General features: G+C 68.7%; 52 protein-coding genes and 3 tRNA genes (1 of these 55 only partly in view). 30 read left to right on the top strand and 25 right to left on the bottom strand.

Annotated features, from left to right (window positions below; all coding sequences use genetic code 11):
* The 10 genes from VLG41_RS18425 to VLG41_RS18380 form a co-directional block, all read right to left on the bottom strand.
* On the bottom strand, positions 1 to 299 hold the 5' portion of the coding sequence (locus tag VLG41_RS18425) for a DUF1269 domain-containing protein (RefSeq protein WP_325350844.1). Its footprint begins 220 nt before the window's first position; 299 of the gene's 519 nt are visible here — the first part of the coding sequence; its start codon is at positions 297 to 299; its stop codon lies off the left edge, out of view.
* Positions 300 to 320: 21 nt separating this feature from the next.
* Positions 321 to 719 carry a cytochrome C oxidase subunit IV family protein gene (locus VLG41_RS18420; RefSeq protein WP_325350843.1) on the bottom strand — a complete coding sequence of 133 codons (399 nt, stop codon included), beginning with the start codon at positions 717 to 719 and terminating at the stop codon, positions 321 to 323.
* A 16-nt stretch (positions 720 to 735) separates the two neighbouring features.
* Entirely contained in the window at positions 736 to 1,440 is a 705-nt protein-coding gene (locus tag VLG41_RS18415) for a heme-copper oxidase subunit III family protein (protein WP_325350842.1), read from the bottom strand.
* A gap of 13 nt (positions 1,441 to 1,453) precedes the next feature.
* Positions 1,454 to 2,149: a cytochrome c oxidase subunit 3 gene (locus VLG41_RS18410; protein ID WP_325350841.1), complete on the bottom strand. Its 696-nt coding sequence runs from the start codon at positions 2,147 to 2,149 to the stop codon at positions 1,454 to 1,456.
* A gap of 4 nt (positions 2,150 to 2,153) precedes the next feature.
* A complete protein-coding gene (locus tag VLG41_RS18405) occupies positions 2,154 to 3,953 on the bottom strand; it encodes a cytochrome c oxidase subunit I (protein WP_325350840.1) in 1,800 nt (599 codons plus the stop codon).
* A gap of 19 nt (positions 3,954 to 3,972) precedes the next feature.
* Positions 3,973 to 5,325, bottom strand: a complete 1,353-nt coding sequence (locus VLG41_RS18400; RefSeq protein ID WP_325350839.1) for a c-type cytochrome — start codon at positions 5,323 to 5,325, stop codon at positions 3,973 to 3,975.
* A 2-nt stretch (positions 5,326 to 5,327) separates the two neighbouring features.
* Positions 5,328 to 5,843 (bottom strand): hypothetical protein, encoded by a 516-nt coding sequence (locus VLG41_RS18395; RefSeq protein WP_325350838.1) that lies wholly within the window; start codon positions 5,841 to 5,843, stop codon positions 5,328 to 5,330.
* A gap of 173 nt (positions 5,844 to 6,016) precedes the next feature.
* Positions 6,017 to 6,904 carry an alpha/beta fold hydrolase gene (locus VLG41_RS18390; RefSeq protein ID WP_325350837.1) on the bottom strand — a complete coding sequence of 296 codons (888 nt, stop codon included), beginning with the start codon at positions 6,902 to 6,904 and terminating at the stop codon, positions 6,017 to 6,019.
* Entirely contained in the window at positions 6,897 to 11,198 is a 4,302-nt protein-coding gene (locus VLG41_RS18385; RefSeq protein WP_325350836.1) for an amino acid adenylation domain-containing protein, read from the bottom strand. Before VLG41_RS18385 ends, VLG41_RS18390 begins: the two co-directional genes overlap by 8 nt.
* Positions 11,195 to 11,989: a hypothetical protein gene (locus VLG41_RS18380; RefSeq protein ID WP_325350835.1), complete on the bottom strand. Its 795-nt coding sequence runs from the start codon at positions 11,987 to 11,989 to the stop codon at positions 11,195 to 11,197. The genes VLG41_RS18385 and VLG41_RS18380 overlap by 4 nt, the downstream gene beginning before the upstream one ends.
* 275 nt (positions 11,990 to 12,264) lie before the next feature.
* On the opposite strand from VLG41_RS18380, the gene VLG41_RS18375 reads away from it, so the two are divergent.
* The gene (locus VLG41_RS18375) at positions 12,265 to 12,537 is read left to right on the top strand and encodes an addiction module antitoxin (protein WP_325350834.1); all 273 of its coding nucleotides are present in this window, start codon (positions 12,265 to 12,267) and stop codon (positions 12,535 to 12,537) included.
* Positions 12,538 to 12,540: 3 nt separating this feature from the next.
* A complete protein-coding gene (locus VLG41_RS18370) occupies positions 12,541 to 12,858 on the top strand; it encodes a type II toxin-antitoxin system RelE/ParE family toxin (RefSeq protein WP_325350833.1) in 318 nt (105 codons plus the stop codon).
* 26 nt (positions 12,859 to 12,884) lie between these two features.
* On the opposite strand, the gene VLG41_RS18365 is transcribed toward VLG41_RS18370, so the two are convergent.
* The gene (locus tag VLG41_RS18365; protein WP_325350832.1) at positions 12,885 to 13,805 is read right to left on the bottom strand and encodes a LysR family transcriptional regulator; all 921 of its coding nucleotides are present in this window, start codon (positions 13,803 to 13,805) and stop codon (positions 12,885 to 12,887) included.
* Between the two features lie 200 nt (positions 13,806 to 14,005).
* Here VLG41_RS18365 and VLG41_RS18360 point away from each other — a divergent pair, with 200 nt between their 5' ends.
* The 5 genes from VLG41_RS18360 to VLG41_RS18340 are packed head-to-tail and all read left to right on the top strand — an operon-like array spanning position 14,006 to position 19,432.
* A complete protein-coding gene (locus tag VLG41_RS18360) occupies positions 14,006 to 15,193 on the top strand; it encodes an ABC transporter substrate-binding protein (protein WP_325350831.1) in 1,188 nt (395 codons plus the stop codon).
* Positions 15,194 to 15,197: 4 nt separating this feature from the next.
* Positions 15,198 to 16,205 carry an ABC transporter ATP-binding protein gene (locus VLG41_RS18355; RefSeq protein WP_325350830.1) on the top strand — a complete coding sequence of 336 codons (1,008 nt, stop codon included), beginning with the start codon at positions 15,198 to 15,200 and terminating at the stop codon, positions 16,203 to 16,205.
* Entirely contained in the window at positions 16,202 to 17,158 is a 957-nt protein-coding gene (locus VLG41_RS18350) for an ABC transporter permease (RefSeq protein WP_325350829.1), read from the top strand. Before VLG41_RS18355 ends, VLG41_RS18350 begins: the two co-directional genes overlap by 4 nt.
* The gene (locus VLG41_RS18345) at positions 17,148 to 17,948 is read left to right on the top strand and encodes an ABC transporter permease (RefSeq protein WP_325350828.1); all 801 of its coding nucleotides are present in this window, start codon (positions 17,148 to 17,150) and stop codon (positions 17,946 to 17,948) included. The genes VLG41_RS18350 and VLG41_RS18345 overlap by 11 nt, the downstream gene beginning before the upstream one ends.
* A gap of 29 nt (positions 17,949 to 17,977) precedes the next feature.
* A complete protein-coding gene (locus tag VLG41_RS18340) occupies positions 17,978 to 19,432 on the top strand; it encodes a gamma-aminobutyraldehyde dehydrogenase (protein WP_414652513.1) in 1,455 nt (484 codons plus the stop codon).
* 51 nt (positions 19,433 to 19,483) lie between these two features.
* Here VLG41_RS18340 and VLG41_RS18335 read toward each other — a convergent pair whose 3' ends face one another.
* Positions 19,484 to 20,167, bottom strand: a complete 684-nt coding sequence (locus tag VLG41_RS18335) for an OmpA family protein (protein WP_325350827.1) — start codon at positions 20,165 to 20,167, stop codon at positions 19,484 to 19,486.
* A gap of 131 nt (positions 20,168 to 20,298) precedes the next feature.
* Here VLG41_RS18335 and VLG41_RS18330 point away from each other — a divergent pair, with 131 nt between their 5' ends.
* From VLG41_RS18330 to VLG41_RS18315, 4 genes are all read left to right on the top strand, one after another.
* Positions 20,299 to 21,351 (top strand): aldo/keto reductase, encoded by a 1,053-nt coding sequence (locus VLG41_RS18330; protein WP_325350826.1) that lies wholly within the window; start codon positions 20,299 to 20,301, stop codon positions 21,349 to 21,351.
* A gap of 99 nt (positions 21,352 to 21,450) precedes the next feature.
* Positions 21,451 to 21,942: an aminoacyl-tRNA deacylase gene (locus VLG41_RS18325; protein ID WP_325350825.1), complete on the top strand. Its 492-nt coding sequence runs from the start codon at positions 21,451 to 21,453 to the stop codon at positions 21,940 to 21,942.
* A gap of 47 nt (positions 21,943 to 21,989) precedes the next feature.
* Positions 21,990 to 22,619, top strand: coding sequence for a glycerol-3-phosphate 1-O-acyltransferase PlsY (gene plsY / locus VLG41_RS18320; RefSeq protein WP_325350824.1), 630 nt, complete (start codon positions 21,990 to 21,992; stop codon positions 22,617 to 22,619).
* Entirely contained in the window at positions 22,616 to 22,972 is a 357-nt protein-coding gene (locus VLG41_RS18315; protein ID WP_325350823.1) for a RidA family protein, read from the top strand. Before plsY ends, VLG41_RS18315 begins: the two co-directional genes overlap by 4 nt.
* 4 nt (positions 22,973 to 22,976) lie before the next feature.
* On the opposite strand, the gene VLG41_RS18310 is transcribed toward VLG41_RS18315, so the two are convergent.
* Both VLG41_RS18310 and VLG41_RS18305 read right to left on the bottom strand, forming a co-directional pair.
* The gene (locus VLG41_RS18310; RefSeq protein ID WP_325350822.1) at positions 22,977 to 23,624 is read right to left on the bottom strand and encodes a retropepsin-like aspartic protease; all 648 of its coding nucleotides are present in this window, start codon (positions 23,622 to 23,624) and stop codon (positions 22,977 to 22,979) included.
* Between the two features lie 2 nt (positions 23,625 to 23,626).
* Entirely contained in the window at positions 23,627 to 24,112 is a 486-nt protein-coding gene (locus VLG41_RS18305) for a YajQ family cyclic di-GMP-binding protein (protein WP_070398916.1), read from the bottom strand.
* A 33-nt stretch (positions 24,113 to 24,145) separates the two neighbouring features.
* On the opposite strand from VLG41_RS18305, the gene murB reads away from it, so the two are divergent.
* The 3 genes from murB to VLG41_RS18290 are packed head-to-tail and all read left to right on the top strand — an operon-like array spanning position 24,146 to position 26,133.
* On the top strand, positions 24,146 to 25,198 hold the full coding sequence (gene murB / locus VLG41_RS18300; protein WP_414652512.1) for a UDP-N-acetylmuramate dehydrogenase: 1,053 nt from the start codon (positions 24,146 to 24,148) through the stop codon (positions 25,196 to 25,198).
* A 24-nt stretch (positions 25,199 to 25,222) separates the two neighbouring features.
* Positions 25,223 to 25,573 carry a DUF2200 domain-containing protein gene (locus VLG41_RS18295; protein ID WP_325350821.1) on the top strand — a complete coding sequence of 117 codons (351 nt, stop codon included), beginning with the start codon at positions 25,223 to 25,225 and terminating at the stop codon, positions 25,571 to 25,573.
* Between the two features lie 14 nt (positions 25,574 to 25,587).
* Entirely contained in the window at positions 25,588 to 26,133 is a 546-nt protein-coding gene (locus tag VLG41_RS18290) for a DUF4256 domain-containing protein (protein WP_325350820.1), read from the top strand.
* A 78-nt stretch (positions 26,134 to 26,211) separates the two neighbouring features.
* Here VLG41_RS18290 and argG read toward each other — a convergent pair whose 3' ends face one another.
* From argG to VLG41_RS18275, 3 genes are all read right to left on the bottom strand, one after another.
* Positions 26,212 to 27,543, bottom strand: coding sequence for an argininosuccinate synthase (gene argG / locus VLG41_RS18285; protein ID WP_325350819.1), 1,332 nt, complete (start codon positions 27,541 to 27,543; stop codon positions 26,212 to 26,214).
* Between the two features lie 25 nt (positions 27,544 to 27,568).
* Positions 27,569 to 27,886 carry a pyrimidine/purine nucleoside phosphorylase gene (locus tag VLG41_RS18280; protein ID WP_325350818.1) on the bottom strand — a complete coding sequence of 106 codons (318 nt, stop codon included), beginning with the start codon at positions 27,884 to 27,886 and terminating at the stop codon, positions 27,569 to 27,571.
* Between the two features lie 74 nt (positions 27,887 to 27,960).
* Positions 27,961 to 28,308 carry an ArsC family reductase gene (locus tag VLG41_RS18275; RefSeq protein WP_325350817.1) on the bottom strand — a complete coding sequence of 116 codons (348 nt, stop codon included), beginning with the start codon at positions 28,306 to 28,308 and terminating at the stop codon, positions 27,961 to 27,963.
* 55 nt (positions 28,309 to 28,363) lie between these two features.
* On the opposite strand from VLG41_RS18275, the gene folC reads away from it, so the two are divergent.
* The 9 genes from folC to VLG41_RS18230 all read left to right on the top strand — a co-directional run bounded on the left by folC (position 28,364) and on the right by VLG41_RS18230 (position 35,552).
* Positions 28,364 to 29,710, top strand: coding sequence for a bifunctional tetrahydrofolate synthase/dihydrofolate synthase (folC, locus tag VLG41_RS18270; RefSeq protein WP_325350816.1), 1,347 nt, complete (start codon positions 28,364 to 28,366; stop codon positions 29,708 to 29,710).
* A 29-nt stretch (positions 29,711 to 29,739) separates the two neighbouring features.
* Positions 29,740 to 30,471: an SPOR domain-containing protein gene (locus tag VLG41_RS18265; RefSeq protein WP_325350815.1), complete on the top strand. Its 732-nt coding sequence runs from the start codon at positions 29,740 to 29,742 to the stop codon at positions 30,469 to 30,471.
* Between the two features lie 14 nt (positions 30,472 to 30,485).
* On the top strand, positions 30,486 to 30,971 hold the full coding sequence (locus VLG41_RS18260) for a CvpA family protein (RefSeq protein ID WP_325350814.1): 486 nt from the start codon (positions 30,486 to 30,488) through the stop codon (positions 30,969 to 30,971).
* A 30-nt stretch (positions 30,972 to 31,001) separates the two neighbouring features.
* Positions 31,002 to 32,504 (top strand): amidophosphoribosyltransferase, encoded by a 1,503-nt coding sequence (purF, locus tag VLG41_RS18255; RefSeq protein ID WP_325350813.1) that lies wholly within the window; start codon positions 31,002 to 31,004, stop codon positions 32,502 to 32,504.
* A 1-nt stretch (position 32,505) separates the two neighbouring features.
* Positions 32,506 to 33,717 (top strand): O-succinylhomoserine sulfhydrylase, encoded by a 1,212-nt coding sequence (locus tag VLG41_RS18250; RefSeq protein ID WP_325350812.1) that lies wholly within the window; start codon positions 32,506 to 32,508, stop codon positions 33,715 to 33,717.
* Entirely contained in the window at positions 33,714 to 35,099 is a 1,386-nt protein-coding gene (gene gltX, locus VLG41_RS18245; protein ID WP_325350811.1) for a glutamate--tRNA ligase, read from the top strand. The genes VLG41_RS18250 and gltX overlap by 4 nt, the downstream gene beginning before the upstream one ends.
* Positions 35,100 to 35,173: 74 nt before the next feature.
* A tRNA-Ala gene (locus VLG41_RS18240) sits at positions 35,174 to 35,249 on the top strand.
* Between the two features lie 83 nt (positions 35,250 to 35,332).
* Positions 35,333 to 35,408: transfer RNA gene (locus tag VLG41_RS18235), tRNA-Glu, on the top strand.
* A gap of 67 nt (positions 35,409 to 35,475) precedes the next feature.
* Positions 35,476 to 35,552: transfer RNA gene (locus tag VLG41_RS18230), tRNA-Asp, on the top strand.
* A gap of 78 nt (positions 35,553 to 35,630) precedes the next feature.
* Here VLG41_RS18230 and VLG41_RS18225 read toward each other — a convergent pair.
* A complete protein-coding gene (locus tag VLG41_RS18225; protein ID WP_325350810.1) occupies positions 35,631 to 36,122 on the bottom strand; it encodes a DUF1854 domain-containing protein in 492 nt (163 codons plus the stop codon).
* Complete coding sequence (locus tag VLG41_RS18220) at positions 36,122 to 38,467, bottom strand: ABC transporter ATP-binding protein (protein WP_325350809.1); 2,346 nt, start codon at positions 38,465 to 38,467, stop codon at positions 36,122 to 36,124. Before VLG41_RS18220 ends, VLG41_RS18225 begins: the two co-directional genes overlap by 1 nt.
* 119 nt (positions 38,468 to 38,586) lie before the next feature.
* Between VLG41_RS18220 and cphA (VLG41_RS18215) the strand changes: the two genes are divergently transcribed.
* From cphA (VLG41_RS18215) to VLG41_RS18200, 4 genes are all read left to right on the top strand, one after another.
* Complete coding sequence (cphA, locus tag VLG41_RS18215; RefSeq protein ID WP_325350808.1) at positions 38,587 to 40,821, top strand: cyanophycin synthetase; 2,235 nt, start codon at positions 38,587 to 38,589, stop codon at positions 40,819 to 40,821.
* The gene (gene cphA / locus VLG41_RS18210; protein WP_325350807.1) at positions 40,821 to 43,397 is read left to right on the top strand and encodes a cyanophycin synthetase; all 2,577 of its coding nucleotides are present in this window, start codon (positions 40,821 to 40,823) and stop codon (positions 43,395 to 43,397) included. Before cphA (VLG41_RS18215) ends, cphA (VLG41_RS18210) begins: the two co-directional genes overlap by 1 nt.
* A gap of 260 nt (positions 43,398 to 43,657) precedes the next feature.
* Positions 43,658 to 44,134 (top strand): hypothetical protein, encoded by a 477-nt coding sequence (locus VLG41_RS18205; RefSeq protein ID WP_325350806.1) that lies wholly within the window; start codon positions 43,658 to 43,660, stop codon positions 44,132 to 44,134.
* Between the two features lie 15 nt (positions 44,135 to 44,149).
* Positions 44,150 to 44,665 carry a CDC27 family protein gene (locus VLG41_RS18200; protein WP_325350805.1) on the top strand — a complete coding sequence of 172 codons (516 nt, stop codon included), beginning with the start codon at positions 44,150 to 44,152 and terminating at the stop codon, positions 44,663 to 44,665.
* A 47-nt stretch (positions 44,666 to 44,712) separates the two neighbouring features.
* Here VLG41_RS18200 and VLG41_RS18195 read toward each other — a convergent pair whose 3' ends face one another.
* From VLG41_RS18195 to VLG41_RS18185, 3 genes are read right to left on the bottom strand one after another with little or no spacing between them, the layout of a single operon-like run.
* Positions 44,713 to 45,627, bottom strand: coding sequence for a DMT family transporter (locus VLG41_RS18195; protein ID WP_325350804.1), 915 nt, complete (start codon positions 45,625 to 45,627; stop codon positions 44,713 to 44,715).
* On the bottom strand, positions 45,624 to 46,160 hold the full coding sequence (locus tag VLG41_RS18190) for a methylated-DNA--[protein]-cysteine S-methyltransferase (protein WP_325350803.1): 537 nt from the start codon (positions 46,158 to 46,160) through the stop codon (positions 45,624 to 45,626). Before VLG41_RS18190 ends, VLG41_RS18195 begins: the two co-directional genes overlap by 4 nt.
* A complete protein-coding gene (locus VLG41_RS18185) occupies positions 46,157 to 47,683 on the bottom strand; it encodes a DNA-3-methyladenine glycosylase 2 family protein (RefSeq protein ID WP_325350802.1) in 1,527 nt (508 codons plus the stop codon). Before VLG41_RS18185 ends, VLG41_RS18190 begins: the two co-directional genes overlap by 4 nt.
* A gap of 124 nt (positions 47,684 to 47,807) precedes the next feature.
* Between VLG41_RS18185 and VLG41_RS18180 the strand changes: the two genes are divergently transcribed.
* Both VLG41_RS18180 and VLG41_RS18175 read left to right on the top strand, forming a co-directional pair.
* A complete protein-coding gene (locus VLG41_RS18180; protein ID WP_325350801.1) occupies positions 47,808 to 49,190 on the top strand; it encodes a phosphomannomutase/phosphoglucomutase in 1,383 nt (460 codons plus the stop codon).
* A complete protein-coding gene (locus tag VLG41_RS18175) occupies positions 49,187 to 50,059 on the top strand; it encodes a glycosyltransferase family 2 protein (protein ID WP_325350800.1) in 873 nt (290 codons plus the stop codon). The genes VLG41_RS18180 and VLG41_RS18175 overlap by 4 nt, the downstream gene beginning before the upstream one ends.
* A 118-nt stretch (positions 50,060 to 50,177) precedes the next feature.
* On the opposite strand, the gene VLG41_RS18170 is transcribed toward VLG41_RS18175, so the two are convergent.
* Entirely contained in the window at positions 50,178 to 51,953 is a 1,776-nt protein-coding gene (locus tag VLG41_RS18170) for a ShET2/EspL2 family type III secretion system effector toxin (protein WP_325350799.1), read from the bottom strand.
* Positions 51,954 to 52,209: 256 nt separating this feature from the next.
* Between VLG41_RS18170 and VLG41_RS18165 the strand changes: the two genes are divergently transcribed.
* On the top strand, positions 52,210 to 53,007 hold the full coding sequence (locus VLG41_RS18165) for a glycosyltransferase family 2 protein (RefSeq protein ID WP_325350798.1): 798 nt from the start codon (positions 52,210 to 52,212) through the stop codon (positions 53,005 to 53,007).
* Here the strand turns inward: VLG41_RS18165 and VLG41_RS18160 are convergent.
* Both VLG41_RS18160 and VLG41_RS18155 read right to left on the bottom strand, forming a co-directional pair.
* The gene (locus VLG41_RS18160) at positions 53,004 to 54,059 is read right to left on the bottom strand and encodes a hypothetical protein (protein WP_325350797.1); all 1,056 of its coding nucleotides are present in this window, start codon (positions 54,057 to 54,059) and stop codon (positions 53,004 to 53,006) included. The genes VLG41_RS18165 and VLG41_RS18160 overlap by 4 nt on opposite strands.
* Positions 54,060 to 54,093: 34 nt before the next feature.
* A partial coding sequence (locus VLG41_RS18155; protein ID WP_325350796.1) for an O-antigen ligase family protein occupies positions 54,094 to 55,272 on the bottom strand: 1,179 nt, incomplete at its 5' end.

Here is a 55,272-nt window from a genome sequence, read left to right as displayed (position 1 = left end):
ACAGCCAGCCCGGGGGCGACGATGCCCCACTGCAGCGCGTCACTGCCGATGGGATAGAGCACCGCCACCAGCGCCCCCAGCAGCCCGCCAAGGCCTGCACCGACGATCAGGCCGATCTCGGCCGAGCGCACCACGTCGGAGGTCTGCAGCACGTTGGCGGCATGCAGGCCGCGCATGTCGGCGTCTTCCCGCGCGACGAAATGGATATGGCGCACCTCGATGCGCGCCAGCAGCAGGTCTTTCATCGTGTTGCGGGCGCTGTCCAGATCGGGCAGAAGCCAGTAGATGCGTTTGCGCATGATCAACTCCTTGGGACGGTTTCAATGGTTGGCGCTTGTCTTGGGTTCCTCCACCGGCGCGAAGAACTCGCTGCGCGACAGGAAGGTGTAGTCGGCCTCCAGCGCACCGATGCCGATCAGCGTGATCAGCAGCAGGGGTGGCACCAGGATGGCGCAGATGAGAGCCAGGCGCTCCCACACCATGTGCATGAAGACGGCGACGATCAGTCCCGCCTTCAGCAGCATGAAGACGATGATGAGCGACCACCGCAACAGACCCTGCAGCTCGTAGTAGTCCACCATGTATGAGGCGGCGCTCAGCACGAACAGAAGGCCCCAGATCTTGAAATAGACGCCCAGGGGATGCTGCTGGCCCTGCCCATGCGAGCCGCCGCCGTGGTCTGCGTGCTGCCCGTGATCTGCGTGTCCTGCGTGTTCCATGCGCGGCTCCTTCGGCCTACCAGAGGTAGAAGAACGCGAAGATGAAGACCCACACCAGATCCACGAAGTGCCAGTACAGGCCCAGGACCTCCACGATCTCGTAGTTGCCCTTGCGGTGGGTGAGGAAGCCGGGTCGCTCGTGGTCGAGGTCGCCGCGCGCCACCTTGGCGGCGACGATGAGAAGGAAGATCACGCCGATGGTCACGTGCGTCCCGTGAAACCCCGTGATCATGAAGAAGCAGGAGCCGAACTGCGCCGCGCCCCAGGGGTTGCCCCAGGGCCGAACGCCTTCGGAGATCAGCTTGTACCACTCGAAGGCCTGCATGCCGACGAAGGTGGCCCCCAGCAGGGCGGTGGCCATCAGCAGCCAGAAGGTCGTCCTGCGGTCGCGCCGGTAGCCGTAGTTGACCGCGAGCGCCATCGTGCCGCTGCTGGAGATCAGCACGAAGGTCATGATGGCGATGAGCAGCAGGGGCACGTTCTCGCCGAACACCGTGAGCGAGAACACCTCGCTCGGGTTGGGCCAGGGCGCCACGGTCGACAGGCGCACCGTCATGTACGCGATCAGGAAGCTGCCGAAGATGAAGACGTCCGAGACAAGGAAGATCCACATCATCGGCTTGCCCCAGGGCACGCCCTTGAAGGCGCGCTGGTCCGAGGCGACGTCCCGCACGGCGCCGCGCCAGCCCTTGTCTGCCACCCACGCCGTTTCGTTCGTCATGACGTGTCTCCGCTCAGAGGGGGGTGGAGGAGCAGATCGCCAGCCCCAGGTCGTCCGACACCAGCAGCGCGTACAACAGCACCCACACCGCCAGCAGGAAATGCCAATAGGTGGCGCACAGTTCGCTGGCCAGGCGCAGGTGCGCGGCGTCGGCCCCGCGCCAGGCCCGCAGCGAGACGCGCGCCCAGGCCACGAGCCCGCCCAGTACGTGCAGGCCGTGCACCGCCGTGAACAGGTAGAAGAAGGCCGTGGCCGCGCTGCTGGCGAGCAGGAAGCCGGCGCCGTGGTACTGCTTCCACACGACGAGCTGGCCGGCCAGAAAGGCGAAGCTCAGCAGGCCGCTGGCGGCCAGGCCGCGGCGCACGTTGCCGATGTCGGCGCGGCGCGCGGCGTACACGGTCCATTCCATGGCCAGGCTGGCGCCCATCAGAAAAGCGGTGTTGAGCAGCAGCAGGCGCGGCCGTGGAATGGGGCTCCAGTCGGCCAGGTCCAGCCGCATGGCGTAGGCGCTGGCGAACAGCACGAACAGGGAGCTCGCCACGCCGAGGAAGACCCACAGCGCCACCTTGGCCGCGGGCTTGGCCGCCAGGCCCACGCGCACCTGGGGCACCACCACCTCGGCGCGCCAGGGTTCCACCAGGGTCTGCCGCATCAGCCACCAGACGATGGCGGCCATCAACAGCGTGAGGAACACCAGGCCGATGGTCATGGCGTCAGGCTCCGGTCGACCCGTCGTTGCGGGCCCAGGCCTCGGCCGCCACTTCCGAGGGCGGCACGTTCTGCGGGATGTAGTCCGTCTTGAGGCCCGGGACGCCGTAGTCGTAGGCCCAGCGGTGCACCGTCGGCAGGTCCCGGCCGAAGTTGCCGTGGCTGGGCGGTGTCTCGGGCGTCATCCATTCCAGGCTGGTGGCCTGCCAGGGGTTGCCGCCCGCGGGCCTGCCCTTGAAGTAGCTGTGTGCCAGGTTGTAGAGAAAGGCCAGTTGCGCCGCGCCGACCACGAAGGCCGCCAACGAGATCCAGGCGTTGAGCAGATGCGCCGAGTCCGGAATGAAGTTGGTGCCGCCGAAGCCGTAGTAGCGCCGCGGGATTCCCATGAAACCCAGGTAGTGCATGGGATAGAAGATGGCGTAGGTGCCGACGAAGGTCACCCAGAAGTGCAGCTTGCCCAGGGTGTCGTCGAGCATGCGCCCGGTGATCTTGGGGTACCAGTGGTAGATGGCGCCGAACACGACCAGCACCGGCGCGATGCCCATCACCATGTGGAAGTGCGCCACGACGAACATGGTGTCCGACAGCGGCAGGTCGACCACCACGTTGCCGAGGAACAGCCCCGTGAGGCCGCCGTTGACGAAAGTGAAGATGAAGGCGATGGCGAACAGCATCGGCACGTTCAGGCGGATGTTGCCCCTCCACAGCGTGAGCACCCAGTTGTAGACCTTGATCGCCGTGGGCACCGCGATGATCAGCGTGGTGGTGGCGAAGAAGAACCCGAAGTACGGGTTCATGCCGCTCACGTACATGTGGTGCGCCCACACGATGAAGCTCAGGCCGCCGATGATCAGGATCGCCCACACCATCATGCGGTAGCCGAAGATGTTCTTGCGCGAGTGGACGCTGATGAGGTCCGACACGATGCCGAAGGCCGGCAGCGCCACGATGTAGACCTCGGGGTGGCCGAAGAACCAGAACAGGTGCTGGAACAGCAGCGGGCTGCCGCCGGTGTGCTCGAGTGGCTGGCCCTTGGAGACCAGCGCCGGCATGAAGAAGCTGGTGCCCAGGGTCTGGTCGAGGAACATCATGATGGCGCTCACGAACAGCGCCGGGAAGGCCAGCAGCGCCAGGATCGTGGCCACGAAGATGCCCCACACCGTCAGCGGCAGCCGCATCATCGTCATGCCGCGGGTGCGCGCCTGCAGGATGGTCACCACGTAGTTGAGGCCACCCATGGTGAACCCGATGACGAACACGCCCAGCGAGATCAGCATCAGCAGGATGCCCCAGTTGGCGCCCGGCGTGCCGTCCAGGATGGCCTGCGGCGGATAGAGCGTCCAGCCAGCGCCGGTGGGCCCGCCCGGCACGAAGAAGCTGGCCACCAGGATCAGCACGGCCGCCAGGTAGATCCAGTAGCTGAGCATGTTGAGGTAGGGGAACACCATGTCGCGCGCGCCCACCATCAGCGGGATCAGGTAGTTGCCGAATCCGCCCAGGAACAGCGCCGTCAGCAGGTAGATCACCATGATCATTCCATGCATGCTCACCAGCTGCAGGTAGACGGCCGGGTCGATGAAGGAGACCTGGCCTGGAAAGCCGAGCTGCAGGCGCATGAGCCAGGAGAACACCAGTGCCACCAGGCCGATGGCCATCGCCGTCAGCCCGTACTGGACCGCGATGACCTTGGCGTCCTGGCTCCAGATGTATTTGCCGATGAAGGTCTTGGGGTGGTAGAGGTGGACCTCCGCCACTTCCGCGGGTGGGGCGATTTCTGTTTCGTCGTGCGCGACATGAGTCCCCATTGAGCCTCCCCGTGCGGTTTCAACGCGTGTTGATGTAGGCCACGATGTCGCCGACCGCGGCTTCGTCCATGAGCATCCCCGAGACCAGCGCCATCTGGCCGCCGTGGATGTCCTTCGGATGCGCACCGCGCACGCCGTCGCGGAAGTTCGTCAGCTGCCTGGCCAGGTACCAGTCGTTCATGCCTTGAAGCCGCGGCGCATTGGTCGCCGCGATGCCCTGCCCCTCGGCGCCGTGGCAGGCGGCGCAGGTGGCCCAACGTGCACGCCCCCTGTCGGCGTTGCCCAGGATGGTGGCTGGCGGTCGGGTGTCGGGCAGCGAGGCGATGTAGGCCACCACGTCGGCAACGGCGTTGGCGTCCACCAGCGTGGCCGCCATGGGCGCCATCGTCTGGCCGAAGCGGTCCCTCTCGTGCGTCCCCCGGGCGCCGCTCTTGAACAGGTGCAGCTGCCGTTCGAGGTACCACGCGCTCTGTCCCGAGAGCTTGGGCGCGTTGAACTCCAGCTTGCCTTCGCCGTTGTCGCCATGGCAGGCCGCGCAGGTGGCATAGAGGGTTTTGCCGATGGTGGTATTGGCGGCGGGCTGGTCGCGCAACTGCGCATAGGTGGGCTGGCTCTGCAGCCAGGCGGCGTAAGCGGCGGGTTCTTCCACCACCAGGCGGCCGCGCATGGCGAAGTGGCCAACCCCGCACAGTTCCTCGCACAGCACGTCGAAAGAGCCGGTGCGGGTGGGCGTGAACCAGGCATAGGTGACCAGGCCGGGCACCAGGTCCATCTTGACCCGCATTTCGGCGATGGCGAAGTTGTGCAGGACGTCCTTGGAGCGCAGCAGCAGCTTGAGCGGCTGGCCCAGCGGTACCCGCAGTTCCGGTGTGCTCACCAGGATGTCGTCGTGGCCGCTCGCGTCATGGGGGTTCATGCCGAAGGGATTGGTGTCCGTCACGTAGCGGGCGTGGGTGGTGCCGAGCCTGCCGTCGTTGCCGGGCAGGCGATAGGTCCAGTGCCATTGCTGCGCAACCGCCTCGACCACTTGTGCTTGCGCGGGTGGGTGGACGACCTGCGACCACACCACCAGGCCAGGCGCGAGCATGGCAGCAACGCCGACGGCCGTGAGGACCAGCAGCCACCACTCGAGCTTCTTGTTCTCGGGCTGGTAGGCGGCGTGCGCGCCGGGACGGTGGCGGTAGCGGATGACCGCCCAGGCCATGAAGAGGCTGAGAGCGACGAAGACGACGCCGGTCACCCAGAAGGTGATGCCGATGGTGGTGTCGATGGCCTGCCAGTTGGAGGCGATCGGCGTGAAGTACCAGGGGCTGAGGAAGTGGAAGAGGACCGAGCCCAGCGCCAGGACGACGAGTGCAAGGGCGATCGCCATTGCTAGTCCTTCGGCGCCATCCGATTCAGTCGCCAGTAGAGGACGGCGGCCACACAGCCGAAGACGAGGTGCGCGGCCACGGTGGCCGCGCCACGCAGGTCGGCCAGCCAGGGAAAGAACGCGGTGAGCATGCCGAAGTTGACCAGGTACAGCAGCCAGCCCATGAACGCGCCCGCCACCAGGGCCTTCAGCGGCTCGGTGTCGAGTCGCAGCTGCACCAGGATGGTCGCCATCACCAGTCCGAAGACGATGCCCAGCGCGTAGTGGATGAGCAGCGCGAGGGAGACCGCGCCGAGGCCGAACTGGTAGCCGCCCGCCTGCAGGCTGTCTGCCGGTGCGCCGCTGAAGATCAGCGCGATCATGTGGGACGTCCGCCAGGGGCCGTCCGGGTTGAAGATGGCCGACCAGATCAGGTCCAGGACCATCAGCACCGCACCCGCGGCGAAACCGGAGACCGCTGCCGCGACCCAGTCCACCGCACGCCAGCGCCAGCCGCGCTGACCGAGAAACGTCTCCATGGTGCCCTCCCTCGAACGAGAGTTCCCATGTTGTTCCGGCTTGCGCCGGAGCAACGCCGGCCGTTCTTGTACACCCGTTGAACGGGCAACGCAATCAAGCGATCGCGTGCGCCATGGGCGAACGGGAGATGCTGCACTGCAGCGCAGCGAGAGCCCGCCCCATCGGCACGTTCTCAGGGTCCGGCGCTTGCCTGGCCGTTGAGCGGCGACAGCTTGTTGCCAGTGAGCGTGCCCTGGAGCCAGTCCGCCAGTCCGCGGATCAAGCGCTCTTGCGTGGCCAGCGTCGTGGCCGTGTGATCGGCCTGCGGCAGGTACTCGCAGCGCACGCGGTGAACGAAATCGAACTCGCTGAAGGCTTCGTGCCATTGCTGCGGGTAGTTGAAGTACCAGCGCATGCTGCCCGTGTACACGACACACACCGCCACCCCGCGATCGACAAGCGCCTGGACGTCGCGGCCAAAGGCTTCGCGCGATGGCGCGCGGCGGCCGAAGTCCCACACCTCTTGCGACGCCGAGCGGCTGCCCGCCGGTCTGATGGCGCGGGCGGCGCGTTTGACGAGCTTGCGCGTCCAGGAGGCGAAGGTGCGCAGCGGCGCTTCGCGCACCCGGTGGGTGTAGCGATTCCATACCGTCCTGGCGGTGGGGTAGGCGTAGCCGTCGAGCATCCAGAGGGCGACCACACGCTCATCGGCCAGGGCGGCCGCGAGGCCGCTGTACGCGCCGGAGCAGATGCCGGCGATGGCGAATCGCCCGATGTTGCAGATGCGCTGGAAGTGGTCGATGGCCGCTTGCAGGTCCGCCACGGCCTGCTGTTCAAAAGGAAGGGCTTCGTGCGGCATGCCGCTGTCGCCTTGGCCCGAGAGGTCCAGGCGCAGTGTGGCGAACCCCTCTCGCGCGAGCGCGCGGGCGAGCTTGGCGTTGAAGCGGTGCGGGCCGATGCGGTGAATGATGCCGACGTTGAGCAGCACGACGCCCAGGCGCGCAGTCGGTTCGTCCGCGGGCAGGGTCAGCGTGGCGCTCAGGTGCCGTTGCGCACCGAAGCTGAGGGAGACTTCATTCAAGCGGTTCTCCCTGGAGCACCGCTGCCAGAAGATTCAGCGCCTCGGCGGGCACCAGCGCCGTGTTGAAGGCTTCCTCGGACGTCCAGTCGAAGTCGAGCGTGAGCGCCTGGCGCCGCACGGCCACGCCCCTGTCCTGCAATGCGGTGAGCCACCGGCCGGCGTCGACGGCCTGGCGATGCGGCGCGACCAGCACGACGCCACGGGCCCGCGCACGCTGATAGTCGACGGGCGCGATGGAGCGCATCTGCTCCAGCAGGCGCCGGCTCGCTCCAAAGCCCAGGATCTCTTCGTCGCCCACGAGCGCGCCACCGTCTGGCAGGTCGGCGATGGTCGAGGCGTGCACCGCCAGCAGGTGGTCGACATAGCGCGCGCCCGACACGACCGGCTCCCACAGCACGAGTTGCCGTGGCGCCTGCAGCGCTTGCGCCGAGGCCCGCACCGCCAGGGCGCTGGCCAGGCGGGGGGCAAGCCAGTCCACCTCCTGCACACCAGCGCGTTGGCGCAGCAGGGCATCGGCGGCCAGCACGTCCCGGACCCAGCGGTCGAGATCGGCCTCGTGGTCGTCGCCCAGCGATTCGCCGCTGGCGTGGTAGTCGAAGCGCAGGCAGGCCACGCCAGCGCCCGCCAGGCCATCGGCCAGCACGCGAAAAAGCCGATGGATGCGCACCGCTTCCTGCCCGAAGGGGTTGCACAGGAGCACCGCGCGCGGACGCGCCTGGCGCACACCGGCGGGATGGAAGACGCCGTAGAGTGACCCGTCCGGCTGACCGAAGCGCAGGGGTGCCGGGGCCAGGCCGTTCGCGGCGTCGGACTCGGCGTGGACCTCGGCTGGAAGGGAATCGCCGGGCGGTGCCTGCGCCGGCGCGACCGCGACGGCCGCGGCGATCTGACTGAGGGACTCGAAGATCAGGCGGCGCACCGGGACCTTCTCGCCCGTGATCCCCTGCATCTCCTGGACGGCGCGCAAGGCCAGCAGCGAATGGCCGCCGAGGTTGAAGAAGTTGTCGTGGCGCCCGACCCGCGCGATGTTCAACAGGCGGGCCCAGATGGCCGCAATGGCCTGCTCGGTGGCGTTCGCCGGCGCGGCAAAGTCGGCGCGGGCGGGGCTGGTCTCCTGGGCGGCCTGGGGCACAGGGAGTGCCTGACGGTCGACCTGGCCATCGGGGGGGCGGGGGGTGGCGCCGTGTTCGGCTCGGTCCATGCGACCGCGGTGCTCCAGGGTGCCGTCATGGCACCAGCGCCCGCGGTCGCCCGTTCGGTAGAGGCGCCCACCGGGGCGTTCGGGGTCGGCGATGAAGCGCTCGGCGGTGAGTTCGGGGCGCTGGTGGTAGCCCAGGGTGACGCCTTCGCCGCCGATGCAGATTTCGCCGGGCACGCCGATGGGGCAGGGCTGCTGCCGCTCGTCCAGGATGTGGATGGTGGTGTTGGCGATGGGGTGCCCGATGCGGATGCCGCGCTGCGGGTGCTCGACGCGCCAGCCGGTGGACCACACGGTGGTTTCGGTGGTGCCGTACAGGTTCCAGAGTTCGCCGCAGCGCTCGAGCAGTCGCTCGGCCAGGTCCACCGGCAGGCTGTCGCCGCCAACAAGGGCCTTCAAGCCGGGGGCGGGGCCCCAGCCGGACTCGATGAGCAGGCGCCAGTTCGACGGCGTGGCCTGCACGACGGTGACCCCATGCCGGTCAATCAGCGCGGCCAGCGCACCGCCGTCCCGCGCGTCGTCGTGGCTGGCCAGCACGGCCCTCGCGCCCACGGCGAGCGGCAACAGCCACTCGACCACCGCGCTGCCGACGGACGGGGGGGTGATGGCCAGCAGGGTGTCGGACGCCGCCAGGCCGGGCGCGCGGGCCATGGCGGCGAGGACGTTCACGATGGCCTGGTGGTGGACGACCACCGGCTGGGGCGTGCCGGTGGAGCCGGCGGTGCAGATGACGCAGGCGGGGTCCAGGGGCCTTGCGTCGAGCGCGGCGTCGGCGGGCAGCGCGGTATCGGGCTGCGCGGCGATGGCGGCGGCGTCGATGTCGAGCAGCAGGGTCTGCTCGCGCGGCCAGGGCAGAACGTGAACGACAGCGGACTCGCTCACGAGCAGGTCCAGTGGCACGTCCGCGGCCAGGCCGGCGAGGCGATCGCCGGGGGCGGCGGGGTCGAGCGGGACGCAGGCGGCGCCGGCCTTGAGGATGGCCAGTTGGGCCACGAGCATGTCCAGGCCGCGTTCGACGCACAGGCCGACGCGCGCGCCGCGCGCGACGCCGCGCGCGCGCAGGGCGCGGGCCAGGCGGTTGGAGCGCCGGTGCAGTTCGCCGTGGCCGAGTTCGCCGACGCCCGGCTGCAGCACGGCGGGTGCGGTGGGCGTGCGCTCGGCCTGGGCGGCGATCACGCCGTGCACGGTGGCCGATCGGTCGTAGGCCGCATCGGTCGCGTTCCAGGCCTGTTGTCGCGCGCGGTCCGACGGGCGCGGCGCCAGCAGGTGCCGCGCGGGCAGGTGGTCCGCATCGGGCAGGCGTTCCACCAGGGTCAGCAGGCGCTCGGCGAACAGGTGGCCATCGGCTTCGTCGAACAGGTCCGTGTTGAAGGTGTAGGAAAACGCCAGCCGCTCGTTGCTCAGCACACACCAGAGGGAGAGGTCCTGCGTCGCGCCGCCCAGGGGCGTCAGCAGGCGATCGATCGCCAGGCCACCCCACTGCGTCGGGCGCCCCCGCGCGTCCTGGAAGGAGAAGCTCGCCTGGTGCAGCGGGGGCCGGGAGAGGTCGCGCGGCGGGTTGAGCTCGCGCACCAGGTGCTCGAAAGGCACGTCGGGTGCATCGAACGCCACCTGGACTTCCCGGTGAACCTGGCGAACCCACTCGCCCGCGCTGATGTCCAGTGGGACGGTGAAGCGCATGGGCAGCATGTTCACGAAGAAGCCCAGCAGGGGCTCGAGATCGCTGCTCTCGCGTCCGCGCACGGGCGTGCCGATGCACAGGTCGCTCTGGCCGCTGAACTGGCGCAGGGCCAGCGCGTACAGGGCGAGCAGGCTGACGTAGAGCGTGGTGCCTTGCCGGGCCGCGAACCGCTTGAGCCGTTCCAGGGCGATCCCGGTCAGGTCGAGCTGGAAGGAACGCCCGCTTCCGCTCATGGACGGCGGTCGGTGGCGCGAGGACGGGAGATCGAGCGGTTCGGGCAGCGGTGTCAGCTTCTGCACCCAGTGGGCGGTTTGCCGCCGCAACTCATCGCCCTGGAGCCACTCCTGTTGCCAGGCGGCGAAGTCGCCGTAGCTGACCGTCAGTGGCGGCAAGCGGGGCTCGGTCCCCTGGGCGAACGCGCTGTAGTGGGCGGCCAGTTCCGCGTACAACACGTCGAAGGACCAGGCATCCCAGATGAGGTGGTGCACCACGACCAGCAGCGCGTGGACCCGGTCGTCGAAGCGGAACAGCACGGCACGAAACAAGGGGGCATTGAGCAGATCGAACGGCCGGGCCACCCACTCGGCGCACCGGTGCAACACGTGGGGTTCGCGCTCGTGGGGAGCCAGGTGGCTCATGTCCTCCACGTGCAGCAGATCGCCATCGAGGCGCGGCAGGATGCGTTGCCGCAGCGCCTCCTCTCCCCGTTCGATGTGGGTGCGCAGCACCGACTGGCGCTCGACCAGGGCCGCGAAGGCGCGCTGCAAGACCTCCCGGTCCAGGGGGCCTGTCAGCCAGTGCGCGGCGTGCAGGTGGTGAAGGTCGGTGCCCGGACTCAACTCTTCCAGGAACCACAGGCGCTGCTGCATCAGGGACAGGGGCGCCGTGGATGGGTCCTCGCGCACGGACAGGCGCGGGGCGCTGTCCCGCGCGACCGGGCGCTGCTGCCCGGTGAGCCAGTCCGCCAGCCGGCGCGCCGTCGGCTGTTCGAAGATGGCGCGCAGCCCCGGCCGGGGAAGGCCTGAAGCCGCGAGCCGGGCCGACAGCCGCGCGGCCAGGAGCGAGTGCCCGCCGGCCTGGAAGAAGTTCTCATCGGGGCCGAGGGCGGGTTGCATGAGCAGGTCCGCCATGGCGCGTTGCACCAGGTCGACCGGTGTGTCCTCGGTGGCTGCGGGCGTGGCGATGCGCGCGGGCTCTGGCTCTGGCTCTGGCGGTAAGAGGGGCGGTGGCTGGGGCGGCGTGAGGGGTGGCGAGACCGGGGCAGGTGCGGCCACAGGCACCATGCGCCGCGACAACAGCGCGAGCTGTTGCGCCATCAACTGGATCTGCAGCTGGATGAGCTGGTGAACCGGGTTGTCCATACCCCCGAGCGCGACCCGTTCGGGTTCGGCTTCGATGAGGGGATCGCGGCTCATGGAGACGCCACCCAAGCCATCCCGATGCTGAACCAGGCGCCCAGGCTGAAATAGGGTGTGAGCCACAGGGCGTCCTCTTTCCAGGCCGACCATTGCCGGCTCGGCACGCGCCGGCGCATCGCATCGCGCGCGCCGCTGGCGAGGTTCAGGTAGCACTGCCCGTTGGCCCGGCACTCGCGGTAGCGTCGCAGGTACATCGGCGCGTCGATCGTGAGCACGTAGGTGACGAAGCCCACCGAGCCCAGCAGGCCGACGATGGCCGTCGCCCGCGCGCCACCGCTGCTGTGGGCCGCCACCACCGCCAAGAGCACGGCCATCATGGAAAAACCCGCGGCCCACAACAGCGACTCCACGGCCTGCGTGATGTGGTTGAGCGTCAGCACGCTGTGCCAGCAGAAGGCCTGGGCCAGCGTCATGAACACCGGCACGCCCCAGGCGGCGATCTGCACGCCCGGCAGCCCGGCCCGCTCACCCAGCTGGTGGACCAGCAGGCCCAACTGGATGGCGAAGCAGATTTCCGCCACGGTGGCCGCGGTGCGGCCCAGGATGATGCTCGACAGGGGCGTGTCCACCAGCACCAGCCGCTCCAGGTCCACGCGAGGGAGCACCGAACGGTAGGCGCACACCAGCACGTACACGCCGGACAGCGCCACCTGCAGCGCGGCGTAAGAGTGCAGGCCCGGGTCGATGTGCCACCACACGGCCAGCCACAAGCACACGTTCGCGCCCGAGAGGACGCAGAGCGCTCGCCACCAGGCCAGCGCGCGCGGATCGGCGCTGACGGCACTCACGGCGGGGCAGGCTGATGGTCAGATCAGCCCGATGAAGCTGAGGATGAAGCCGACGACGACGACCAGGCCAACGATGTAGATGATGGTGTTCATGAGGGGGTCTCTCCAAGTGCAGTCAGGTCCATCGTAGGGACGCGGGGTCGCACGGCGTGTCGGACGAGGAGAGCTCGGGCTGTAGGACTGAAGGGCGCTGCCGAGGGCTTTGATGGGGTTTCTTGGGCTGCGTATTCGATATTGTTTATATTGACTACGATATCGCCACGAAGGACACAACGATGACCCAATCCACCACCATGACGGTTCGTCTGAACCCGACGCTCAGCGAGTTCGTGGCCGCCAACGTCAGTGAGGACGGGGCCTATGAGAACGTGAGCGAGTACATGCGTGACCTGATCCGTCGTGACATGGAACGCAAGGAACAGGAAGCGTTCGATCGGCTCAAGGCGGAGTTGACCCACGCCTTCGCGGCGCCCGACTCGGCCTACCACCCGTTGACGGCAGCGCAGGTGATCAAGCGCCATGCGTCCAGGAAGAAAAAAGGCGCCTGAGCGATGCCACGCCTACGCGTCCACGAGGCAGCTTCCTGGCGGCTCGACGAGATCTACCGGTACACCCTGGAACGCTGGGGCGAGAGGCAGGCGGATCGTTACGTCACCGGCTTGTTCGAGGCTTTCGAGCGCATCGAGTCGCATGGCGTGGCGTCGAAACCCATACCGGCCGAATTCGGGGTGGCAGGCTACTTCTTCCGCTACGAGCGGCACGTCGTGTACTGGAAGCGCCTGGCCGATGGCGACATCGGCATCGTGACCGTGCTGCACGAACGCATGCACCAGATCGGGCGCTTGCGCGAGGCGTTCTTCGGGCCATGAGGAAGTGAGCGCGAGGGCGCGCGCTGTCAGGCCGCCGGCCGGCGCGAGCGCGACTGGTCCCTCGCCACCTCGATGAACTCCAGCACCTCCGCCCGTGGCTGCGACCCCCGGCGCCACACCAGCCCCACGTCCACGGTGGGCACCGCGTCGCGCAGCGTGCGCACCTCCACGTGCTCCGCGTCCAGTGTCCAGGGCCGGTAGAGGAAATCGGGCAGCACCGCCAGGCCCGCGCCCACACCCACCAGCGAGCGCACCGCCTCCAGCGACGAGGTGCGCAGCAAGGTCCGCGGCTTCAACTGGTGCCGCGCCCACACGCTGCGCATCAGCACCTCGATGCGGTCGGCCTGCAGCACCACGAGGTCCTGCGCCGCGATCTCCGCGAGGCTGACTTCCTCCTGCGCCGCCAGCGGGTGGTCGGCCGCCATCCACACGCGGTTGGGCGAGCGCGTCAGCGTCTCCGCCGTGAGCGCCTGCGGCTCGCCCAGCGCGTTCGACACCATGATCGCGATGTCGAGCTCCCCGTTGATGAGCAGGTGCTCCAGAAAGGGCGGCTGGTCTTCCACCACCTGCACCTCCACGGCCGGGCAGGTGCGCCGGAAGCGCGCGAACACTTCCGACAGGTAGTAACCCGCCACCAGGCTGGTCACGCCGATCGACAGCGAGCCGGCCAGCGGTGCCGCGCCCTCGCGCGTGCCGCGCGTGGCCTCGGCCACGGCGCCGATCACGCGCCGCGCCTTCACCAGGAAACGATGGCCCTCGGGCGTGAGGCGCATGCCCTTGGGGCTGCGCTCGAAGAGCGTGAGGCCCACCGTGTCCTCCAGCTCCAGCACGCTTTTGGTGATGGCCGATTGCGCGATGTTGAGCATGCGCGAGGCCGCGGCCACCGAGTCCGATTCGGCCACCGCCAGGAAGTAGCGGAACTGCTTGAGCGTGAGGTGCCGGTTCATCGCGGTGCGCGCCCCGGCCGGGGCGCCCTGTTGCGGTGCAAAAAAGGAATTGCTGCCCTGGGCTATCGATTTTTTCGAACGCTGGCCGAGCTTATTTTGTATTTTGAAACGGTCAAGCCCCTGCCTAGCATGCCCGCAGCCCAGGCGCCGTGCGGCCCTGTGGTCGTGTTCAACCCGCAGCCAACCGAGGTGATTGACCCATGAGACACGCACACCATCCCATCGCCCGCCGCCTCACCGGCGCGGTGCTCTGCGCCTTCGCTCTGGGCGCCGCCAGCAGCGCGGCACTGGCCCAGAAGGCCCTGGACAAGCTCGGCAAGGGCGAAGGCCAGGTCGACATCGTGGCTTGGCCCGGCTACATCGAACGCGGCCAGACCGACAAGAACTTCGACTGGGTGACCGACTTCGAGAAGAAGAGCGGCTGCAAGGTCAACGTGAAGACCGCGGGCACCTCCGACGAGATGGTGGCGCTGATGAACGAGGGCGGCTTCGACCTCGTCACCGCCTCGGGCGACGCGTCCATGCGCCTGATCGCCGGCAAGCGCGTGCAGCCCATCAACGTGAACCTGATCCCCAGCTTCAAGAACGTGGACCAGCGGCTGCAGAAGTCGCCCTGGCACACGGTGAACAACACGCACTACGGCACGCCCTACCAGTGGGGCTGGAACGTGCTCATGTACAACACCACGGTCTTCAAGGACAAGCCGCCCACGAGCTGGAGCGTGGTGTTCGAGGAGACCACACTGCCCGATGGCAAGAGCAACAAGGGCCGCATCCAGGCCTTCGACGGTCCGATCTACATCGCCGACGCCGCGCTCTACCTGATGAAGAAGAACCCGGCGCTGGGCATCAAGGACCCGTACGAACTGAACGAGGCGCAGTACAAGGCCGCGCTGGACCTGCTGCGCGGTCAGCGCAAGCTGGTGGGCAAGTACTGGCACGACGCCTTCGTGCAGATCGACGACTTCACGAACGAGGGCGTGGTCGCGTCCAGCAGCTGGCAGTTCATGGCCAACATCCTCAAGAGCAAGAACCGGCCGGTGGCCACGGTCGTGCCCTCCGAAGGCGCCACGGGCTGGGCGGACACGACCATGATGCACGTGGACGCGAAGAACCCGAACTGCGCCTACCTGTGGATGGAGCACTCGCTCAACCCCAAGCTGCAGGGCGACCTGGCGGCCTGGTTCGGTTCGGTGCCGGCCGTGCCCGCGGCCTGCAAGGGCAACAAGCTGCTGGGCGACGACGGCTGCGCGCGCCAGGGCTTCGAGTCCTTCGAGCGCATCTCGTTCTGGAAGACGCCGACGACCAAGTGCGCTTCGCAGAACAACGCCTGCGTGCCCTACCACCGCTGGGTCACGGACTACATCGCTGTCCTCGGCGGACGCTGAGTCCATGGCCGTCGCCGTTGCCCTCGAGGGCGTGTCCTGCCAGTTCGGCAGCGGCGCGCAGGCGGTTCGCGCCGTCGATGGTGTCGACCTCGTGATCGAGGGCGGCGAGTTCTTCACCCTGCTCGGGCCCTCGGGCTCGGGCAAGACCACCTGCCTGCGCATGATCGGCGGCTTCACGCTGCCCACGGCCGGGCGCATCCGCATCGGCGGGCAGGACGTGACGCTGGAGCCCCCGTACGCGCGGCCGGTGAACACCGTCTTCCAGGACTACGCGCTGTTCCCGCACATGAGCATCCGCGACAACGTGGCCTACGGGCTGATGGTGCAGGGCGTGGACAAGGCCGAGCGCCACCGCCGCGCCGAGGAGATGCTGGCCCTGGTGCGCCTGCCCGGCGTGGGCGCGCGCCGGCCCGGGCAGCTCTCGGGCGGGCAACGCCAGCGCGTGGCCCTGGCGCGCGCGCTGATCAACCGGCCACAGGTGCTGCTGCTGGACGAACCCCTGGGCGCGCTGGACCTGAAGCTGCGCGAGCAGATGCAGACCGAGCTGAAGGCGCTGCAGCGCCAGCTCGGCATCACCTTCCTGTTCATCACGCACGATCAGCACGAGGCGCTGTCCATGAGCGACCGCATCGGCGTGTTCAACAACGGCCGCCTGGAGCAGGTGGGCGCGCCAGCCGCCATCTACAACCGGCCGGCCACGCGCTTCGTGGCCGAGTTCGTGGGCGCGGCCAACGTGCTGGATGGCCAGCGCGCTCAGGCGCTCACGGGCCTGCCCAGCGCGATGCTGCGTCCGGAGCGCATCCACCTCGTCGACGACGCGGCGGCGCAGGTGCACGGCACCGTGATCGACGCGATGTACTTCGGCGCCTTCTCGCGCCTGCGCGTGGACTGCAACGGCGCGCCGCTGGCGGTGGACCTGAGCCCCGAGCAGCACCCGCTGCTGCCCGCGCCGGGCGCGCGCGTGGGCCTGCAATGGGCGGCCGACGCGGTGCACCCGCTGGGCATGTCATGACCATGGCCGCCACGCTGCCCCTCGCGCCGCCCGCCCGCCGCGGCGCGCTGCGGCGCCTGTCGGACGCGCTGTACCGCCACCGCGCGCTCGCGCTGGCCGCGCTGCTGGTGCCGCCGCTGCTGTGGTTCGGCGTGGTGTACCTGGGCTCCCTGTTCGCGCTGCTGGCCAACAGCTTCTTCGCGCTCGACGAGTTCTCGGGCGTGGTGGACCGCTCCACGCTCACGCTGCAGAACTTCCGCGACCTGTTCGACCCGGCCAACCTCGACGTGGTCTGGCGCACCGTGCTCATGGCCACGGTGGTGACGCTGGCCTGCACGGTGATCGCCTTCCCCGTCGCCTACAGCATGGCCCGCTACGCGCGCGGACCGCGCAAGGCCCTGCTCTACATCGCGGTGATGCTGCCGCTGTGGTCCAGCTACCTGGTGCGGCTGTACGCCTGGAAGCTGCTGCTGGCCAAGGAAGGCGCCATCGGCTGGGTGCTGGCCGAGCTGCACCTGGGCTGGTTGCTGGACGCGCTGCTGGCCACGCCGGGCGTCGGCGGGCCCTCGCTGTCGTTCTCGCGCCTGGGCACCTTCATCGTCTTCGTCTACATGTGGCTGCCCTTCATGATCCTGCCGATCCAGGCGGCCATCGAGCGCATCCCGGGCTCGCTGATCGAGGCCTCCAGCGATCTTGGCGCGCGCGGCGCCACCACCTTCTGGCAAGTGATCTTCCCGCTGGCCATGCCCGGCATCGCGGCGGGGTCGATCTTCACCTTCTCGCTCACGCTGGGCGACTACATCATTCCGCAGGTGATCGGCGACTCCACGCTGTTCATCGGCCAGGTGGTGTACCGGCAGCAAGGCGTGGCGGGCAATGTGCCCTTCGCGGCGGCGTTCTCGCTGGTGCCCATCGTGGTGATCGGCGTGTACCTGTGGTTCGCGAAGAAGCTGGGGGCCTTCGATGCGCTCTGATCCGTCGAGACCCGGCTGGGGCCTGCGCGCCGCCACCTGGGGCGCGGTGCTGTTCCTGCACATCCCGCTGGCGCTGATCATCCTGTACGCCTTCAGCGCGGAGGACAAGAGCTACGTGTTTCCGCCGCCCGCGCTCACCACGCAGTGGTTCGCCGTGGCCTGGGAACGCGAGGACGTGTGGGCCGCCATCGGCCTGTCGCTGCGCGTGGCGGCGGTGGCCACGGCCCTGGCCATGGTGCTGGGCACGCTGGCGGCGGCGGGCCTGGCGCGCACGCGCTTCTTCGGGCGCGACGCGGTCTCGCTGTTGCTGATCCTGCCGATCGCGCTGCCCGGCGTCATCACCGGCATCGCGCTGCGCAGCGCCTACAGCACGCTGGAGATTCCCTTCAGCTACTGGACCATCGTCATCGGCCACGCCACCTTCTGCGTGGTGGTGGTCTACAACAACGCGGTGGCGCGGCTGCGGCGCACCAGCCCCTCGCTCATCGAGGCCTCGATGGACCTGGGCGCCGACACCTTCCAGACCATCCGCTACGTGATCCTGCCCCAGTTGGGCTCGGCGCTGCTGGCGGGCGGCCTGCTGGCCTTCGCGCTCAGCTTCGACGAGGTCATCGTCACCACCTTCACCGCCGGCCAGCAGACCACGCTGCCGATCTGGATGCTGCAGGAGCTGATCCGCCCGCGCCAGCGGCCCGTCACCAACGTGGTGGCGGTGGCCATCATCGCGCTGACCTTCCTGCCGATCCTCGCGGCCTATTACCTCACGCGCGCCGACGAACCCGGGCGCTGACCTTCCCCCGAACGCACACGGAGACCACCATGGGAAAGACCCCCGATTTCGCGAGCAGCCTGCACACCGAGCTGTTCATTGACGGCCAGTTCGTGCGCGGCGAGGGCGAGGCCGAGAAGGTGCTCAACCCCGCCACCGGCGAGCTGCTGGCCGAGGTGCCCGAGGCCTCGTACGAGCAGATCCACCGCGCCGTGCTGGCGGCCAACCGCGCCTTCGACAGTTGGGGCGACAGCACGCCGCAGGAACGCTCGCGCGCGCTGCTGAAGATGGCCGACGCCGTCGAAGCCCAGGCCGAGGCCTTCGCGCGCATCGAGTCGCTCAACTGCGGCAAGCCCTACCCGCGCGCCTTGGAGGACGAGATCCCGGCCATCGCCGACTGCTTCCGCTACTTCGCGGGTGCGGCGCGCAACATGCACGGACCGCTGGCGGGCGAGTACCTGGCCGGCCACACCAGCATGATCCGGCGCGACCCGATCGGCGTGGTGGGCTCCATCGCGCCGTGGAACTACCCGCTGATGATGGCGGCCTGGAAGATCGCGCCCGCGCTGGCGGCCGGCAACACGGTGGTGTTGAAACCCAGCGAGCAGACGCCGCTGAGCAGCCTGTTGCTGGCGCGTGTGGTGGCCGACATCCTGCCCAAGGGCGTGTTCAACGTGGTCTGCGGGCGCGGCGCCAGCGTGGGCCAGCCGCTGGTGGAGCACCCGCTGGTGCGCATGGTCTCGCTCACCGGCGACGTGGCCACGGGCCGCAAGATCCTGCAGGCCGCCACGGGCACGCTCAAGCGCACGCACCTGGAACTCGGTGGCAAGGCGCCGGTGATCGTGTTCGACGACGCCGACATCGATGCGGTGGTGGAGGGCATCCGCACCTTCGGCTACTACAACGCCGGGCAGGACTGCACGGCCGCCTGCCGCCTGTACGCGGGCAGCAAGGTCTACGACCGCCTGGTGGCGGACCTCAGCAGCGCGGTGAAGACCATCCGGATGGGCACGCAGGACGAGGCGGGCGTGGAGCTGGGCCCGCTGATCAGCGACCGCCAGCGCGACCGCGTGGCCAGCTTCGTGGAGCGCGCGCAGATGGTGGGGCACATGGAGATCACGGCCGGCGGCAAGATGCGATCGGGTGGTGGCTTCTTCTACGAGCCCACCGTGATCGCCGGCGCGCGCCAGGACGACGAGATCGTGCGGCGCGAGGTCTTCGGTCCGGTGGTGTCGGTGACGCGCTTCTCCGACCCGGACGAGGCCATCACCTGGGCCAACGACTCGGACTACGGCCTGGCCTCATCGGTGTGGACGCAGGACGTGGGCCGCGCTCTGAAGGTGGCGCGCAAGCTGCAGTACGGCTGCACCTGGATCAACACCCACTTCATGCTGGTCAACGAGATGCCGCACGGCGGCCTGAAACACAGCGGCTACGGCAAGGACATGTCGATGTACGCGCTGGAGGACTACACCGTGGCGCGGCATGTGATGGCGAAGCTGTGAAAAAAAGCCCGGCGCGTCGCCGGGCTTGAAGGAGGTGACAGCAGGAGTCGGTCAGCGCGCCGCCGTGTTGGCTGGCTCGGCCACGTAGATCTCCACGCGGCGGTTCATGGCGCGGCCCTGGGCCGTGCCGTTGTCGGCGATGGGCTCGCGGGAGCCGCGGCCGTCGGTGGTGATGCGCGTGGAGGAGACGCCGCGCCCCACCAGGTAGTCGCGCGTGGCGTTGGCGCGGTCGAAGGACAGCGGGTTGTTGACGGCGTCGCTGCCCGTGCTGTCGGTGTGGCCGATGATGGTCACTTGCGTGGCCTGGTTCTGCTGCAGCGTGGTGCTGAACTGGCTCAGCACGCCCACCAGGGTGGGGCTGAGCTGCGAGCGGCCGGTGGCGAAGCCCGCGTCGGCCGGCACCTCGAGCTTGAGGCGGTTGTCGGCCGTCTGGCTCACGCCGATGCCCGTGCCCGCCGTCGCCGCTTCCATCTGCTTCTTCTGCTCCTGCATGCGCGTGGACCAGATGTAGCCGCCCAGCGCACCCGCGCCCGCGCCCAGCACGGCGCCCTGCGCCGCACCCTTGGAGCCGCCCGTGAGGCCGCCCAGCACGACACCGGCGGCGGCGCCGATGCCGGCACCCTTGGCGCTGTCGCGCTGCGTTTCGCTCATGTTGGCGCAGCCGGTGAGGGCCACCGCTGCGGCCGCCGCGAGAACGGTGAAGCCACGGGTGAATCGGGAAACGGTGTTGGACATGATGAGACTCCTCTTGTTGATCGGAAGGTCGCCGCAGCGTGCGGCGACGCGGGTAGTAGCCCAGCGCCTAAACTTATACCCCTGCCCGGATACCGCCTCCGTAGGACTCTTCTGAATTTACAAATCCTTGCATGAAACCCGTTTCACTCGGTCAGAGCCCCCTTCACGTCACCCCCATCTGCCTCGGCACCATGACCTTCGGCGAGCAGGTCGATGAAGCCACCGCGCACCGCATCCTCGACCGCGCCGTCGAGCGCGGCGTGGACTTCCTCGACGCGGCCGAGATGTACTCGGTGCCCGCGCGCGCCGAGACCTGCGGGTCCACCGAAACCATCATCGGCAACTGGTTCGCCCGGCGCCCTGGCCAGCGCCAGAAACTGGTGCTGGCCACCAAGGTGGCGGGGCCGTCGCGCGGCATGCCCTGGATCCGCGGCGACAACGCGGGCCTGAGCAAGGCCGAGATCGTGAAGGCCTGCGAGGGCAGCCTGCGCCGCCTGCAAACGGACGTGATTGACCTCTACCAGATCCATTGGCCCGCGCGCAACCTGCCGGCCTTCGGCGCGCTGGTGTTCGACCCGGCCAAGGACAAGCCCTGCGCGTCCATCCACGAACAGCTGGAGGCCATGGCCGAGCTGGTGAAGGCGGGCAAGGTGCGCGCCATCGGCCTGTCCAACGAAACGCCGTACGGCGTGCACGAGTTCGTGCGCCTGGCCGAGCAGCACGGCCTGCCGCGCGTGGCCACGGTGCAGAACCCGTACTGCCTGATCAACCGCAGCCACGAGAACGGCCTGGACGAAACCAGCCACCGCCTCGGCGTGTCGCTGCTGGCCTATTCGCCGCTGGGCTTCGGCCTGCTGACGGGCAAGTACGACAGCACCGGCCTGGTGGGCGAGCACGGCCGGCTGGCGATCTTCGAGAGCATGCGCAAGCAGCGCTGGGGCCGGCCCGAGGCGCTGGCCACCGCGAAGCGCTACAACGCGCTGGCGCGCGAGCACGGCCTCACGCCCTCGCAGCTGGCGCTGGCCTTCTGCTACCGCAACTGGCGTGTGGCCAGCACCATCATCGGTGTGACCACGGTGGCCCAACTCGACGAATGCCTGGACGCCTGGGGCACCGCGCTCACGCCCGAGCTGCTGGCGGCCATCGACAAGATCCGCTGGGAGTCGCGCGACCCCGCGCAATAACAAAGTACACCCCCGCCGCGCTTCGCGCGACCCCCTCAAGGGGGCGATGCCAGCGGCCCGGCAAAGCCGGTTCCGCGGCATCCCTGGACAAGGCCTGGCATGCCCAAACCTCGACACATTTCCGAGACGCCAGCGACGGCCTGGCTCAAGGCGCATGGGGTGCCGTACACCGAGCATCCCTACGAGTACCTGGAGCACGGCGGTGCGCAGCACAGCGCGCAGGTGCTGGGCTTGGACCCCTTCGCGGTGGTCAAGACGCTGATCATGCAGGACGAGTCCGCCAAGCCGCTGGCCGTGCTCATGCACGGCAACCGCACCGTGTCCACCAAGAACCTGGCGCGCCAGATCGGCGCGAAATCGGTGGAGCCCTGCAAGCCCGAAGTGGCCAACCGCCACAGCGGCTACCTCGTGGGCGGCACCTCGCCGTTCGGGCTCAAACGCGCCATGCCGGTCTACGTGGAAGCCACGGTGCTCGAACTGCCGCGCATCTGGATCAACGGCGGGCGGCGCGGCTTCCTCGTGGGCGTCGAGCCGGCGGTGCTGAGAGGCCCGCTCGGCGCGAAACCGGTGCAGTGCGCGCTGGCAGAATGACGCGCGCGCCCCGCGCGCCCCCAAAAGAAATGACCGAGGAGATGCCCTTGCAAGCGCTCTATCCCGCGTTGGCCACCGTGGCCGCCTACCTGATCGGATCGCTGTCCTTTGCGGTGATCGTGAGCCGCCTGATGGGCTTGTCCGACCCGCGCACCTACGGCAGCAAGAACCCCGGCGCCACCAACGTGCTGCGCTCGGGCAGCAAGTCGGCGGCCATCGTCACGCTGTTGCTGGACGCCGTGAAAGGCTGGCTGCCGGTGTTCGTGGTGATGCACTGGGGCGAGCCCTTCGGCCTGGGCGCGGGCACGGTGGCGCTGGTGGGCCTGGCGGCGTTCCTGGGCCACCTGTTCCCGGTGTTCTTCAAGTTCCAGGGGGGCAAGGGCGTGGCCACGGCGGCCGGCGTCATCCTGGGCTTCAACCCCTGGCTGGGGCTGGCCTCGCTGCTCACCTGGGTCATCATCGCCTTCTTCTTCCGATACTCCTCGCTGGCGTCCATCGTCACGGCGGTGTTCGCGCCGGCCTACTACCTGCTGGGCGGTGGCGTGGCCTGGGAGGCGCCGGGCGTGATGGTGCTGAGCCTGGCCGTGATGGCGGTGCTGCTGGTGTGGCGCCACGCCGAGAACATCAACCGCCTGTTGGCCGGCAAGGAAAGCAAGCTCGGAGCGAAGAAACAATGAGCCAGGACATCACCCGCGTCGGCATGGCCGCGCGCTACAGCGAAGCCGCCGTGTTCAACGGCACCGTGTTCCTGGCGGGCATGGTGCCCGAGCGCGGCGACACCGACATCCGCGGCCAGACCGAGGACGTGCTGCAGCAGGTGGCGCAGCGCCTGCAGGAGTGCGGCAGCGACAAGTCGCGCATCCTGCGCGCCGAGATCTACCTCACCGACATCCGCGACATCGCCGCGATGAACGAGGTGTGGGACGCCTGGGTGGTGCCCGGCGCGGCGCCGCCGCGCGCCACGGTGCAGGCCGCGCTGGCCAACCCGGCGTACCGCATCGAGATCGTGGTGACGGCCGCGCAGGCCTGATGCATCAGTAACGCTTCTCCAGCGTCATCTGGTCGTTGTTGCGCTGCATCTGGAAGCGTGAGAGGAAGCTGTTGCCCAGCAGCACGTAGGGCATGGGTTGCGGCAGGACGATGGCGCCCACCGCGCGCACCTGCGCGTCGCCCACGCGCACGGAATCGAGTGTGAGCCGGTAGCCGATGGCGCTGCCATTGGCGGTCTGCACGTTCACGCGCTGGCCGCGCTGGTAGTCGAGGTTGATGCGTTTGGCCTCGGACTCGCCGAGGATGACTTGCGTGGCGCCGGTGTCCACCATGAACTGCACCGCGCGGCCGTTGATCTGGCCCTGGGGCATGAAATGGCCACTGCCATCGGCCGTGAGCACCACGCGCTGTTGGCCGCCTGACGCCTCGGTCGCCGCGCCACCCAGATGAACGGGCGCCTCGCCCAAGCGCAGGGTCTGGCGTTTGCCGCCGATGTCGATGACCGCGGCATCGCCCTGCACCGACACCAGGCGCACGCCCTGATGCGCCTGACCCGCCGCCATGAAGCGCGGCGCACCGCCGTCGATGACGACCAGGGCCTTGCTGCCCGACACGCCCGAGAGCGACACCGATTGCGCGAAGCCCATGGCGACCGCGCTGCACAGCACCGCCGCGACGAGCTCGCGCCGCATGCTCAGTCGCGGAAATTGTTGAAGGACAGGGGGAGGTCCTTCATCTCGTTCTTGATGATGGCCATGGTGGCCTGCAGGTCGTCGCGCTTGGCGCCGGTCACGCGCACGGCGTCGCCCTGGATGGCGGCCTGCACCTTGAGCTTGCTGGCCTTGATGGCCTGCTGGATCTTCTTGCCGTCTTCGGTGGCAATGCCGTTGCGCACCTTGGCCACCTGCTTGACCTTGTCGCCGCCCATCTTCTCGACCTTGCCCATGTCGAGGAAGCGCACGTCGACATTGCGCTTGGCGAGCTTGTTGCGCAGCACGTCCTCGATCTGCTGAAGCTGGAAGTCGGCGTCGCCCGTCAGGGTGATCTCCTTGTCCTTCAGTTCGATCGCGGCGCTGGTGCCCTTGAAATCGAAGCGCGTGCCGATCTCGCGCGCGACCTGATCGACGGCATTCTTGACTTCAACGAGATCGGCTTCGAGGACGGTGTCGAACGAGGGCATGGCGAGGGAGCAGTGGGTGAGAAAATCGCGGCCATGATAGTCGAGAAGCAGGTACCGCTACAGGCCTACAACAGCTTTGGCATCGTGGCCAAGGCGCACCGTCTCGCGCGCATCCGCGACGAGGCCGACCTGGCCACGCTGCGGGCGTCCGACGACTGGGCGCAGCACACGCGCGAGGCGCCACCCTTCGTGTTGGGCGGGGGCAGCAATCTCGTGATCACGGGCGATGTGAGGCCTTTGGTGCTCAAGGTGGAGATCCCCGGCCGTCGCCTGATCGAGGAAACGCCCAAGGGCTGGCTGGTGGAGGCCGGCGCTGGCGAGAACTGGCACGCCTTCGTGCAATGGACGCTGGCGCAGGGCTGGCCGGGGCTGGAGAACCTGGCGCTGATCCCGGGCACCGTGGGCGCCTCGCCGGTGCAGAACATCGGTGCGTACGGCGTGGAGTTGCAGGACCGTTTCCACTCGCTCGACGCCATCGACCTGCGCACGGGCGAGCGTTTCACGCTGGACGCCGCGCAATGCGGCTTCGGCTACCGCGACTCGGTGTTCAAGCACCTGCCCACCGACGCGCGCGACTTCGGCCTGGCGGGCCGGGCGCTGATCACGCGCGTGCGTTTCTGGCTGCCCAAGGCCTGGGCGCCGGTGCTGGGCTATGCCGACCTGGAGCGCAGGATCGCCGAGACGGGCAACACCCGCCCCGATGCGCAGACGCTCTTCGACTGGATCTGCGCCATCCGCCGCGCCAAGCTGCCGGATCCGACCGTGATCGGTAATGCGGGCAGCTTCTTCAAGAACCCCACGGTGACGCCGGACCAGTGCGCGGACATCATCGCCCGCGAGCCGAAAGTGGTGCACTACCCCATGCCCGATGGCACGGTGAAACTGGCCGCGGGCTGGCTGATCGACGCCTGCGGCTGGAAGGGGCGCGGCGTGGGCAACGCGGGCGTATACGACAAGCAGGCCCTGGTGCTGGTGAACCGTGGCGGCGCCACGGGCGGCGAGGTGGTCACGCTGGCGAAGGCGATCCAGACCAGCGTGTACGAGCGTTTTGGCATCCGGCTGGAGCCGGAGCCGGTGGTGATCTGAGTGCGCTTCAGGGGAGACATGACGATGGGCCGACACCCGGTGTTCTCGTACCGCTTCGCGAAGATTCACGCCCTGTACGTGCAGAAGGCGGAGCGCAAACAGCGCACCAGGGAAGAGGTGGACCAGATCATCCGCTGGCTGACGGGATACGACGCCGCGGGTCTGCGCCGGCAGATCGACGGGGACAACGACCTGGAGACTTTCTTTGCCGAGGCCCCGTGCCTGCACCCGAATGCAGCGCTCATCAAGGGCGTGGTCTGCGGGGTGCGGGTGGAGGAGGTCGAGGACCCGCTGATGCGCAAGATCCGCTACCTGGACAAGCTGATCGATGAGCTGGCCAAGGGCAAGGCCATGGAAAAAATCCTGAGGCAATGAAGGGTGACACCATCATGAAGACGACCGAGCGCGACCAACTGCTGCAGACCTTGAAGTCCCGCTTCGACAAGCACCGCAACCGCCACAAGGGCGTGGCCTGGGACGATGTGCAGGCCCGTCTGGAGAAGAGCCCCGAGGCCCTGGAGTCCTTGCGCCAGATGGAGGCATCGGGCGGCGAGCCAGACGTGATCGGCCACGACAAGGCTTCCGACAAGATCGTGTTCTGCGATTGCGCGGCCGAAACGCCCACCGGCCGCCGCAGCCTGTGCTACGACCGCGAGGCCCTGGACGCGCGCAAGGAGAACAAGCCGCAGGGCAGTGCCATGGAGATGGCGGCCGAGATGGGCATCGAGATGCTCGATGAGGCGCAGTACCGCCTTCTGCAGGCGCTGGGCGAGTTCGACCTGAAGACCTCCAGCTGGATCGCGACGCCGCAGGAGGTGCGCGCGCTCGGCGGGGCGCTGTTCGGCGACCGACGCTATGGCCGGGTGTTCACGTACCACAACGGCGTGCAGTCCTACTACGCCGCCCGGGGCTTTCGCGGTCTGCTGCGGGTCTGATGGCTGCCCCGGCTTGTGGGCGCCATGCAAAAGGGCCTGCCATCCGGCAGGCCCTTCGACCGGAAGCGAAGGGGCGCCTCAGTCCTTGCCCAGCTTGAGCATGTCCACGCCGTCGCCGCCCTTGAGCAGGCCGCTGCGCGTGTACACACCCAGCTTGGCGCGCGTGTCGGTGATGTCGAGGTTGCGCATGGTGAGCTGACCGATGCGGTCCAGCGGCGTGAAGGGCGCGTCTTCCACCTTCTCCATGGACAGCCGCTCGGGCGCGTAGCTCAGGTTGGGGCTGTCGGTGTTGAGGATCGAGTAGTCGTTGCCGCGGCGCAGCTCGATGGTGACCTCGCCCGTGATGGCGCGCGCCACCCAGCGCTGGGCGGATTCGCGCAGCATGATGGCCTGCGGGTCGAACCAGCGGCCCTGGTAGAGCAGGCGGCCGAGCTTCAGGCCGTTGATGCGGTACTGCTCGATGGTGTCTTCGTTGTGGATGCCGGTGACCAGGCGCTCGTAGGCGATGAACAGCAGCGCCAGGCCCGGGGCCTCGTAGATGCCGCGGCTCTTGGCCTCGATGATGCGGTTCTCGATCTGGTCGCTCATGCCCAGGCCGTGGCGACCGCCGATCTCATTGGCTTTCATGATGAGATCCACCGGGCTGGCGAAGCTCTGGCCGTTGAGGGCCACGGGCTGGCCGTCCTCGAAGCGCACCGTCACCTCTTCGGCCTTGACCGCGCAGTCTTCGCGCCAGAAGGGCACGCCCATGATGGGGTTGACGATGCGGATGCCCGAGTTCAGGTGCTCCAGGTCCTTGGCCTCGTGCGTGGCGCCGAGCATGTTGCTGTCGGTGCTGTAGGCCTTCTCGACCGACATCTTGTAGTCGAAGCCGTTGGCGATGAGGAACTCGCTCATCTCCTTGCGGCCGCCGAGTTCGTCGATGAAGCTCTGGTCGAGCCAGGGCTTGTAGATCTTCAGGCTCGGGTTGGTGAGCAGGCCGTAGCGGTAGAAGCGCTCGATGTCGTTGCCCTTGAAGGTGGAACCGTCGCCCCAGATGTGAACGTCGTCTTCCTTCATGGCGGCCACCAGCATGGTGCCGGTGACGGCGCGGCCCAGCGGCGTGGTGTTGAAGTAGGTGATGCCGGCGGTGCTGATATGGAAGGCGCCGCTTTGCAGCGCGGCGATGCCCTCGTGCGCCAGTTGCAGGCGGCAGTCGATCAGGCGGGCTTTCTCGGCGCCGTAGGCCATGGCCTTGCGCGGGATGGCGTCGTAATCGTCCTCGTCGGGCTGGCCGAGGTTGGCGGTGTAGGCGTAGGGCAGGGCGCCCTTTTTCTTCATCCACAGCAGGGCGGCGCTGGTGTCCAGGCCGCCGGAGAAGGCGATGCCGACCTTCTGTTGCGTGGGCAGGTGTTGCAGGATGGTGGCCATGTCGGGTGTCCTGAGGGTGGCGGGATCAGCCGAAGTGGCAGATGTAGTGGTAGGCCTCGCTCACGCGGATGTCGAAGCTGCTGTTGGCGGGGACGGAAAAGCGCTCGCCGGGGCCCGATCGCTTCCATTCGGTGCTGCCCGCGAGGCGGTATTCGCAGCCGCCGGCCACGCATTCCATGATCTCGGCCGCGCCGGTCTTGAACGTCAGCTCGGCCGGCAGGACCACGCCCACCGATTGTTTCGTGCCGTCGGCCAGGGTGAGGCTGTGGCTCACGCATTTGCCGTCGAAGTAGACGTTGGCCTGGGTGGCGACGGTGACGCCGCTGATCTGGGTGGTGCTCATGGTGCTGAGGGGCGTGATGAAGGCAAAGCCGCGATTTTAGGTCGCGGCCCCGGGGCGGGCGGGGTGGGGGTGGCTCAGCGCCGGCCGGCCCAGTCGGCGGCGTCGAAGCCGACGGTGAGAGCGCCGTCGCTCCAGCGCACCACGGGCCGCTTGATCAGGCTGGGCTGCGCCAGCAGCAGGCGGCGCGCACTGGCGGCGTCCACCACGGCGGCGCGCGTGGCGTCGTCGAGCTGGCGCCAGGTGGTGCCCTTGCGGTTCACCAGGGTTTCCCAGCCGGCGCTGGCCAGCCAGGCGTCCAGCTCGGCCTCGGGCACGCCCTGCTTCTTGAAGTCGTGGAAGCGGTGCTCGCGGCCGTTGGCGTCCAGCCAGGCGCGCGCTTTCTTCACCGTGTCGCAGTTGGGAATGCCATGCAGCGTGATCATGGCCGGATTGTCCGTCAGCCCCGTCGGGCCAGGAGGCGGGTGGGACAATCGCGGGATGCTTGAGATTCCCGTTCCCGACCATCCCGTGACGCTGGCCGACTGGCTCGCCCACGCCGAGCGCCTGCACCCGCAGGCCATCGACATGGGCCTGGAGCGCGTGCAGACCGTGGCGCGGCGCATGGGCCTGCAACTGAACTGCCCGGTGATCACCGTGGCCGGCACCAACGGCAAGGGCAGCACCTGCGCCATGCTGGAGTCCATCTACACGCAGTCCGGCTACCGCACGGGCGTGTACACCTCGCCGCACCTGGTGCACTTCGAGGAGCGCTGCCGCATCGCGGGCGAGGTGGTGTCGGCCGAGGATCTGGTGCCCGCCATGGCCGAGGTGGACGTGGCGCGGCGCGGGCAGGGCGGCGAGCCCGAGGTGAGCCTGACCTACTTCGAGTTCACCACGCTGGCCATCCTGCGCGTCATCGCACGCGCGGCGGTGGACGTGGCCATTCTCGAGGTCGGCCTGGGCGGCCGGCTCGACGCGGTCAACATCCTCGACGCCGACTGCGCTGTCATCACCAGCATCGACCTCGACCACATGGCCCTGCTGGGCCCCGATCGCGAGAGCATCGGGCGCGAGAAGGCCGGCATCATGCGCACCGGGCGCCCCGTGGTGGTGAGCGACCCGGCGGTGCCGCAGAGCGTGATCGACCACGCCCGCGAGATCGACGCCGACCTCTGGCGCGTGGGCGCCGACTTCCACGTCGCGGGCGACCAGCAGCAGTGGGGTTGGGCCACGCACCCTTCGCGCGGCGGGCGGCGCTACAGCGGCCTGGCCTACCCGGCGCTGCGGGGCGCCAACCAACTGCTCAACGCGGCCGGCGTGCTCGCCGCCATCGAAACCCTGCGCGCTCGCCTGCCCGTTACGGCCCAGGCCGTGCGCACCGGCTTCGTGCTGGTGGAGTTGCCCGGGCGTTTCCAGATCGTGCCCGGGCGGCCCACGCTGGTGCTGGACGTGGCGCACAACCCGCACTCGGTGGCCGCGCTCGCCGTCAACCTGGACGCCATGGGCTTCTACCCGCGCACGCACGCGGTGTTCGGCGCCATGGCCGACAAGGACCTGAACACCATGCTCGCCCGCATCGCCCCGCTGATCGACCGCTGGTACCTCACCGACCTGCCCCTGCCGCGCGCGAGCCGGGCCGCGGATCTGCGGCCCCTGGTGGAGGCCCTGCCGGGTGCCATTCCACGAGAGACCAGTACCCACGCCAGCCCGCGTGAGGCATTGGCCGCGGCCCTGGGCGCGGTGGACCCCGCTGATAGAATCGTCGTCTTTGGCTCGTTCTACACCGTCGGTGGTGTGCTGCAGGACGGATTGCCGAAACTCGCGGCCCCGCACCTCGCCGCCTGAACCGTGCCGACCCAGGCCCTCGCGACCCCATGATCAGCTCACGCTCCGGCTCCCAGGGCAGCGCATCCGCACCGCCTCCCACCATCGAAGCGGTGCGCCGCCGGGCGCGGCACCGCCTCATCGGCGCCAGCATCCTGGTCGCGGCCGGCGTCATCGGCTTCCCCTTGCTGTTCGACAGCCAGCCGCGCCCGATCGCGGTGGACATCCCGATCGAGATCCCCGGCCGGGACGGCGCGCCGCCGCTGGCGGGCGCGGCCCGACCGGCCCCGGCGCCCACGCCTTCGCCGTCACCCGCACCCTCGCCAGTCCCCGCGCCGACGCCTTCGCCCGCCCCCGCTGCGGCGCCCAGCCCAGCCCCCGCGCCTAGCCCGGCACCGGCGCCAGCGCCCAGTCCCGCGCCCGCGCCTGCACCGGTGGCTCCCGCCCCGGCACCCGCGCCCTCCCCCGAGCCCGCCAAGCGCGACGCCGCCGCCGAGGCCGCGCGCGCCCAGGCGCTCCTGCGTGGCCAGCAACCGCCCGCCGCCGCCGCGAACGAGCGCGTGGTCGTTCAGGTGGGCGCCTTTGCCGACGAGGCCCGCGCGCGCGAGGCGCGGCAGAAGCTGGAACGCGCCGGCCTCAAGACCTATGTCAACGTGGCGCAGACGTCCGACGGCAAACGCACGCGCGTGCGCGTGGGCCCCTTCGACAGCCGCGCCGAGGCCGAGAAGGCCGCCGCGCGCGTCAAGGCGCTGGGCCTGCCGGCCGCCATCCTCACGCTCTGAGCCGAGGGCGCTCCATGCTGCTGACCGACTGGGTGCTGCTCACGCTGCTGGTGCTGTCGGTGCTGCTGGGCATCTGGCGCGGCCTCATGTTCGAGGTGCTGTCGGTGCTCGGGTGGGTGGCCGCGTTTCTCTTCGCCCAGGCCTTCGCCGACGACGTCGTGCCGTACTTGCCCATCGACAAGGTTGCGCCGCCGCTGCAACTGGCCATCGGCTTCGCGCTGGTCTTCATCGCGGTGGCTTTCCTCGGCGGCCTGGTGGCCTGGCTGGTGCAGAAATTCGTCAACACCGTGGGCCTGCGCCCCGTGGACCGCGTGCTCGGCGGCGCCTTCGGCCTGCTTCGTGGCCTGGTCATCCTGCTCGCCCTCGCGCTGGTCGTCACCATGACGCAGATGCAATCGGCCGCGTGGTGGCAGGGCTCACCCATCGCCAACGCGCTCAGCGGCACGCTGCAACAGGCCAAGCCGCTGTTGCCCGACCCGCTCGCTCGCTACATCCCCTGAACTTCTGAACCTCTACCCAAGGACACCATCATGTGTGGAATCGTCGGCGTCGTCAGCCAGACCCCGGTGAACCAGCTCATCTACGACGCGCTGCTGCTGCTGCAGCATCGCGGCCAGGACGCGGCGGGCATCGTCACCCAGCAGGGCCGCAAGTTCTTCATGCACAAGGCCAAGGGCATGGTGCGCGACATCTTCCGCACCCGCAACATGCGCGCGCTGCCGGGCAACTGCGGCCTGGGCCAGGCGCGCTACCCCACGGCCGGCAACGCCTACAGCGAGGAAGAGGCCCAGCCCTTCTACGTGAACGCGCCCTTCGGCCTGGTGCTGGTGCACAACGGCAACCTCACCAACGCGCACGCGCTCAAGCAGGAGCTGTTCCAGACCGACCACCGCCACATCAACACCGAGAGCGACTCCGAGGTGTTGCTCAACGTGTTGGCGCACGAGCTGGAGAAGTGCACGCGCGGTGAGCCGCTCAAGCCGGCCGACGTGTTCGCCGCCGTGCGCGGCGTGCACGCGCGCGTGAAGGGCTCCTACGCGGTGGTGGCGCTGATCGCCGGCCACGGCCTGCTGGCCTTCCGCGATCCCTTTGGCATCCGCCCGCTGTGCATCGGCCGGCACGAGGGCAGCGTGATGGTGGCCAGCGAGTCGGTCACGCTGGAGGGCTCGGGCTTCAACTTCGAACGCGACGTGCAGCCCGGCGAGGCGGTGTTCGTCACGCTGGAGGGCGAACTGCACGCCGAGCGCTGCGCGCCGAACGCCGTGCTCAAGCCCTGCATCTTCGAGTACGTCTATCTCGCCCGGCCCGACTCCGTCATGAACGGCATCTCGGTCTACCAGGCGCGCCTGAACCTGGGCACCACGCTGGCCAAGCGCGTGATCTCCACCGTGCCACCGAACGAGATCGACGTGGTCATCCCCATCCCCGAGTCCTCGCGCCCGAGCGCGATGGAACTCGCGCGCCTGCTGGGTCTGCCCTACCGCGAAGGCTTCGTGAAGAACCGCTACGTGGGCCGCACCTTCATCATGCCGGGCCAGGCCGTGCGCAAGAAGTCGGTGCGCCAGAAGCTCAACGTCATCGGCAGCGAGTTCAAGGGCCGCAACGTGCTGCTGGTGGACGACTCCATCGTGCGCGGCACCACCAGCCGCGAGATCGTGCAGATGGCGCGCGACGCCGGCGCGCGCAAGGTCTACCTGGCCAGCGCCGCGCCGCCGGTGCGCTTTCCCAACGTCTACGGCATCGACATGCCAACGCCCGGGGAACTCGTGGCCCACGGCCGCTCGGTGGAAGAGGTGCGCGAGCTCATCGGCTGCGACGCGCTCATCTACCAGGACGTGGATGGCATGAAACAGGCCGTGGGCTCGCTCAACAGCGCGCTCGACGGCTTCGACGCCTCGTGTTTCGACGGCGTCTACGTCACCGGCGACATCACGCCGCAGGACATCGAACGGCTCAACCAGGGCCGCCCGCAGAGTGAAGAAGGCGAAGAGGACACCTCGCGCCTTGCATTGCCGAACGCCCAGGAGGCCTGAGTTGAACGACGAGTTGCGCAAGTCCTTGCACCGCGACACGCTGGCGGTGCGCGAAGCCGTCGAACGAAGCCCCTACGGTGAGAACTCCGAGGCGCTGTACCTCACCAGCGGCTACGTGCAGTCCTCGGCGGAATCCTCGGCCCGCCGTTTCGCGGGTGACGAGGACGGCTTCACCTACGGCCGCTACGGCAACCCGACGGTCACCAGCTTCGAGCGCCGCCTCGCCGCCCTCGAAGGGGCCGAGGCCGCCATGGGCACGGCCTCGGGCATGTCGGCCATCCTGATGATGTGCATGGGCCTGCTCAAGGCCGGCGACCACGTGGTGTGCTCGCGCTCCATGTTCGGCTCCACCATCAAGCTCATCGGCAGCGACCTGGGCAAGTTCGGTGTGGAGTCGAGCTTCGTGCCGCAGGACGATGTGGCCGCCTGGAAAGCCGCGCTGCGCCCGAACACGAAGCTGCTGTTCGCCGAGACGCCCACCAACCCGCTCACCGAGGTCTGCGACATCCGGGCCCTGGCCGACCTGGCCCACAACGCCGGCGCGCTGCTGTGCGTGGACAACTGCTTCGCCACGCCCGCGCTGCAGCGCCCCCTGGATTTCGGCGCCGACATCGTGATGCACTCGGGCACCAAGTACCTCGATGGCCAGGGCCGCGTGATGGCGGGCGCCCTGTGCGCCAGCCAGGCCATGGTCACCGAGAAATTCCTGCCTGTGCTGAAGAGCGCGGGCATGACGCTCGCGCCCTTCAACGCCTGGGTGGTGCTCAAGGGCCTGGAGACGCTGGACATCCGCATGCGCGCGCAGAGCGATCGCGCGCTCGCGCTGGCGCGCTGGCTGGAGGCGCATCCCTCGGTCTCGCGCGTGTACCACCCGGGCCTGGCCAGTCACCCGCAGCACGAACTCGCGATGAAGCAGCAGTCGGGCGTGGGCGGCGCGGTGCTGTCCTTCGACGTGAAGGCGGCCCATCCCGACCAGGCCCGCCAGCGCGCTTTCCACGTGCTGGATTCGCTGCGCGTGCTCTCGCTGTCCACCAACCTGGGCGACACCAAAACCCTGTGCGCCCACCCCGCGAGCACCTCGCACGGCCGCCTCACCGAGGCGCAGCGCCAGGCGGCCGGCATCGGTCAGGGCCTGATCCGCGTGGCCGTGGGCCTCGAACACCTCAACGACATGCAGGCCGATCTCTCGCGCGGCCTCGACACCCTGCCGTGACCATCCGCACCCGCTTCGCACCGTCGCCGACCGGCTTTATCCACCTCGGCAACATCCGCTCGGCCCTGTATCCCTGGGCGTTCGCGCGCTCCCAGAAAGGCGATTTCATCCTGCGCATCGAGGACACCGACCTCGAGCGCTCCTCGCAGGCCGCAGTGGACGTGATCCTCGAAGGCATGGCCTGGCTGGGCCTGGACCACGACGAGGGGCCGTTCTATCAGATGCAGCGCATGGACCGCTACAAGCAGGTGCTGGCCGAGATGCAGACCCAGGGCCTGGTCTACCCCTGCTACATGAGCGTGGAAGAACTCGACGCCCTGCGCGAGCGCCAGATGGCCGCGAAGGAAAAGCCGCGCTACGACGGCACCTGGCGCCCCGAACCCGGCAAGACACTGCCGCCCGTGCCCGAAGGCGGCAAGCCCGTGCTGCGCTTCAAGAACCCGCAGGGCGGCGTGGTGGCCTGGGACGACAAGGTCAAGGGCCGCATCGAGATCCGCAACGACGAGCTCGACGACCTCGTGATCGCGCGCCCCGACGGCACGCCCACCTACAACTTCTGCGTGGTGGTGGACGACATCGACATGGCGATCACGCACGTGATCCGCGGCGACGACCACGTCAACAACACGCCGCGCCAGATCAACATCTTCCGCGCGCTCGTCAAGGAGCCGCCGGTGTATGCCCACCTGCCCACCGTGCTCAACGAGCAGGGCGAGAAGATGAGCAAGCGCAACGGCGCCAAGCCCGTGACGCAATACCGCGACGAGGGCTACCTGCCCGACGCCATGGTGAACTACCTCGCCCGCCTGGGCTGGAGCCACGGTGACGACGAGATCTTCAGCCGCGCGCAGTTCCTGGAGTGGTTCGACCTTGACCACCTGGGCCGCAGCGCCGCGCAGTTCGACGAGGCCAAGCTGCGCTGGGTGAACGCCCAGCACCTCAAAGCCATGGCCGACGAGGCGCTCGCGCCGCTGGTGGCCGAGCAACTGAAGAAGCGTGGCATCACCGCCGATGAACGCCTGCCGCGCATCTGCGGGCTCTTCAAGGACCGCTGCGACACCACCGTGGCGTTGGCCGACTGGGCCGCGGCTTTCTACGCCGACGTGAACCCCAGCGCCGAGGAGCGCGCTCAGCACATCACCGAGGCCGTGAAGCCGGCACTGGCGGCGCTGGCCTCGGCACTGGCCGACCTGGCGAGCTGGGACAAGGCGGCCATCTCGGCCGCGCTCAAGGCGGTGCTGGCCGCGCACGGCCTGAAGATGCCGCAACTGGCCATGCCCGTGCGCGTGCTGGTGATGGGCACGGCGCAGACGCCGTCGCTCGATGCCGTGCTGGAACTGCAATCGCGTGACATCGTGATCGCGCGTCTGCGGAAAGCCTGAATTTCTGGCATATAATGCGAGGCTCGCTAGGACGCAACGCCGAGTGATCGGCGAAACGGAACAGCGAACCCTGTGGGGGTATAGCTCAGCTGGGAGAGCGCTTGCATGGCATGCAAGAGGTCAGCGGTTCGATCCCGCTTACCTCCACCACAGATTCGAAGTCGCGCATGGTGGCGACGGCAGGAAAAGCAGACACTGCCGCTGATACAATGCGAGGCTTCCGTCCAGGTTATGACCCTATCGTCTAGAGGCCTAGGACATCACCCTTTCACGGTGAGTACCGGGGTTCGAATCCCCGTAGGGTCGCCAAACAAGCCGCAAGGCAAGTAGGCACAAGTCGTGGCACTTGGTTCGCAAGAACGAAAGCCGCCTGCCAGGAGTGGTAGTTCAGTTGGTTAGAATACCGGCCTGTCACGCCGGGGGTCGCGGGTTCGAGCCCCGTCCACTCCGCCAGATCCAGAAGCCTTGCTCAACGCTGAGCAAGGCTTTTTTCATTTCCGAAGCGCTTGTCGGCGCTTCGTCGACGCCGGTTCACAGGAAGCGGTTGAGGATGCGCTTGGACACCCGGTCCAGCGCGAAGCGGTCGGCGATCTCGAACAGCACGCCGTGGCCGTCCTCGATCAGCAGGCGCCCGCCGTCGAGCCGGCGAATGTCGTCCTCGGCCTTGAGCACCAGTTGCGCGGGACCGCGCGCCGTCTCCACCGCCCAGGTGCTGGGCGTGGCGTAGCCCGACACGCTCAGGATGCGCTCGATGCGGGGCATGAACTCGCGCGGCGCCAGTTCTTCTTCGATCAGCGCGCGCGTCGCGGCGTCCAGTGTGGACAGGTGGTCGATCCACAGCAGTTCATGCCCATCGTTGCCGACGAGCGACAGGCCTTCTTCGGGCGCGGCCAGCGGAAAGGCGCGCACGGGCAGCACACCGGTGTGCACCTGGCCGCCCGCGGTGGTGAGTTGCAGCGGGCCCTGCGGGTCGCGGCGGAGTGTCCAGTCGGTGGTGGTCATGGCTTGGGTTCCGGTGTCCATCAGGCCGTGCCTGCCGTGGCGCCGTGCGCCGTGGGGTTGGTGATGGGGCTGGCGAGGCCCGGCTCGTCTTCCGTGTCCACGTTGCGAAGCTGCGCCATGTACAGGCGCCAGTAGGCGCCCTCGCGCGCCATCAGCTCGTCGTGCGGCCCGACCTCGACGACTTCCCCGCGGTCCATCACGACCAGCCGGTCGGCCTTGCGCAGCGTGGACAGCCGGTGCGCGATGGCGATGGTGGTGCGCCCGGCCACGAGGTTGTCCAGCGCCTTCTGGATTTCCTTCTCGGTCTCGGTGTCCACGCTGGACGTGGCTTCGTCGAGGATCAGGATGCGCGGGTCGATCAGCAGCGCGCGGGCGATGGAGATGCGCTGGCGCTCGCCGCCCGACAGGCCCTGGCCGCGCTCGCCCACCAGCGAGTCGTAGCCCAGTGGCAGGCGCAGGATGAACTCGTGCGCGTGCGCGGCGCGCGCGGCGGCCACGATCTCGGCGCGCGTGGCGCCGGGCTTGCCGTAGGCGATGTTCTCCGCGATGGTGCCGAAGAAGAGGAAGGGCTCCTGCAGCACCAGGCCGATGTGGCGGCGGTAGTCGGCCACGGCGAACTCGCGCACGTCGGTGCCGTCGATGCGGATGCTGCCGCTGCTGACGTCGTAGAAGCGGCAGATGAGGTTGACCAGGGTGCTCTTGCCCGAGCCGCTGTGGCCCACCAGGCCGATCATCTCGCCGGGCCGGATCTGCAGGTCCATGCCGCGGATGACCGAGCGGTTGCCATAGCGGAAATGCACGCCACTCAATTCGATGCCGCCCTCGATGCGGGGCCGGCTCACTGGCTGCGCCGGCTCCGGCACGTTCGAGACGTGGTCGAGGATGTCGAAGATGCGCTTGGCGCCGGCCGCGGCCTTCTGGGTGACGGAGACGATGCGGCTCATGGCGTCCAGGCGCGTGTAGAAGCGCCCGATGTAGGCCAGGAACGCGGTGAGCACGCCCACGGTGATCTCGCCCTTGCTGACTTGCCAGATGCCGAAGGCCCACACCACCAGCAGGCCCAGTTCGGTCAGCAGCGTGACGGTGGGCGTGAACAGCGACCAGGTCTTGTTGAGCTTGTCGTTGACCTCGAGGTTGTGGCGGTTGGCCTCGCGAAAGCGCGCGGCCTCGCGCTTTTCCTGCGCGAAGGCCTTGACCACGCGGATGCCGGGAATGGTGTCGGCCAGCACGTTGGTCACGTCGGACCACACCCGGTCGATCTTCTCGAAACCGGTGCGCAGGCGGTCGCGCACGAGGTGGATCATCCAGGCGATGAAGGGCAGGGGCAGCAGCGTGACCAGGGCCAGCCAGGGGTTGATGCTGAACAGGATCACCGAGGTCATCAGGATCATCAGCACGTCGGTGGCGAAGTCCAGGGCGTGCAACGAGAGGAAAACGCAGATACGGTCGGTTTCCGATCCGATGCGCGCCATCAGGTCGCCGGTGCGCTTGCCGCCGAAGTACTCGAGCGAGAGCGCGAGCAGGTGTTCGAAGGTGGTGGTGCGCAGGTCGGCGCCGATGCGCTCGGACACCAGCGACAGCACGTAGGTGCGCGCCCAGCCCAGGCCCCAGGCCGTCAGCGCCGCCAGCAGCAGGCCGCCCAGCAGCCAGGCCACGTGCCAGGGATCGATGCGCTGCCCGTTCTGGAAGGGGATCAATACCTCGTCCATCAGGGGCATGGTCAGATAGGGCGGCACCAAGGTCGCCGCGGTGGAGGCCAGCGTCAGCAGAAAACCCAGCGCCAATTGGCTCTGATAAGGTCGGGCGAATCGCCACAGGCGCAATAGCACCCAGGTCGACGGCGGGTTTTGCAATTCGGGTTCATCGGCTAATTTGTCGCTGATCGGCGACAAATCATTTTCGGGATTTGGCGACAACTCGATTGCACCTGTCGGGGCGGCGACAGATTCTTGCATTGCAGCAATTGTTTGCGCGCGATCAAACGCGGTTTTTACGCGCTCGAATTCACGCTTGAAGCGCAGGGCCGGCGTGTTGTTCGACACGGTGAAACGCCAGACGCCCAGCCGCTGTTGGCCGTTGTGCACACTGAGTTGACCGACCCCTGCATGATCGCTGTGCTTCAAGCACAATACCGCCCCCAGGGGCCATTCACGCCAGCCGGCATCGGCCCCGCCGGTCTCCCAGCTCAACAAACGTTGGGTTGTCAGCACCAGCACGCCGGTCGAGAAATTCAATTTCGAATCGAGGTCAACCTGCAGCCAGCCTGAAACGTGTTCGTTGGGCAGTAGCCGGTCACGCAACTTCTCTGACCAAGTTTGCGGCAAGTTACTGAACACCGACCTGAGTTCGGGTGAAGTTGAGTTCATTGAATGCGGATCGGTCCGTTGTGTGCCCGCTGTGATGCGGTGTGCCCTGCATTGTCCCGGATGCAGGCCACCCCGGTTCGCAGCACCCCCGCCGCGCGGCCGCTGAACAGAGACCCAAGATGAATCCCATACGCTTTTTGCGCGTCAGCTACCTGGGCGGCCCCAACATCTGGACCTACCGCCCGGTCCTCGAGAGCTGGATCGACATCGGCGAACTCGAAGACCACCCCTCCCACCTGCTGCCCGGCCTGTACCAGCGCCTCACGGCCTGGCTGCCCGGCCTCGTCGAACACCACTGCGGTGTCGGCGAGCGTGGTGGATTCCTGCAGCGCCTGCAGGAAGGCACCTGGGCCGGCCACATCCTCGAGCACGTGGTGATCGAGCTGCTCAACCTGGCCGGCCTGCAGACGGGTTTCGGGCAGACACGCAGCACACCGCAGCGGGGTGTCTACAAGATGGTGTTCCGCGCCCGCGACGAGCAGGTGGCTCGGCGCGCGCTGACCTTGGGACACGAGCTGCTGATGGCCGCCATCAACGATGGCGCGTTCGATGTGGACGCGGCCGTGCATGAGCTGCGCGAGCTGGTGGACGACCTCTGCCTGGGGCCCAGCACCGCCAGCATCGTGGACGCGGCCACCGGCCGCCGCATCCCGCACATTCGCCTGAACGACGGCAACCTGGTGCAGCTGGGCTACGGCGCGCGCCAGCGCCGCATCTGGACGGCCGAGACCGACCGCACCAGCGCCATCGCCGAAAGCATCGCCAGCGACAAGGACCTGTCCAAGGGCCTGCTGGCGGCCTGCGGCGTGCCGGTGCCCGAAGGCCAGGTGGTCGACAGCCCGCAAGCCGCCTGGGCGGCCGCGCAGGACATCGGCCTGCCGGTGGTGGTCAAGCCCACCGACGCCAACCACGGCCGCGGGGTGTCGCTGGAGCTGATGCGCCAGGAGGACGTGGAAGCCGCCTTCGCCGTGGCCGACGCCGAAGGCAGCGGGGTGATGGTCGAGCGCTTCGTGCGCGGGCTGGAGCACCGCTTGCTGGTGGTCGGCGGGCGCGTGGTCGCCGCCACGCGCGGCGACGAGGCCTGGGTGACGGGCGACGGGCGCAGCACGGTGCTGCAGCTCATCGACAGCCAGATCAACAGCGACCCGCGCCGCGGCCTCAACGAGGACTTCCCGCTCAACGCCATCCGGCTCGAGGAATACCCGGCGATGGCCGTCGAACTGCAGCGCCAAGGGCAGGCGATCGACAGCGTGCCCGCGGCCGGCCAGCGCGTGCTGATCATGCGCAACGGCAACCTCGCCATCGACTGCACCGACGACGTGCACCCGCAGGTCGCCCATCTGGTGGCGCTGGCCGCGCGCGTGATCGGCCTGGACATCGCCGGCGTCGACCTGGTGGCGCAGGACATCTCGCGCCCTCTGGCCGAACAGGGCGGCGCCATCGTGGAGGTCAACGCCGGGCCGGGCCTGCTCATGCACCTCAAGCCCGCCGTCGGCCAGCCGCGCCCCGTGGGCCGGGCCATCGTCGATCACCTCTTCGTGCCCGGCGACACCGGCCGCGTGCCGGTGGTGGGCGTCGCGGGCAGCCGCGGCACCACTGCCATCGCGCGCCTCGTGGCCTGGCTGGCCACGCTGAACGGCCCGCAGGTGGGCCTGGCCTGCAAGGCGGGCCTGTTCCTCGGTCGGCGCCCCTTGCAGCACGGCGATTTCTCCAAGGCCAACGCCGCGCGGCGCCTGCTGATGAACCGGGGCGTGCAGACGGCGGTGTTCGAGAACGACCCGCTGACCATCGTCACCGAAGGCCTGGCCTACGACCGCTGCCAGGTGGGCGTGGTGACCGATGCCTCGGGCAGCGCCGCGCTGGCGGCTTGTCACATCCGGGAGGTGGAGCAGCTCTTCAAGGTGATGCGCACCCAGGTGGACGTCGTGCTGCCCGATGGCGCGGCCGTGCTCAACGCCGCCGACCCGGTGGTGGCCGAGATGGCGTCGCTGTGCGATGGCGACGTGATCTTCTACGCCGAAGACCCCGAGCTGCCCGTGCTGGTGGAGCACCTGGCGCAGTACCGCCGCGCGGTCTTCCTGCGCCAGGGCGAGATCGTGCTCAGCGACGGTCAGCAGGAACACGTGGTGGTGGCGCTGGAGGATGTGTCGCTGGGCGACAGCGTGTCCGCCGAGGACAAGACCGCCGTGCTGCTGGCCTCGCTGGCCGCCGCCTGGGCGCTGGAGATTTCGCCCGCCCTGATGGCCGCCGGCCTGCGCACCTTCGATCGCGAGGCGCCGATCGCGCACGCCCCGATCCGGCGCATGCCGACACCCGTGGTCACCCCCGAATCCCTTGCCGAGAAGAGCCTCTGATGGAACTCACCCGCATCCGGGCCCTGCGCGGCCCCAACCTCTGGACCCGCCACACCGCCATCGAAACCGTGGTGCATTGCGGCGACAACGAGCGCGCCCTGGCCAGCCTGCCGGGCTTCGAGGCGCGCCTGCGCGAGCAGTTTCCGCACCCGGGCGCCTTGCACAGCGCGGGGGGGTCGCTCTCCCTGGCCCACGTGCTGGAGGTCGCCACGCTGTCCTTGCAGGCGCAGGCGGGCTGCCCGGTCAGCTTCAGCCGCACCTCGTCCACCATCGAATCCGGTGTGTACCAGGTGGTGGTTCAGTACAGCGAAGAGGCCGTGGGCCGCCGCGCGCTGGAACTGGCGCACCAACTGATCGAAGCCGTGCTGCGCGGCGAAGCCTTTGATCTGGCCGCCGCGGTGGCCGAGCTGCGCGAACTCGACGAGGACGAGCGCCTCGGCCCGAGCACCGGCTCCATCGTCAACGCGGCGGTGGCGCGTGGCATTCCCTACCGGCGCCTCACCAGCGGCAGCCTGATCCAGTTCGGCTGGGGCAGCCGCGCGCGCCGCATCCAGGCGGCCGAAGTGGACCGCACCAGCGCCGTGGCCGAATCCATCGCGCAGGACAAAGAGCTCACCAAGGGCCTGCTGCAGGCGGCCGGCGTGCCCGTGCCCCTGGGCCGGCCGGTGCACGACGCCGACGACGCCTGGGCCGCCGCGCTCGAGGTGGGCCTGCCGGTGGTGCTCAAGCCGCGCGACGGCAACCAGGGCAAGGGGGTCACCGTCAACATCACGACGCGCGAGCAGCTGGACGCCGCCTTCGAGTCCGCGGCCAGGTACGGCTCGGTGCTGGTCGAGCGCTACCTGCCCGGCAGCGACTACCGACTGCTGGTGGTGGGCGATCGCCTGGTGGCGGCCGCGCGCCGCGACCCGCCTCAGGTGGTGGGCGATGGCCGTCACACCGTTCGCGAGCTGGTGGACATCGTCAACGCCGACCCGCGCCGCGGTGAGGGCCACGCCACCGCGCTGACGAAGATCCGTTTCGACCACATCGCCCTGGGCAGCCTGGCCGTGCAAGGCCTGCAGGCCGACAGCGTGCCCGCCAAGGGGCAGCGGGTGGTGCTGCGCAACAACGCCAACCTGAGCACCGGCGGCACCGCCACCGACGTGACCGACGACGTGCACCCCGACGTGGCCGCCCGCGCCGTGGCGGCGGCGCAGATGATCGGTCTGGACATCTGCGGTGTGGACGTGGTCTGCGAAACCATGCTCAAGCCGCTGGAGGAGCAGGCCGGTGGCGTGGTCGAGGTCAACGCCGCGCCGGGCCTGCGCATGCACCTCTCGCCCTCGTACGGCCACCCGCGCGACGTGGGCAAGGCCGTCATCGACGACATGTTCCCCCCGGGCGAGGACGGCCGCGTCCCCGTGGTGGCCGTCACCGGCACCAACGGCAAGACCACCACCGTGCGCCTGATCGCCCACCTGATGGCGGCCAGTGGCCTGCGCGTGGGCATGACCAACACCGACGGCGTCTACGTCAACGGCCACCAGACCGACAGCGGCGATTGCGCCGGCCCGCGCAGCGCGCGCAACGTGCTGGCCCACCCCGACGTGGACGCGGCCGTGTTCGAGACCGCGCGCGGCGGCGTGCTGCGCGAGGGCCTGGGCTTCGATCGCTGCCAGGTGGCCGTGGTCACCAACGTGGGCGCGGGCGACCACCTGGGCCTGAACTACATCACCACGGTGGAAGACCTGGCCGTGCTCAAGCGCGTGATCGTGCAGAACGTGGCCACCACCGGCTACGCCGTGCTCAACGCGGCCGACCCCATCGTGGCCGACATGGTCCACAACTGCCCCGGCGAGGTCATCTACTTCGCGCAGGACCGCCACCAGCCGGTGATGGCCACGCACCGCGCGCAGGGCCGCCGCGTGGTCTACGTGGACGGTGGGGCCATCGTGGCCGAGCAGCAGGAACTGGGTGAGCGCTTCGAGCTCTCGGGCATTCCCATCACGCGCAACGGGCAGATCGGCTTCCAGGTCGAGAACGCCATGGCCGCCATCGCCGCCGCCTGGGGCGCGGGCCTGTCCTGGGACGCCATCCGCCGTGGCCTGGCCAGCTTCCACAACGACGCCCACAACGCGCCCGGCCGCTTCAACGTCATGGACTACCGTGGCGCCACGGTGATCGCCGACTACGGCCACAACCCCGACGCCATGCGCGCCCTGGTTCAGGCCGTCGAGGCATTGCCGGCTCAGCGCCGCTCGGTCGTCATCAGTGGCGCTGGCGACCGCCGCGACCAGGACATCCGCGAGCAGACGCAGATCCTGGGCAAGGCCTTCGACGAGGTGATCCTGTACCAGGACGCCTGCCAGCGCGGCCGCGCCGACGGCGAGGTGATCGGCCTGCTGCGCGAGGGCCTGGCGGGCGCCTCGCGGGCGCGTGAGGTGCTGGAGATCCAGGGCGAGTTCAAGGCCATCGACACCGCGCTGGAGCGCCTGCAACCGGGCGACCTGTGCCTGGTGCTGGTGGATCAGGTGGAGGCGGCGCTGGCCCATCTGCAACAACGCACGCGGCAGGAAGCGGTGGTGGTGGCCTGAGGCTGGCGGCACCCGCTCGGGTCGCGCGCTGGCGCGGCCTCACACAAGGGCCCATTCGTTGGGCCCTTTTTTTATGTTTGCCTGATGGGGCTGTCGACGGCCGCAACCCCGCAAGGACCGGCGCCACACAGAGGCGCTCGTCGGGCATGCCGCCCGCGTGCGCGCCGTGGCATAGGGCCGCGGTGAAGGCTGTCACATCCGTGGTTCGTGGAGTCGGCGCTCATGCGCGACGCCAGGGCCGCGCCCATCAGGAGAAACACATGGAAAGACGAAACTCCATCGGCAACAGGCTTCCGGGACATTCAGGCGTCCCAACCGCGGTTGGCAACCAGGACACGTATGGGAAGGTGCCCAACAACGACAAGGTGCTGAACGAGCCGACTGAAGACGTTCTGGGAACCGAGCCAGAGGCCCCGGTGCGTCTGGAGACGGACACGGTGGACCGCGAAGACGTGGACGGGAACGTGGTGGAGCAAGCGGGGAAGAAGCTCAATGGCCTCACGCCGATCGGCTCCATGCCGCTCGCATTGCCATCACTTCCCAGCCTGAAGGATCTGCCCAAGGGCTTGGTGGGCGCGGTGGGCGGTTTCTTGACGGGCGGCGGGATCATGGGTGGCACTCTGTCGGCGGATTCAGCCGCCGATCCCGGTACGACAGTCCTCCTCACCCTGTTCGCCGCCATCGTCATCGGAGGGGGCGGTTTCCTGATCGAGCGGGGGTGCCGATCGGACACTTGATGGTCGCAAACCGCCATGATCTTTTCTCTGTCCACCCACCCCGATCCCGTCATCGAAGGCGCCATCGCCGCTTCCTGCCAATCGCTGGCAGGCATGCAGGCCTTTGCCGACCAATGCTCGGACGCCCTGCAGGCCGGCCACAGCGCCGGCGATCTGCGCGGCATGACCACCGACGACTACGAGGCCCTGTACGCCGTCGCGCTGAAGCTCTACGACGCCAAGGACTACGAACGCGCCTTGCCGGTGAGCCTGGCCCTGGTCGCGCACGAGGCGCGTTCGGTCAAATACGCCTACCTTGCCGGCCTGTGTCTGCAAAAGCTCAAGCGCCACCGCGAGGCGGCGGTGATGTACCTGCTGGCCCTGGGCCAGGACGCCACCCACGCGCCCTCGGCCTTCCGCATGGGCGAATGCTGCTCGGCGCTCGGCGAAGACGAAGCGGCACAACAGGCCTACGAGCACGCCGTGGAATTGGGCCGGGCGGACGAGCGCTACCTGCACCTGCAGCACGCCGCGTTGGCGCGCCTGAACTGACCCGGTGGGCCGTGCCCCGCGCGAGAGCCCGCGGGGCACGACTCGACTCAGCCGGCCCGCCGCTCCAGCGCCCGCAGCTTCACCAGCCCCGTCGACAGCGCCGTGCCCGCCACGATCACCAAGCCGCAGCCCACCATCCAGGCGGTGACCACCTCGCCCAGGAACACCGCGCCGTAGACCAGCGCGAACACCGGGATCAGGAAGGTCACGGTGAGCGCCTTGGCCGGGCCGGCGCGTTCGATGAGGTGGAAGTACAGGATGTAGGCGATGGACGTGCACAGCACGGCCAGGGCCAGCACGGCGGTCCATGCGCCCGGGCTCACCGGCTGCGCCGGCCACAGCCACACCATGGGCAGCACCAGCGCCAGCGCCGCACCCATCTGGCTGCCGGTGGCCGAGGCCAGCGGGTGCACGCCCGTGAGGTAACGCTTGGTGAAACTCGCCGCGATGCCATAACAGAGCGTGGCCAGCAGGCAGGCGCCCATGGCCACCAGCGACATCGCCTGGCCGCCTGCGCTCACCATGCCCTGCGCGTCCACGCCCGACTTGCCCAGCACCAGCAGCGTGACGCCCACGAAGCCGATCACCAACCCCAGCACGCGCGAGCCGCCCGGGCGGTCCTTCAGCCACAGCCAGGCCACCAGCGCGCCCGTGAGCGGCACGGTGGCGTTCAGGATCGCCGAGATACCCGTGGGAATGTGCAGCACCGCGAACGAAAACAGCAGGAAGGGCAGGCCCGAATTGAGCAGGCCGACCACGAAGATGGCGCGCCAGCGCGCGCGGAAGTCGGCCCAGACGGGCGCCTTCAAAAACACCGGCAGCAGGCAGAGCGCCGCGATGCCCACGCGCAGCCCGGCTGTGGGCACTGGGCCGAATTCAGCGGCGCCCAGGCGCATGAACAGGAAGGACGCGCCCCACAGGGCGGCGAGCGCGATGAATTCGAGCAGCAGAAGGGGCGTCATGCGGGTACCAGGGTGGGCGTCGGCAGGGGCAACCCGGCCGACTCGAGTCGCAGCAGGGCCTGCTTGCGGGGCAGTCCGCCAGCATAGCCGGTGAGCTCGCCGCGCGCCCCGAGCACGCGGTGGCAGGGCACGATGACGCTCAGCGGGTTGCGGCCCACGGCCGCGCCGACCGCGCGCACCGCGTTCGCAGCCTGCAGGCCCTGGGCGAGCGCGCCGTAGCTCAGTGTGCTGCCGGCGGCGATGCCGCACAGGGCGCGCCACACGGCGCTCTGGAACGGCGTGCCGAAGGACAGGTCCAGCGGCAGCTCGAACACGCGGCGCCGGCCGGCGAAGTAGTCGGCCAGTTGCGCGGCCGCCTCGCGCAGCACGGGGTGGGCCGGGTCGGGCCGCCAGCGGGCCATCAGCGCCGGGTCGGGCGCGTGGCGCTGGCCGTGGAACCAGGCGCCGGCCAGGGCGCGGTCCGTGCCCGCCAGGCGCATGGGGCCCAGGGGCGTGTCGATGTCGGTTCGGATGAGAGTGGCGGGCAGTTTCATGAGGGGCTCCCTTCGGGTTGGGCGGTGGGGACGGCGGCCGGGCGGTAGAGGCCGGCCCAGGCGCGCAGCACGGCGTAGCTGCGCCAGGGTTGCCAGGCCCGGGCCAGCGCCTCGCAGGCGCGTTCGCGCTCGCGTGGCGTGCCGCTCAGGCCCAGGGTGTGGTGCAGGGCAATGTCGGCCGCGGGCCAGGCGTCGGGCCAGCGCAGGGCGCGCATGGCGACGTACTGGGCCGTCCAGGGGCCGATGCCGGGCAGGGCGGTGAGCGCTTGCGTGGTGGTGGCCAGGTCGGCGTGCGGGCCCAGGTCCAGCGTGCCCTCGGCCACGCCGCGCGCCAGCGCCTGGATGGCGCCTTGGCGCTGGCGCACGATGCCCAGCGCTCCCAACTCGTCCGCGCTGGCACCGGCCAGCGCCTGCGGCGTAGGGAACAGGCGGTTGAGCACAGGGTCGGGCGTCTCCAGCGGTTCGCCGAAGCGCGCCACCAGCCGCCCGGCCAGCGTGCGCGCCGCCGCCACTGTCACCTGCTGCCCCAGCACCGCGCGCACGGCGAGCTCGAAGCCGTCGATCGCGCCCGGCACGCGCAGGGCCGTGCCGCCAGGGAAGTGCGCGCCGAGCACAGCGTCGATGGCGTGCGGGTCGGCGTCCAGGTCGCACAGCGCGCGCACGCGCCAGATCAGCGTGGGCAGGGCGGGCAACAGGCCGTCGCTGGCGTGCAGCCAGACGCGGTGGCGCTCGGGCTCGAAGCGCAGGCCGAACCAGCCGGTGTGCGCGCCCGAGGGCGTGTGCAGGCGCAGCGTGCGCCAGTAGCGCTGCTGGCCCAGGTCGATCGCGTCCACCCCGGGCAGACGGCGCGCGTCCAGGAAGGCCAGCAGCGCGGGCACGTCCAGCGGCGGGCGCCAGCCCAGCGCCACGGCGTGGCTACCGGATGCGTCGGTGCCGCGCCGACGCATGGCCGTGGGGCTCAGGCCGTAGCGCTCCAGCAGCGCGGCGTTGAAGCGGCGCAGGCTGGAGAAGCCGCTGGCGGCGGCCACGGCGCTCACGCTCAGCCGCGTATCGGTGAGCAATTGTTTGGCGGCGAGCAGGCGGCGCGTGTGCAGCACCTGCAGCGGCGACACGCCCAGGTGCGCCTCGAACACGCGGCGCAGGTGGCGATCGCTCACGCCCAGCTTCGCGGCCAGGCGCTGCATGGCGGGGCCGTCCTCGCCGACCCATTGGGCGGGGTCGTCGAGCAGGCGCGTGGCGTGCTGCACCAGCAGCTCGCCCGCGTCCTGCGTGGACCAGGCGCGCGACAGCGGCGCCAGTTCGGGCCGGCAGCGCAGGCAGGGCCGGAAACCCGCCCGCTCCGCCTGGGCCGCGTGGTCGAAGAAGCGGCAGTTGGCGCGCCGCGGCGCGCGCACCGCGCAGACCGGGCGGCAGTAGATGCCGGTGGAGGTGACGCCGGTGAAGAAGCGGCCATCGAAGCGCGCGTCGCGCGCGCACAGGGCAAGGTAGCGGGCGTCGTCGTCGGTGGGGGTTGGGGTGTCCATGGGGGGCATGGTAGGCCGCTTGCTCCGAGTGGACTCGCCGTTTCCGGACATGATCCTGTAACAGGGGTATGGCCCCCGCTTCCTACAATGCCCGCTTTTGCCAATTCATCCCGGGAGCCCCTGCATGCAAGTGTCCGCCTCCATCTTCAAGGCCTACGACGTGCGCGGCATCGTGCCGAGCACGCTGGACGAGCGCGTGGCCGAAGCCCTGGGCCTGGCCTTCGGCACCGTGGCGCGCCGCCAGGGCGAGCGCACCGTGGCCGTGGGCCGCGACGGGCGCCTGAGCGGGCCGTCGCTGTCGGCCGCGCTCATCCGTGGCCTGGTGGCCGCGGGCATCGACGTGATCGACGTGGGCATGGTCACCACGCCCATGCTGTACTTCGCTGCCGCCACGCTGTGCCACAGCGGCATCCAGGTCACGGGCAGCCACAACCCCAAGGACTACAACGGCTTCAAGATGGTGATGGGTGGTCGAGCCATCTACGGCGACGACATCCAGGCGCTGCGCCAGCTCATCGAAAGCGACGGCGGCGAGCGCGCCGAGGGCGGGCGCGTGCGCCACGTCAACGTGGCCGGCCCCTACCGCGACCGCATCGTCGGCGACGTGAAGCTCGCGCGGCCGATGAAGATCGTGGTGGACTGCGGCAACGGCGTGGCCGGTGCCTCGGCGCCCGCGCTGTTCCGTGCGCTGGGCTGCGAGGTGATTGAGCTCTTCAGCGAGGTGGACGGCAACTTCCCCAACCACCACCCCGACCCGAGCAAGCCCGAGAACCTGCGCGACGTGATCCGCACCCTGGCCGAGACCGACGCCGAACTGGGCCTGGCTTTCGACGGCGACGGCGACCGGCTGGGCATCGTCACCAAGGGCGGCAACAACATCTACCCCGACCGCCAGATGATCCTGTTCTCGCAGGATGTGCTCTCCCGCGTGCCCGGCGGCGCCATCATCTACGACGTGAAGTGCTCGCAGCGCCTGGGCCCGGCCATCGAGGCGGCGGGCGGCGTGCCGCACATCTACAAGACCGGCCACTCGCTCATCAAGGCGCGCATGAAGGAGCTGGACAGCCCCCTGGGTGGTGAGATGAGCGGCCACATCTTCTTCAAGGAGCGCTGGTTCGGCTTCGACGACGGCACTTACGCGGGCGCGCGCCTGCTGGAGATCCTGAGCCGCCACCCCGACGCCAACGCCGTGCTCGACGGCCTGCCCACCAGTCACAGCACGCCCGAACTCAACGTGGCCTGTGCCGAGGGCGAGCCGCACGCGGTGGTGAAGGCGCTGGTGGGCATGGCGCGCTTCGACGCGCCGGCCAAGGTCTCCACCATCGACGGCGTGCGCGTGGACTGGCCCGACGGCTTCGGCCTGATCCGCGCCTCCAACACCACGCCGGTGCTGGTGCTGCGCTTCGAGGGCCACACGCCCGAGGCGCTGCACCGCATCGAGGCAGCCATGCTCGATCTGCTCAAGCAGGCCAAGCCCGACGCCGTCCTTGGTGCGAGCGCGCATTGAACACGCGTGACGACGACCTGTTCGACCAGGTCACCGTGGTGCTGGTGACGTTCCACAGCGCCCACTGCCTTCCCGCGCTCGACGGCCTGCTTGCCCACTGCCCGCACATCGTCGTCTCCGACAACGGCAGCGGCGATGGCACGCCCGAACAGGTGCGCGCGCGCTGGCCCCAGGCCGTGGTGCTGGAGCACGGCCGCAACCTGGGCTTCGGCACGGCGAACAACCGCGCCATCGCGCAGGTGAAGACGCCTTTTGCCTTCCTGCTCAACCCCGATTGCGAGGTCACGCCCGATGGCCTGCGCGATCTCGTGCGCGCCGCGCAGGCGATGCCCGAGGCGGCCATCGTCGCGCCGCAGCTCGAAGGCGCGCCCGGCCGGCCCGACGTGAACTACCGCTGGCCCAGCACGCTGTGGCCCTCGCGCGGCCCCGGTGCCGACGGCCCGGCCTGCGTGGGTTTCGTGGTGGGCGCGGCCATGCTGTTTCGCCTCTCTCGATTCGAGGGCGTGGGCTTTTTCGACGAGCGCTTCTTCCTCTACTACGAGGACGATGACCTGTGCCTGCGCCTGTTCCAGCACCAGCGCCCGCTGCTGGTGTGGCCCGCCGTGGCGGCGGTGCACCGCGCGCGCGGCTCGGTCAAGGGCAAGACGCCCTGGAAGAGCGAGTACCTGCGCGGCTACCACCACGCGCAGTCCAAGCTCATCTACACCGCCAAGCACCGATCGCCGGACCAGGCGCGGCGCCAGCGCTGGCGCGTGCTGCTGGGCACCACGCTCGCGCTACCGCTGCGCGCCATCGCCTGGTCGCCGCGCCTGCTGGCGCGCATGGCGGGGCGCTGGATGGGACTGGTGCGCTGGAGGCCACAGGGCTGAGGCCGCCCCTGAGCGGCGGACCGGGCTTCCTGTACGCGCTGTTCATTGCGCTGGAGACCTTTTCCCGTTACGCCGCGCTGCGCCACGACGCGGGGCACGAGGTGGGTCTGGCGCGCCCTTAATCGTACTTGCCAGACAGCACCGCATCAAGTTCGTCCTTGACGTCGTCGGATAGCGTGCCCTTGATGTCGAAGTAACTCGGCGGGAACTGCTGCTGATAGCCGCGCATGCTGTAGGGAAAACCCCCGGCAATCGACCTGCAACGCTTCAGGATTTCGAATCTCTCATCCAGTGGCAGCGTTCGCGCGATGCCGATAAATGCCCGCACGGCAGACTCGTGGCCATTGATACAAGCCTTGATCAACTCATGCGCGGCTTGCAGGGTGAGCGTTGCCGTCAGAGCAGTACTGTTCTGTTTCGTCAGCAACTCGCGCAGTTGGACGATCGCGTCGGCATTTCCCAGTTCAAGGGCGGCTCCCAGGGAGTTGCTGAATCCCTCCACTGAGGCGGTCAGTATCTCATCGAGGGTGTTGTGGTCCGACGTGTCGAGCAACGACTCAGCCCGATCTTTGATGGCAGCGGCGTAGTTGTTCTCCATCAGAAAGAAGAAGGATTCCGCGTTCATCGGGCAGTTGCCATCAATCTTCAGGGCGACGGACGACTTGTGCTGCGGCAGGGCCCCCGCGGGGTGGCTGGTACCGAACAGGTGCAAGAGGACAATGCCGTCATGCGCCACTATTTCCCCGGAAGAGAGACCCTCCGGGGTGATGCAGGCGTCAATGTAGGAATGCAGTGTGATCCCTTGCAAAGGATCGTCGCAGTCCACCAGGTGGCGCACCACCACATTGGTGCGATACGGATCGAACAACGTGACGACGCAAGCCCGGCGGGAAGGCAGCATATCCAGCGCCAGCGTCATGACATGAAGACCTCTGATCGGGGTACAGACCTTGACGACCACTGCGCACTGGCTTTCCTCGCGGTTGCGCATGCCCTGGATCTGCCCGGACAGGATGGGCCCCAGGTCGTGGTTGGACAGCAGAATGTTTTCACCGGCCAGGGACGCATACCGGATCGTGTCGGAATAGCGGGTGATTTCTACGTGCTTTGCGATGGCTTCCTGGCTTGAGAAGTGCTTCATATGCAAGGATTGCTTGCCGACATCTCGCGCAAACTGTGTGGCGAGTTGATAGCAAGCGATCATCGGGCGTTGTACCTTCATATTCAGATTCAGCACGTCCGGGCCGAATACGATCATTTGCGGCGAATGAAGCTGCGCCCTGCATGCGCCGCCGACCGCCGACGAGCTCAAGTCATGCGCCACTTCGTACCATTCCATGGCACCTCTGACACCATCGGGCAGCGATTCGGCGATGTGCTGGCTCGCGCGCAAGATGGCTTGATGGATGTCGAAGTCGGTCATTCCTGCGGCTCTCATGAGCGGCACCGCCTCATTCGGAGATATGGCCTGCGGAAGTTCAAGGCAGATCGAGGCGACTTTTCGGCGCGCCCATTTCGGGCTTGCCTGCACGAACTGCGCGAATTCAGCGTGGCGATGCTGGATGAGATGTTTGCCCGCCCAGCGCAGCGAGGCCCTGAAACTGGCACGTGCCTCCTTGGGCAAGTGATCCAATGCGGGCTTGCAGTTCGCCACGAGATGCAGCATCAAGTCCGCTTTCAGGTCTTTCGGGCATCGTTTGATCCATTGACAGGCCTGCACTGGGCGAAGGGACAGTTCCGTAGCGACGACGGCAAAGTCCTCGGGAGACTGGATCCGCTGGGCGGCATGCGACGCCCGTTCTGGCGTTGGGACGTTACCGGTCTTGAATTTTTCTGCCGCAACGGGGGTTTTCTTGGGGAACTTGAAGGCGGTCTTCAGCGTGGAGAGGTTCATGGCGTGGGCTCGTGTTGGCTCGGCGTGGACACACCGGTGGGGCGCCTGAGTCGCCATCGCGTCCGCCGCGTTCCCACTGGTCCATGCGAATGCCACACCGCTCGCAGTTGGGTCGACAAAAGGTCGCCCCGATGGGATGGTTGCTTGCGCGGATAACATCGCGCCCAGTCCATGCCGACCCGCCCCCGCCTGATACGGATTGCCGTACCTGTGTGCATGGCCTGGCGCCGGATGAGGCTGATCCAATGGAGACCACATGACAACAGAGGCTGAAAAACGCCCGACCCTGTGCATCGGCATCCTGGCCGTCAACGAGGCCCACCGCATCGCGGCCTGCATTGCCTCGGCCCGCATGGCCGATCAGATCGTCGTGGTGGACAGCGGCAGCACCGACAGCACGCGCGAGGCCGCCGCCGCGGCGGGCGCGGAGGTTCACCTGCACGCCGACTGGCAGGGCTTCGCCACGCAGCGCAACCGGCTGCTGCAGTACGTGCGTTGCGACTACATCTTCTTTCTCGATGCCGACGAGATCATCCCGCCCGAGCTGGCCCGCGAGATCCTCGATGCGGTGCATTCGGGCGAGGACGCCGTGTGGGAGGTGCAGTGGAACCAGGTGGCCTATGGGCGGCCCCTGACGCTCATGAAGTCCACTGGCGGAATCCGTCGCCTGTTCCGCACCGAGACCCTCAGCCACTTCGACGGCGTGGTGCACGAGGGCGGCGTGCTCAAGCGGTCCGACGTTCCCGTGCGCCGCTTCCGCCACCGCCTGCTCCACTACTCGCGCGAAACCGTCTACGGCAGCCTGCTCAAGCTGGCGCAGTACGTGCAACTGGGCGCGGCCAAGCGCGCAGAGAAGGGGCGGCGCGGCGGCGTGCTGCGGGGCATGGCCTCGGCCACCGCCATCTTCATTCGCCTCTACATCATCCGCCGCGGCTTCCTCTGCGGCCCCGAGGGCTTTCTCTTCTGCTTCTTCATCGCCCTGGAGTGCTTCTTCCGCTACGCGGCGCTGCGCTACGACAAGCTGGAGCAAGGCGCCGCGCTGGCTCGCCGCTAAGCCAGCTTCATCGTCAGCTTGAAACGCAGGTAGGCCAGCCGGTGCCGCCAGCCCAGGCGAAAGCCCGGCCCGTCGCCGGGCCGCTTGCCCAATGCCGGCTGGATCAGGTGACGATCGAATTCGCCCATCACGCGCTCGGCGTTGTAGCGCTCGGTGTAGCGGTCCCAGTGGCCCGAGCGCAGGCTCTCGCGGTTGAGTTGGCGGATCAGCTCGAGCAGGCTCGGCGCGTCGTGGTAAAGCAGCGCGGCGTCGCCGAGCACCTCGATGTGATGGCGGTGCTTGCTGTGCGCGTAGGCGATGACGCGCTTGTTGCGCACGGAAAATTCGCCGCAGGCCAGGCCGAAGGACTCGCCCAGTGCGCGGGCGTGCAGCATCGCGTCGCAGGTGTCGACGAAGCGCGCCTTGAGCGGCATGTCGCTGGTGCCGGGAAGGAACACGGCGCGCGGGTGATCCAGGAACGGCTCCAGGTTCAAGGCGATGAACCAGAGGTCCTCGCGCTGTTCCAGCGCCTGGCGCAGGCCCTCCTGGGCCGCCGGCACGTTGAAGCTCTTGGCCCCGCCCATGCCCCCCAGCACCAGGGCCGACGCGGGTATGCCCAGGCGCTCGCGCAGGTCGCCGTCGCCGGCCGGCAGTTGAACGATGTGGGGCACGGCGGGAATCACGCCACCGGAGCAGCCCTTGCTGAGCCAGCTCGAGATGTAGGCGAATGCCGCGCCGTGCGCCTCGAACGGCGAGGTGGGGAAGACCGCGTGCACCATGGTGGGCACGCGTTGGGAGAGCAGGCCGTCGCGCCGCCCCGACTTGATCGCGTACATCAGCGCGGCGCCGCTGGACTGGATGAGGTCGTCGAGTTCGGAGCGCTCGCGGTAGGCGAGCACGTCGAAGCGGTCCTTGAACTTCTCGATCGCCTCGGGCACGTTGTTGGGGTTCGAGGCGTCGTGCAGGATCACGGCGCGGTGCCCCAGCACGCGCTGCGCCGCGTCCGCGTAGTCGTACAGCGCGACCTCCGTGCCCTGCCGGGAGATCTGGTTGGAGTGGAAGGCGATGATCATGGCGGGTTCGTTCCGCGCGAGCGGCGACCGGCTATCACTGGGGACTGGTGTGACTGCCTTCGGTGGCCCGAGGTTCCTGGCGGGCCAGCGGGCCGCGGCTCGAGGCGATGCAGATGAACAGCGCCAGCATGTACATGAAGAACTGGCTTTCCCGCGAGCTCCACAGCGGCGAATTCACCAGGCTGTCCAGCAGCATGAGCGTGGTCAGCACCAGCAGCAAGGGGCGGCCGATGGGAGAGCGCGAGCGCCACGCCACCAGATACATGCACGCGAAGATGCCGCCATACAGCAACATGCCGATGACACCGTGGTCCGCGCCCAGGAAGAGGAACTGGTTGTGCGGGTGCCAGGTGTAGGTGTTGCAGGTGGCGGGGTCGGGCATCACGTCGCAGACCCGCACGTGGTAGGCGCCGGTGCCGTGGCCGATGATGGGGGCCTGGGCGATCAGTTCGGCGGTGGTGGTGTAGTTGTGGATGCGATGTCCGATGGCGGACAGCGGGTCGGCCTGGTAGTTCAGGGCCTGCTGGTAGGCTGAGGTGAAGCGTGCCTGGAGCAGGTCCGACGAGGCGAACGCGATGCCGGCGACGGTGACGACGCCCGCGAGCAGCAGGACCAGCCACCGGCCGCGCACCGTGGCCAGCACATAGGCGATCAACCCGATGACCACGAGCACGAAGCCGGTTCGCCCTTTCGAGAGGTGGGTGATGCTGATCATGGCGAGCACGGCGATCAAGAACCACAACACCCGAACGGCGGGCCGCGTGCTGGTGCGGCCGAAGTGCAACGCCACGATGGCGAAGAAACTCATCATCACGTTCTGGGTGATGTAGTCGCCGAACACATGGTGCGACACGCCCCAACCCAGGTCCTGGCTGACCGACCAGGGCAGCAGGAACCACACGTTGAGCCAGGTGGACGCGAGCGTGATCAGCATGGCCGCGACGAAGCCGCGCAGGGCCAGCTTCTGCGCGCGCTCGTCTTGCCAGAGCAGGCCGATGAGGGCCACTGCGTACAGGAGCCGCGCGTACTTCGAGAGGTGCAGCGTGGTCCATTCGCTGGTGGCACTGGTGTAGGTGAGGCCCAGCAGCACGAGCAGGTACAGGCCGGCGAGCCACCAGATGATGGGCGTGCGGCGCATGAGCGCCCAGGTCTCGCGGTGCCGCCACGAGGCCAGCCACAGCAGCAGCAAGACCAGCAGCACGAGGTTCGAGAC

The organism is Hydrogenophaga sp. (assembly GCF_035481345.1).
Lineage (GTDB): Bacteria > Pseudomonadota > Gammaproteobacteria > Burkholderiales > Burkholderiaceae_C > Hydrogenophaga.
The sequence above is the reverse complement of the archived record's forward strand: the minus strand, read 5'-3'. Positions and strand labels throughout refer to the sequence as shown.

What these genes read in the sequence shown, in the direction of transcription:
- VLG41_RS18310 (WP_325350822.1), bottom strand. Translation starts at nt 23,624, where the DNA reads ATGCGGCGCGAGCTCGTCGCGGCGGTGCTGTGCAGCGCGGTCGCCATG.
- VLG41_RS18360 (WP_325350831.1), top strand. Translation starts at nt 14,006, where the DNA reads ATGAGACACGCACACCATCCCATCGCCCGCCGCCTCACCGGCGCGGTG.
- VLG41_RS18415 (WP_325350842.1), bottom strand. Translation starts at nt 1,440, where the DNA reads ATGACGAACGAAACGGCGTGGGTGGCAGACAAGGGCTGGCGCGGCGCC.
- VLG41_RS18325 (WP_325350825.1), top strand. Translation starts at nt 21,451, where the DNA reads ATGCCCAAACCTCGACACATTTCCGAGACGCCAGCGACGGCCTGGCTC.
- VLG41_RS18185 (WP_325350802.1), bottom strand. Translation starts at nt 47,683, where the DNA reads ATGGACACCCCAACCCCCACCGACGACGACGCCCGCTACCTTGCCCTG.
- argG (WP_325350819.1), bottom strand. Translation starts at nt 27,543, where the DNA reads ATGGCCACCATCCTGCAACACCTGCCCACGCAACAGAAGGTCGGCATC.
- VLG41_RS18330 (WP_325350826.1), top strand. Translation starts at nt 20,299, where the DNA reads ATGAAACCCGTTTCACTCGGTCAGAGCCCCCTTCACGTCACCCCCATC.
- VLG41_RS18280 (WP_325350818.1), bottom strand. Translation starts at nt 27,886, where the DNA reads ATGAGCACCACCCAGATCAGCGGCGTCACCGTCGCCACCCAGGCCAAC.
- VLG41_RS18305 (WP_070398916.1), bottom strand. Translation starts at nt 24,112, where the DNA reads ATGCCCTCGTTCGACACCGTCCTCGAAGCCGATCTCGTTGAAGTCAAG.
- VLG41_RS18315 (WP_325350823.1), top strand. Translation starts at nt 22,616, where the DNA reads ATGAGCCAGGACATCACCCGCGTCGGCATGGCCGCGCGCTACAGCGAA.
- VLG41_RS18180 (WP_325350801.1), top strand. Translation starts at nt 47,808, where the DNA reads ATGCAAGTGTCCGCCTCCATCTTCAAGGCCTACGACGTGCGCGGCATC.
- VLG41_RS18195 (WP_325350804.1), bottom strand. Translation starts at nt 45,627, where the DNA reads ATGACGCCCCTTCTGCTGCTCGAATTCATCGCGCTCGCCGCCCTGTGG.
- VLG41_RS18200 (WP_325350805.1), top strand. Translation starts at nt 44,150, where the DNA reads ATGATCTTTTCTCTGTCCACCCACCCCGATCCCGTCATCGAAGGCGCC.
- murB (WP_414652512.1), top strand. Translation starts at nt 24,146, where the DNA reads ATGATAGTCGAGAAGCAGGTACCGCTACAGGCCTACAACAGCTTTGGC.
- VLG41_RS18275 (WP_325350817.1), bottom strand. Translation starts at nt 28,308, where the DNA reads ATGATCACGCTGCATGGCATTCCCAACTGCGACACGGTGAAGAAAGCG.
- VLG41_RS18165 (WP_325350798.1), top strand. Translation starts at nt 52,210, where the DNA reads ATGACAACAGAGGCTGAAAAACGCCCGACCCTGTGCATCGGCATCCTG.
- VLG41_RS18290 (WP_325350820.1), top strand. Translation starts at nt 25,588, where the DNA reads ATGAAGACGACCGAGCGCGACCAACTGCTGCAGACCTTGAAGTCCCGC.
- VLG41_RS18350 (WP_325350829.1), top strand. Translation starts at nt 16,202, where the DNA reads ATGACCATGGCCGCCACGCTGCCCCTCGCGCCGCCCGCCCGCCGCGGC.
- folC (WP_325350816.1), top strand. Translation starts at nt 28,364, where the DNA reads ATGCTTGAGATTCCCGTTCCCGACCATCCCGTGACGCTGGCCGACTGG.
- VLG41_RS18405 (WP_325350840.1), bottom strand. Translation starts at nt 3,953, where the DNA reads ATGGGGACTCATGTCGCGCACGACGAAACAGAAATCGCCCCACCCGCG.
- VLG41_RS18410 (WP_325350841.1), bottom strand. Translation starts at nt 2,149, where the DNA reads ATGACCATCGGCCTGGTGTTCCTCACGCTGTTGATGGCCGCCATCGTC.
- VLG41_RS18395 (WP_325350838.1), bottom strand. Translation starts at nt 5,843, where the DNA reads ATGGAGACGTTTCTCGGTCAGCGCGGCTGGCGCTGGCGTGCGGTGGAC.
- VLG41_RS18205 (WP_325350806.1), top strand. Translation starts at nt 43,658, where the DNA reads ATGGAAAGACGAAACTCCATCGGCAACAGGCTTCCGGGACATTCAGGC.
- cphA (WP_325350808.1), top strand. Translation starts at nt 38,587, where the DNA reads ATGAATCCCATACGCTTTTTGCGCGTCAGCTACCTGGGCGGCCCCAAC.
- VLG41_RS18170 (WP_325350799.1), bottom strand. Translation starts at nt 51,953, where the DNA reads ATGAACCTCTCCACGCTGAAGACCGCCTTCAAGTTCCCCAAGAAAACC.
- VLG41_RS18160 (WP_325350797.1), bottom strand. Translation starts at nt 54,059, where the DNA reads ATGATCATCGCCTTCCACTCCAACCAGATCTCCCGGCAGGGCACGGAG.
- VLG41_RS18345 (WP_325350828.1), top strand. Translation starts at nt 17,148, where the DNA reads ATGCGCTCTGATCCGTCGAGACCCGGCTGGGGCCTGCGCGCCGCCACC.
- VLG41_RS18335 (WP_325350827.1), bottom strand. Translation starts at nt 20,167, where the DNA reads ATGTCCAACACCGTTTCCCGATTCACCCGTGGCTTCACCGTTCTCGCG.
- VLG41_RS18375 (WP_325350834.1), top strand. Translation starts at nt 12,265, where the DNA reads ATGACCCAATCCACCACCATGACGGTTCGTCTGAACCCGACGCTCAGC.
- VLG41_RS18225 (WP_325350810.1), bottom strand. Translation starts at nt 36,122, where the DNA reads ATGGACACCGGAACCCAAGCCATGACCACCACCGACTGGACACTCCGC.
- VLG41_RS18220 (WP_325350809.1), bottom strand. Translation starts at nt 38,467, where the DNA reads ATGAACTCAACTTCACCCGAACTCAGGTCGGTGTTCAGTAACTTGCCG.
- VLG41_RS18295 (WP_325350821.1), top strand. Translation starts at nt 25,223, where the DNA reads ATGGGCCGACACCCGGTGTTCTCGTACCGCTTCGCGAAGATTCACGCC.
- VLG41_RS18260 (WP_325350814.1), top strand. Translation starts at nt 30,486, where the DNA reads ATGCTGCTGACCGACTGGGTGCTGCTCACGCTGCTGGTGCTGTCGGTG.
- VLG41_RS18400 (WP_325350839.1), bottom strand. Translation starts at nt 5,325, where the DNA reads ATGGCGATCGCCCTTGCACTCGTCGTCCTGGCGCTGGGCTCGGTCCTC.
- VLG41_RS18355 (WP_325350830.1), top strand. Translation starts at nt 15,198, where the DNA reads ATGGCCGTCGCCGTTGCCCTCGAGGGCGTGTCCTGCCAGTTCGGCAGC.
- purF (WP_325350813.1), top strand. Translation starts at nt 31,002, where the DNA reads ATGTGTGGAATCGTCGGCGTCGTCAGCCAGACCCCGGTGAACCAGCTC.
- VLG41_RS18385 (WP_325350836.1), bottom strand. Translation starts at nt 11,198, where the DNA reads ATGAGCCGCGATCCCCTCATCGAAGCCGAACCCGAACGGGTCGCGCTC.
- VLG41_RS18370 (WP_325350833.1), top strand. Translation starts at nt 12,541, where the DNA reads ATGCCACGCCTACGCGTCCACGAGGCAGCTTCCTGGCGGCTCGACGAG.
- VLG41_RS18420 (WP_325350843.1), bottom strand. Translation starts at nt 719, where the DNA reads ATGGAACACGCAGGACACGCAGATCACGGGCAGCACGCAGACCACGGC.
- cphA (WP_325350807.1), top strand. Translation starts at nt 40,821, where the DNA reads ATGGAACTCACCCGCATCCGGGCCCTGCGCGGCCCCAACCTCTGGACC.
- VLG41_RS18190 (WP_325350803.1), bottom strand. Translation starts at nt 46,160, where the DNA reads ATGAAACTGCCCGCCACTCTCATCCGAACCGACATCGACACGCCCCTG.
- VLG41_RS18265 (WP_325350815.1), top strand. Translation starts at nt 29,740, where the DNA reads ATGATCAGCTCACGCTCCGGCTCCCAGGGCAGCGCATCCGCACCGCCT.
- VLG41_RS18340 (WP_414652513.1), top strand. Translation starts at nt 17,978, where the DNA reads ATGGGAAAGACCCCCGATTTCGCGAGCAGCCTGCACACCGAGCTGTTC.
- VLG41_RS18365 (WP_325350832.1), bottom strand. Translation starts at nt 13,805, where the DNA reads ATGAACCGGCACCTCACGCTCAAGCAGTTCCGCTACTTCCTGGCGGTG.